Source organism: Desulfovibrio sp. MES5 (assembly GCF_002237645.1).
GTDB lineage: Bacteria > Desulfobacterota > Desulfovibrionia > Desulfovibrionales > Desulfovibrionaceae > Desulfovibrio.
In genome coordinates this window covers 1-57671 of sequence record NZ_MJUZ01000009.1, presented here as the reverse complement: position 1 = coordinate 57671, position 57671 = coordinate 1, and the positions used below count along the sequence as shown (strand labels likewise).

General features: G+C 58.6%; 39 protein-coding genes (1 of these 39 running past the window's edge). 28 read left to right on the top strand and 11 right to left on the bottom strand.

Annotated elements, in window-relative coordinates; genetic code table 11:
* Both BCS36_RS03040 and BCS36_RS03035 read left to right on the top strand, forming a co-directional pair.
* A protein-coding gene (locus BCS36_RS03040; protein WP_291301448.1) for an HlyD family type I secretion periplasmic adaptor subunit crosses the window boundary here: on the top strand, positions 1 to 772 show its 3' portion. Its footprint begins 593 nt before the window's first position; only the last 772 of its 1365 coding nucleotides appear in the window; its start codon lies off the left edge, out of view; the stop codon is at positions 770 to 772.
* Between the two features lie 14 nt (positions 773 to 786).
* Positions 787 to 11652 carry a VCBS domain-containing protein gene (locus tag BCS36_RS03035; protein WP_291301447.1) on the top strand — a complete coding sequence of 3622 codons (10866 nt, stop codon included), beginning with the start codon at positions 787 to 789 and terminating at the stop codon, positions 11650 to 11652.
* A gap of 394 nt (positions 11653 to 12046) precedes the next feature.
* Here the strand turns inward: BCS36_RS03035 and BCS36_RS03030 are convergent, their stop codons facing one another.
* Entirely contained in the window at positions 12047 to 13618 is a 1572-nt protein-coding gene (locus tag BCS36_RS03030) for a methyl-accepting chemotaxis protein (RefSeq protein ID WP_291301446.1), read from the bottom strand.
* Positions 13619 to 14101: 483 nt separating this feature from the next.
* Between BCS36_RS03030 and rimP the strand changes: the two genes are divergently transcribed.
* The 12 genes from rimP to BCS36_RS02970 all read left to right on the top strand — a co-directional run bounded on the left by rimP (position 14102) and on the right by BCS36_RS02970 (position 28981).
* Positions 14102 to 14911: a ribosome maturation factor RimP gene (rimP, locus tag BCS36_RS03025; protein ID WP_291301445.1), complete on the top strand. Its 810-nt coding sequence runs from the start codon at positions 14102 to 14104 to the stop codon at positions 14909 to 14911.
* Between the two features lie 101 nt (positions 14912 to 15012).
* Complete coding sequence (nusA, locus tag BCS36_RS03020; protein WP_291301444.1) at positions 15013 to 16362, top strand: transcription termination factor NusA; 1350 nt, start codon at positions 15013 to 15015, stop codon at positions 16360 to 16362.
* Complete coding sequence (locus BCS36_RS03015) at positions 16349 to 16618, top strand: YlxR family protein (protein ID WP_291301443.1); 270 nt, start codon at positions 16349 to 16351, stop codon at positions 16616 to 16618. Before nusA ends, BCS36_RS03015 begins: the two co-directional genes overlap by 14 nt.
* Positions 16611 to 19676 (top strand): translation initiation factor IF-2, encoded by a 3066-nt coding sequence (gene infB, locus BCS36_RS03010; protein WP_291301442.1) that lies wholly within the window; start codon positions 16611 to 16613, stop codon positions 19674 to 19676. The genes BCS36_RS03015 and infB overlap by 8 nt, the downstream gene beginning before the upstream one ends.
* Positions 19677 to 20537: 861 nt before the next feature.
* Entirely contained in the window at positions 20538 to 20828 is a 291-nt protein-coding gene (locus BCS36_RS03005) for a DUF503 domain-containing protein (RefSeq protein WP_291301441.1), read from the top strand.
* Positions 20815 to 21837 carry a bifunctional oligoribonuclease/PAP phosphatase NrnA gene (locus BCS36_RS03000; RefSeq protein WP_291301440.1) on the top strand — a complete coding sequence of 341 codons (1023 nt, stop codon included), beginning with the start codon at positions 20815 to 20817 and terminating at the stop codon, positions 21835 to 21837. Before BCS36_RS03005 ends, BCS36_RS03000 begins: the two co-directional genes overlap by 14 nt.
* Before the next feature lie 277 nt (positions 21838 to 22114).
* Entirely contained in the window at positions 22115 to 23017 is a 903-nt protein-coding gene (truB, locus tag BCS36_RS02995) for a tRNA pseudouridine(55) synthase TruB (protein ID WP_291301467.1), read from the top strand.
* Positions 23018 to 23065: 48 nt separating this feature from the next.
* Positions 23066 to 23329: a 30S ribosomal protein S15 gene (gene rpsO / locus BCS36_RS02990; protein ID WP_183720798.1), complete on the top strand. Its 264-nt coding sequence runs from the start codon at positions 23066 to 23068 to the stop codon at positions 23327 to 23329.
* A 321-nt stretch (positions 23330 to 23650) separates the two neighbouring features.
* Entirely contained in the window at positions 23651 to 25897 is a 2247-nt protein-coding gene (pnp, locus tag BCS36_RS02985) for a polyribonucleotide nucleotidyltransferase (RefSeq protein ID WP_291301466.1), read from the top strand.
* 115 nt (positions 25898 to 26012) lie between these two features.
* Complete coding sequence (locus BCS36_RS02980) at positions 26013 to 26978, top strand: hypothetical protein (RefSeq protein WP_291301439.1); 966 nt, start codon at positions 26013 to 26015, stop codon at positions 26976 to 26978.
* Between the two features lie 105 nt (positions 26979 to 27083).
* On the top strand, positions 27084 to 27560 hold the full coding sequence (locus tag BCS36_RS02975; protein WP_291301438.1) for an NfeD family protein: 477 nt from the start codon (positions 27084 to 27086) through the stop codon (positions 27558 to 27560).
* Between the two features lie 473 nt (positions 27561 to 28033).
* Positions 28034 to 28981, top strand: coding sequence for an SPFH domain-containing protein (locus BCS36_RS02970; protein ID WP_291301437.1), 948 nt, complete (start codon positions 28034 to 28036; stop codon positions 28979 to 28981).
* Between the two features lie 246 nt (positions 28982 to 29227).
* On the opposite strand, the gene glsA is transcribed toward BCS36_RS02970, so the two are convergent.
* The gene (gene glsA, locus BCS36_RS02965) at positions 29228 to 30160 is read right to left on the bottom strand and encodes a glutaminase A (protein ID WP_291301436.1); all 933 of its coding nucleotides are present in this window, start codon (positions 30158 to 30160) and stop codon (positions 29228 to 29230) included.
* A gap of 67 nt (positions 30161 to 30227) precedes the next feature.
* Positions 30228 to 31697, bottom strand: coding sequence for a putative glutamine/gamma-aminobutyrate antiporter GadC (gadC, locus tag BCS36_RS02960; RefSeq protein ID WP_291301435.1), 1470 nt, complete (start codon positions 31695 to 31697; stop codon positions 30228 to 30230).
* Positions 31698 to 32193: 496 nt separating this feature from the next.
* Here gadC and BCS36_RS02955 point away from each other — a divergent pair, with 496 nt between their 5' ends.
* Positions 32194 to 33678 carry an amino acid permease gene (locus tag BCS36_RS02955; RefSeq protein WP_291301434.1) on the top strand — a complete coding sequence of 495 codons (1485 nt, stop codon included), beginning with the start codon at positions 32194 to 32196 and terminating at the stop codon, positions 33676 to 33678.
* A gap of 3 nt (positions 33679 to 33681) precedes the next feature.
* Positions 33682 to 35088, top strand: a complete 1407-nt coding sequence (locus BCS36_RS02950) for a glutamate decarboxylase (protein ID WP_291301433.1) — start codon at positions 33682 to 33684, stop codon at positions 35086 to 35088.
* Positions 35089 to 35402: 314 nt separating this feature from the next.
* Here BCS36_RS02950 and BCS36_RS02945 read toward each other — a convergent pair whose 3' ends face one another.
* The 6 genes from BCS36_RS02945 to BCS36_RS02920 all read right to left on the bottom strand — a co-directional run bounded on the left by BCS36_RS02945 (position 35403) and on the right by BCS36_RS02920 (position 44329).
* A complete protein-coding gene (locus BCS36_RS02945) occupies positions 35403 to 35777 on the bottom strand; it encodes a RidA family protein (protein ID WP_291301432.1) in 375 nt (124 codons plus the stop codon).
* A 100-nt stretch (positions 35778 to 35877) separates the two neighbouring features.
* Positions 35878 to 36498, bottom strand: a complete 621-nt coding sequence (locus BCS36_RS02940; RefSeq protein WP_291301431.1) for a DJ-1/PfpI family protein — start codon at positions 36496 to 36498, stop codon at positions 35878 to 35880.
* Positions 36499 to 36609: 111 nt separating this feature from the next.
* Complete coding sequence (locus tag BCS36_RS02935; protein WP_291301430.1) at positions 36610 to 37935, bottom strand: MFS transporter; 1326 nt, start codon at positions 37933 to 37935, stop codon at positions 36610 to 36612.
* Between the two features lie 93 nt (positions 37936 to 38028).
* A complete protein-coding gene (locus BCS36_RS02930) occupies positions 38029 to 38886 on the bottom strand; it encodes an MBL fold metallo-hydrolase (protein WP_291301429.1) in 858 nt (285 codons plus the stop codon).
* Positions 38887 to 39129: 243 nt separating this feature from the next.
* Positions 39130 to 39894 carry an IclR family transcriptional regulator gene (locus tag BCS36_RS02925; protein WP_291301428.1) on the bottom strand — a complete coding sequence of 255 codons (765 nt, stop codon included), beginning with the start codon at positions 39892 to 39894 and terminating at the stop codon, positions 39130 to 39132.
* An 883-nt stretch (positions 39895 to 40777) separates the two neighbouring features.
* On the bottom strand, positions 40778 to 44329 hold the full coding sequence (locus BCS36_RS02920) for an FAD-binding and (Fe-S)-binding domain-containing protein (protein WP_291301427.1): 3552 nt from the start codon (positions 44327 to 44329) through the stop codon (positions 40778 to 40780).
* A 278-nt stretch (positions 44330 to 44607) separates the two neighbouring features.
* On the opposite strand from BCS36_RS02920, the gene BCS36_RS02915 reads away from it, so the two are divergent.
* On the top strand, positions 44608 to 45513 hold the full coding sequence (locus BCS36_RS02915; protein ID WP_291301426.1) for a hypothetical protein: 906 nt from the start codon (positions 44608 to 44610) through the stop codon (positions 45511 to 45513).
* 714 nt (positions 45514 to 46227) lie between these two features.
* Here BCS36_RS02915 and BCS36_RS02910 read toward each other — a convergent pair.
* Both BCS36_RS02910 and BCS36_RS02905 read right to left on the bottom strand, forming a co-directional pair.
* Positions 46228 to 46605 (bottom strand): hypothetical protein, encoded by a 378-nt coding sequence (locus BCS36_RS02910; RefSeq protein WP_291301425.1) that lies wholly within the window; start codon positions 46603 to 46605, stop codon positions 46228 to 46230.
* A 439-nt stretch (positions 46606 to 47044) separates the two neighbouring features.
* A complete protein-coding gene (locus tag BCS36_RS02905) occupies positions 47045 to 47575 on the bottom strand; it encodes a DUF721 domain-containing protein (protein ID WP_291301424.1) in 531 nt (176 codons plus the stop codon).
* Positions 47576 to 47707: 132 nt separating this feature from the next.
* Between BCS36_RS02905 and BCS36_RS02900 the strand changes: the two genes are divergently transcribed.
* The 11 genes from BCS36_RS02900 to BCS36_RS02850 all read left to right on the top strand — a co-directional run bounded on the left by BCS36_RS02900 (position 47708) and on the right by BCS36_RS02850 (position 57586).
* Positions 47708 to 48646 carry a metalloregulator ArsR/SmtB family transcription factor gene (locus BCS36_RS02900; RefSeq protein WP_291301423.1) on the top strand — a complete coding sequence of 313 codons (939 nt, stop codon included), beginning with the start codon at positions 47708 to 47710 and terminating at the stop codon, positions 48644 to 48646.
* A gap of 73 nt (positions 48647 to 48719) precedes the next feature.
* Entirely contained in the window at positions 48720 to 50141 is a 1422-nt protein-coding gene (gene ahcY / locus BCS36_RS02895) for an adenosylhomocysteinase (protein ID WP_291301422.1), read from the top strand.
* Positions 50142 to 51471: 1330 nt separating this feature from the next.
* Positions 51472 to 51942: a ribonuclease HI gene (gene rnhA / locus BCS36_RS02890; RefSeq protein WP_291301421.1), complete on the top strand. Its 471-nt coding sequence runs from the start codon at positions 51472 to 51474 to the stop codon at positions 51940 to 51942.
* 33 nt (positions 51943 to 51975) lie between these two features.
* Complete coding sequence (locus tag BCS36_RS02885; protein WP_291301420.1) at positions 51976 to 52965, top strand: hypothetical protein; 990 nt, start codon at positions 51976 to 51978, stop codon at positions 52963 to 52965.
* A 186-nt stretch (positions 52966 to 53151) separates the two neighbouring features.
* A complete protein-coding gene (locus BCS36_RS02880) occupies positions 53152 to 53592 on the top strand; it encodes a C-GCAxxG-C-C family protein (RefSeq protein WP_291301419.1) in 441 nt (146 codons plus the stop codon).
* 24 nt (positions 53593 to 53616) lie between these two features.
* On the top strand, positions 53617 to 53922 hold the full coding sequence (locus tag BCS36_RS02875; RefSeq protein ID WP_291301468.1) for a hypothetical protein: 306 nt from the start codon (positions 53617 to 53619) through the stop codon (positions 53920 to 53922).
* A 252-nt stretch (positions 53923 to 54174) separates the two neighbouring features.
* Complete coding sequence (locus BCS36_RS02870; protein ID WP_291301418.1) at positions 54175 to 54849, top strand: site-2 protease family protein; 675 nt, start codon at positions 54175 to 54177, stop codon at positions 54847 to 54849.
* 20 nt (positions 54850 to 54869) lie between these two features.
* Complete coding sequence (gene trpS, locus BCS36_RS02865; RefSeq protein ID WP_291301417.1) at positions 54870 to 55859, top strand: tryptophan--tRNA ligase; 990 nt, start codon at positions 54870 to 54872, stop codon at positions 55857 to 55859.
* The gene (ruvX, locus tag BCS36_RS02860) at positions 55860 to 56297 is read left to right on the top strand and encodes a Holliday junction resolvase RuvX (protein WP_291301416.1); all 438 of its coding nucleotides are present in this window, start codon (positions 55860 to 55862) and stop codon (positions 56295 to 56297) included.
* Positions 56294 to 57340, top strand: a complete 1047-nt coding sequence (gene mltG, locus BCS36_RS02855) for an endolytic transglycosylase MltG (RefSeq protein WP_291301415.1) — start codon at positions 56294 to 56296, stop codon at positions 57338 to 57340. Before ruvX ends, mltG begins: the two co-directional genes overlap by 4 nt.
* A gap of 9 nt (positions 57341 to 57349) precedes the next feature.
* The gene (locus BCS36_RS02850; protein WP_179980360.1) at positions 57350 to 57586 is read left to right on the top strand and encodes a hypothetical protein; all 237 of its coding nucleotides are present in this window, start codon (positions 57350 to 57352) and stop codon (positions 57584 to 57586) included.
* The last annotated feature ends 85 nt before the right edge of the window (positions 57587 to 57671 follow it).

Here is a 57671-nt window from a genome sequence, read left to right as displayed (position 1 = left end):
CAAAAACCAGCTTGAGCACAACCTTGCCCTGGCCGAAGAACGCCGCGACCTGGCCAAGCCGCTGGAGGCGCGCAAGCTTTACCCCAGGGTGGACTACCTCGACCTTGAGCAACGCGTTGTGACCCTGCGCGGGGATCTCGAAGCTGTTTCCGCATCCTTGGGCAAAGCCGAGGAGGCCGCCCTTGAGGTCGAACGCAAACTGAACCTGCACAAGGCCGAATACGATTCTGAAATCACCGCCGAAATCAACAAGCGACGCACAGAACTGACATCGCTTCAGGCCATGCTCTCTGCCGGGGGCGATCGTGTCACCCGCACCGAACTGCGCTCTCCGGTACGGGGCACGGTTAAAAGGGTCATCATCAACACGCTCGGCGGCGTGGTGCGCTCTGGCGACCCCATCATGGAAATCGTGCCCCTGGACGACACGCTGCTGGTTGAGGCGCGCATCCGGCCGGCCGACATCGCTTTCATCCATGCGGACCAGCGGGCCATGGTCAAGATATCGGCCTATGATTTTTCCATCTATGGCGGCCTTGAGGCCGTGGTGGAACAGATCAGCGCAGACACCATTGAAGACAAAAAAAGCGAGTTTTTCTACCTCGTCAAACTGCGCACCAAGAAGAATGAAATTGTCTACCGCAATGAGCACCTGCCCATCATACCGGGCATGGTGGCCGGAGTGGAAATAGTTTCCGGCAAAAAAACAGTACTGGATTACCTGCTCAAACCTCTGCTCAAGGCACAACAAAACGCCATGAGAGAACGATAGATCGCGAGGCTCATATGCTTGCTTCACATCCCCTGTACATGCCCCCTCCTGGCCATCAGACAGTGCTCAAAGGCTTTACGCCCCAGTCACGTATTGAGCTGAATTTTTCCATGAAGGGGCTTTTTGTCGGACTGGAAGGATACAATCTCGTCTTTTCACGCAATGACGGCTCCCGGCTGGTTCTTGAGGACTATCTGGCTCCGCCTCACTCCGGCATGCAGTACGCGGTGGCTGGCCCCGGCCAGTCTGTGGCGTCCCTGGTGGAAGCGGCGCACCCGGCCATCATCGTTAATGGCAAGGAAATGTCGCCATCTTTCTTTTTCTCCTCACTGGGCGAGGAGGGCATGCCCGAACCGGGCATAGCCTATGCGCGCAACGCATCTTTTCGGGACTATGAGCATGACAACCTCCATGAGGGCGTTGACGCTTTGAACGCCCTTGGCTTTAACGACGCGTGGATGCGTCGCGGCAGGCTGGGGACGGATCACGATGACGCCGTGGGGCAAAGTCTGTTGCATACCGGGACTGGCGGCCTCTTTGCCGGCGGCTTTGGCGGCAGGCGGGCAGGCGGGTCGGGGTCGGGCACTGGTTCGGGTGCAGGAACAGGGCCAGGAACTGGCACTGGCACTGGCCCAGGTACTGATACTGGCGCTGGCCCGGGTACAGGTACAGGGCCAGGAACTGGCACAGGTCCTGGCACTGGTACAGGCCCTGGCGGACCAGATCCAGGTACTGGGCCTGGCGGGCCAGATCCGGGCACAGGCCCTGGCACTGGCGGAGGCGCTACTGGCCCCACCGCGCTGGCGGCCCATGCCAGCCTGACTGAAGACGATACGGATGTAGCCGGCCAGATCCCCATGCCGCAGAACGCGGCAGGACAAAACCTGTCATTTGTGGCGCAAAACGGCATCCTGGGCCAATACGGAACCTTCAGCGTCGACGCCAATGGCTCCTATTCGTACCAGTTGAACAACACGCTTCCCAGCGTCCAGGGCCTTGGGGAAGGCCAGACGCTTACAGAAACCTTCACCTACACTGTGGACGACGGCGCGGGCGGCACCACCTCCAACACGGTCACCATTACCATCAATGGCCTCAATGACGCGCCCACTGTCGATTCCGCCGCCACCTCCATACTTGAAGACCAGGACCACACCACAGGCACTCTGCCCACGCCGCAGGATGTCGACGCTGGCGACTCCCCCCAGTATCTGACGCAGGCAAACTCGGCAGGCCTGTACGGCAACCTCAGCCTCAATGCCGACGGCACCTACACCTACACGCTGGACAACAGCCTGCCCGCTGTCCAGCAATTGGGCACGGGCGACTTTTTGACGGAAACTTTCACCTATACGGTGGATGACGGGCACGGGGGCACAGCCACTGGCAACCTTGTCATCACCATACACGGAACCAACGACGTGCCCACTGTGTCGGCCGCCACTGCTGCGGTGGACGAGGACGGCCCCGTGCTCATGGGTGTTCTGCCCACGCCCCAAGATGTGGACGCGAACGATGTGCCGATGTTCATACCGCAAACCGGCAGTGTGGGGGCATACGGCGTGCTTACCGTGGATGCCCAGGGCAACTACAGCTATGTTCTGGACAACTCGCGCCCGGAAATTCAGGCCCTCAGCCAGGGCGACACGCTCACAGAGCAATTTGTTTTTACCGTTACGGACGGTCAGAGCTACGTCAGCAAAACACTGACCATCACCATCAACGGCACCAACGACGCGCCCACCGTGGCGGCTTCATCAGCCGCGCTGACAGAGCATCAGGGCCTTGTGGGCGGAACCCTGCCGACCCCGCAGGATGTGGATGCCAATGACACCCTGAACTTCATTGAGCAGCACAATGCTCCCGGGCAGTATGGCAGCTTCAGCGTGGACGCCGCCGGCAACTATACCTACGTGCTCAACTACGCCGCGCCCGATCTCCTGCATTTGGCCGAGGGGCAGCAACTTACTGAAGTTTTTACCTATACGGTGTACGACAACCATGGCGGCATGGCCTCCAACACCATTACCATCACCATCAACGGCGCCAATGACGCCCCGCATGTCAGCGCCGCCACGGCTTCCATCAACGAGGATGACCCCAGCATCAGCGGCACCCTGCCCGCCCCCACAGACGTGGACGCGGGCGATGTGGTGCAGTTCGTGCCCAAGACAGATGCTCCCGGCCAGTACGGCAGCTTCACCTTACATGCGGACGGCAGCTACACCTACACGCTCAACAACTCTATGGCGGCAGTACAGCAGCTTGGCGTTGGCAGCCAACTCATCGAAACATTTACCTATACCGTCAAGGACCAGCACGGCGCTACCGGCGCCAACACCATCACCATCACCATCAACGGCACCAACGATGCCCCGCAGATCAGTGCGGACAGCAGAACCATCACTGCGGGTGAGCCAAGCGTTACCGGAACCCTGCCGACGCCTGTGGACCCGGACTCGGGCGACGTGGTGGAGTATGTGCCAAAGACGTATGTGGGGCAGTACGGCGTATTTACCCAGGCCGAGGGTTCCTTTGCCTATATACTCAATAACTACCTGCCTGCGGTGCAAAAACTGGGCGTTGGCGACCAGCTTACCGAGGTGTTTACATACACCGTTAGAGACCAGCACGGCGCTACTGCCTCCAACACCATTACCATCACCATCAACGGCGCTAACGATGCGCCTCAGGTCAGCGCCGCCGTGGCGTCCATTGATGAAGACGTCGCCAGCATCAGCGGCAACCTGCCCACGCCCACGGACATTGACACGGGGGACGTGGTGCAGTTCGTGCCCCAGGCAGATGCTCCCGGCCAGTACGGCAGCTTCACCTTGCAGGCGGACGGCACCTACACCTACACGCTCAATAACGCACTGCCGGTCGTCCAGCAGCTTGGCTCTGGATCGCAACTGACCGAAACCTTTACCTATACTGTAACGGACCTGCACGGAGCCACCGCATCCAACACCATCACCATCACCATCAACGGCGCCAATGACGCTCCGCAGGTCAGCGCGGCGGTCGCAGCCATCAATGAAGATGATGCCAGCATCAGCGGCGCCTTGCCCACCCCCACAGATGTGGACTCGGGAGACGTGGTGCAGTTCATGCCCCAGGCAGATGCTCCCGGCCAGTACGGCAGCTTTACTCTGCTGGCGGACGGCACTTACACCTACACGCTCAACAATGCTCTGGACGTAGTGCAGCAGCTTGGCGTGGGCGCGCATCTTACCGAAACCTTTACCTATACCGTCACGGACCAGCACGGTGCTACTGCCTCCAATACCATTACCATCACCATCAACGGCGCCAATGATGCCCCGCAGGTCAGCGCGGCTGTCATCCTTGTTCCCAATAACGCCACCGACGTCAGTGGAACCCTGCCCATGCCCACAGACGTGGATGCGGGCGACGTTCCGCAATACATCGCGCAAAACACTGTCGGCCAGTTCGGCACCTTTACCCTGCAGCCCGACGGCAGCTATACCTTCAGCCTCGACAACTCCCTGCCAGCGGTGGCGCAGCTCGGCGCTGGCGAGCAGCTTACGGAAACATTCACCGCCACCGCCACAGACCCGCACGGGGCGACCTCGTCCAGCACCATTACCATCACCATCAACGGCGCCAACAGCGCGCCGCAGGTCAGCGCCGCTACGGCTTCCATCTATGAAGATACCCCCAGCATCAGCGGAGCCCTGCCCACGCCCACGGATGTAAACGCCAATGACGTGGTGCTCTTCGTACCCCAGACAGATGCTCAGGGGCAGTACGGCAGCTTCACTCTGCAGGCGGACGGCAGCTACACCTACACGCTCAACAATGCCCTGGACGCAGTACAGCAGCTTGGCGTGGGCGCGCATCTTACCGAAACATTTACCTATACCGTCACGGATCAGCACGGCGCTACGGCGTCCAACACCATTACCATCACCATCAACGGCGCCAATGACGCGCCGCAGGTCAGCGCCGCCGTCATCACCGTTCCCGGTGACGCCACCGACGTCAGTGGAACCCTGCCCATGCCCACAGACGTGGATGCGGGCGACATTCCGCAGTACGTAGCGCAGAACACGGTGGGCCAGTTTGGCACCTTCACCCTGCAGCCCGACGGCAGCTACACCTTTACCCTCGATAACTCCCTGCCAGCGGTGGCGCAGCTCGGCGCTGGCGAGCAGCTTTCCGAAACCTTCACCGCCACCGTCACAGACCCGCACGGGGCGACCTCGTCCAGCACCATCACCATCACCATCAACGGCACCAACAGCGCGCCGCAGGTCAGCGCCGCTACGGCCAGTATCTTTGAGGATGATGCGGGCATCAGCGGCAATCTGCCCACGCCCACGGACGTGAATGCAAATGACGTGGTACTGTTCGTGCCCCAGGCAGATGCTCAGGGGCAGTATGGCAGCTTCAGTCTGCAGGCGGACGGCAGCTATACCTACACCCTCAACAACGCCCTGGCAGCAGTGCAACAACTTGGCGTGGGCGCGCAACTGACCGAAACATTTACCTATACCGTCACGGATCAGCACGGCGCTACGGCGTCCAACACCATTACCATCACCATCCACGGAACCAATGACGCCCCGCAGGTCAGCGCGGCCGTCATCGCTGTTCCCAGCGACGCCACCGACGTCAGCGGAACTCTGCCCATGCCCACAGACGTGGATGCGGGCGACATTCCACAGTACGTAGCGCAGAACACGGTGGGCCAGTTTGGCACCTTCACCCTGCAGCCCGACGGCAGCTACACCTTCACCCTCGACAACTCCCTGCCAGCGGTGCAGCAGCTTGGTGTAGGCGACCAGCTTTCCGAAACCTTCACCGCCACAGTAAAAGACCCGCATGGGGCCACATCAACCAGCACCATTACCATCACCATCAATGGCGCCAACAGCGCGCCGCAGGTCGACGCCGCAACGGCTTCCATCTATGAAGATACCCCAAGCATCAGCGGCAATCTGCCCACGCCCACGGATGTGAACGCGGGAGATGTGGTGGCGTTCATACCCCAGGCCAACGTCCTCGGACAGTACGGCAGCTTTACCCTGCAGGCGGACGGCAGCTACACCTACACGCTCAACAATGCCCTGGCCGCTGTGCAGCAGCTTGGCGTGGGCAGCCATCTGACTGAAACCTTCACCTATACTGTCACGGACCAGCACGGCGCTACGGCGTCCAACACCATTACCGTCACCATCAACGGCGCCAACGACGCACCGCAGGTCAGCGCGGCGGTCATCTTTATTCAAAATGATGAAACCAGCGTCAGTGGAAATCTGCCCGCGCCCACAGACGTGGATACGGGCGACATCCCGCACTACATAGCGCAGACCATTGCTGGCAACTTTGGCACTTTCACCCTGCAGGCCGACGGCAGCTACACCTTTACCCTCGACAGCTCCCTGCCAGCGGTACAGCAACTCGGCACAGGCGGCATGCTTACGGAAACGTTCACCGCCACCGTCACAGACCAGCATGGGGCAACCACGTCCAGCACCATAACGCTCACCATTCATGGCACCAACACCGCACCGCAGGTCAGCGCGGCGGTTGCGTCCATCAATGAAGATGATCCCAGCATCAGCGGCGCTCTGCCCACGCCCACGGACGTGGATGCGGGCGACAGCGTGCACTTTGTGTCCCAGACCAACGCTCCCGGCCAGTTTGGCAGCTTCACCCTGCATGCGGACGGCGCCTACACCTATACGCTCAACAACGCTCTGGCTGCTGTGCAGCAACTTGGCGTTGGCGCTCAACTGACAGAAACCTTTACCTTTACCGTTATGGATCAGTTCGGCGCAACGGCATCAAACACCATAACCATCACCATCAACGGCACCAATGACAATCCGCAGGTCAGCGCGGCGGTCGCTTCCATTAATGAAGATGTTGCCGCCATCAGCGGCACTTTGCCCACGCCCACGGACGTGGATACGGGCGACAGCGTGCACTTTATGCCCCAGGTCGACGCTCCCGGCCAGTACGGCAGCTTCACCCTGCAGGCGGACGGCAGCTACACATACACCCTCAACAACGCCCTGCCGGTCATCCAGCAGCTTGGCGTTGGCGCTCAACTGACCGAAACATTTACCTATACCGTCACGGACCAGCACGGCGCTACTGGCACAAATACCATCACCATTACCATCAATGGAACCAACGACGCACCGCAGGTCAGCGCCGCCGTGGCCAGCATCAATGAAGATGTTCCCAGCATCAGCGGCGTTCTGCCCGCCCCCACGGACGTGGATGCGGGCGACAGCGCGCACTTCACACCCCAGGCCAATGCTCCCGGCCAATACGGCAGCTTCACCCTGCAGGCGGACGGCAGCTATACCTACGCGCTGAATAATGCCCTGCCGGTTGTCCAGCAGCTTGGCGTCGGCAGCCAACTGACCGAAACATTTACCTATACCGTCACGGACCAGCACGGCGCTACAGCCACAAACACCATCACCATCACCATCAACGGAACCAATGACGCACCGCAGGTCAGCGCCGCCGTAGCCAGCATCAATGAAGACGATGCCGCCATCAGCGGCACACTGCCCGCTCCCACGGATGTGGACGCGGGCGACAGCGTGCACTTCGTACCCCAGGCCAATGCCCCCGGCCAGTACGGCAGTTTCACCCTGCTTGCGGACGGCAGCTATATCTATGCGCTCAACAACGCCCTGGCCGCTGTGCAGCAGCTTGGCGTAGGCGCACACCTGACCGAAACCTTTACCTATACCGTCACGGACCAGCACGGCGCTACAGCCACAAATACCATCACCATCACCATCAACGGAACCAATGACGCACCGCAGGTCAGCGCCGCCGTCATTTTTGTGCCCAACAACCTCACTGATGTCAGTGGAACCCTGCCCACGCCCACAGACGTGGACTTGGGCGACATCCCGCATTACATAGCGCAAAATACCGTCGGCCAGTTTGGCTCCTTCACACTCCAGCCCGACGGCAGCTATACCTACGCGCTCAACAACTCCCTGCCAGCCGTGGCGCAGCTTGGCGCGGGCGAGCAGCTTTCCGAAACATTCACCGCCACCGTAACAGACCAGCATGGGGCGACCACGTCCAGCAGCATTACCATCACCATCAACGGCACCAACAGCGCGCCGCAGGTCAGCGCCGCCACGGCTTCCATCAATGAAGATGATGCGCCCATAAGCGGCACCTTGCCCACACCCACGGATGTGAACGCCAATGACGTGGTGCAGTTTGTGCCTCAGGCCAACGCTCCCGGCCAATACGGCAGCTTCACTCTGCAGGCGGACGGCGCCTATACCTACGCGCTCAATAATGCCCTGTCGGTCGTCCAGCAGCTTGGCGTTGGCGCACAACTTACCGAAACATTTACCTATACCGTCAAGGATCAGCACGGCGCTACAGCCACAAACACCATCACCATCACCATCAACGGAACCAATGACGCCCCGCAGGTCAGCGCCGCGGTGACGTCCATCAATGAAGATACTCCCAGCATCAGCGGAACGTTGCCCACACCAACGGACGTGGATACGGGCGACAGCCTGCACTTCGTGCCCCAGACCAATGCTCCCGGCCAGTACGGCAGCTTCACCCTGCAGGCCAACGGCAGCTACACCTACGCGCTCAACAATGCCCTGGCCGCTGTGCAGCAGCTTGGCGCTGGAGCGCAACTTACTGAAACATTTACCTATACCGTCACGGACCAGCACGGCGCTACCGCCACAAACACCATCACCATCACCATCAACGGGGCCAATGACGCTCCGCAGGTCAGCGCCGCAGTGGCCAGCATCAATGAAGATGTTCCCAGCATCACCGGTTCCCTGCCTGCTCCCACGGACGTGGACGCGGGCGACAGCGCGCACTTTGTGCCCCAGACCAATGCTCCCGGCCAGTATGGCACCTTCACCCTGCAGGCGGACGGCACTTACACCTACGCGCTCAATAACGCCCTGGCGGTCGTCCAGCAGCTTGGCGTGGGCAGCCAGCTGACCGAAACCTTTACCTATACCGTCACGGACCAGCACGGCGCTACGGCTTCAAACACCATCACCATCACCATCAACGGAACCAATGACGCCCCGCAGGTCAGCGCCGCAGTGGCCAGCATCAATGAAGATGTTCCCAGCATCAGCGGCGCACTGCCCACGCCCACGGATGTGGACGCGGGCGACACGCTAAGCTTCCTGTCCCAGGCCTCCACCCAGGGGCTCTACGGCAGCTTCACCCTGCAGGCCAACGGCAGCTACACCTACGAGCTCAACAGCGCCCTGCCGGCTGTCCAGCAGCTTGGCGTGGGAGCGCACCTGACCGAAACCTTTACCTATACCGTCACGGACCAGCACGGCGCTACGGCTTCAAACACCATCACCATCACCATCAACGGAACCAATGACGCCCCGCAGGTCAGCGCCGCCGTAGCCAGCATCAATGAAGGCGACGTCAGCATCAGCGGCGCACTGCCCACGCCCACGGATGTGGACGCGGGCGACACGGTAAGTTTTCTGTCCCAGGCTTCCACCCAGGGGCTGTACGGCAGCTTTACCCTGCAGGCCAACGGCGCCTATACCTACACGCTCAACAACGCCCTGCCAGCCGTCCAGCAGCTTGGCGAAGGGCAACACCTCACCGAAACATTTACCTATACGGTCAAGGATCAGCACGGAGCCGCAGCCTCCAGCACCATGACCATCACGATCAACGGAACCAATGACAATCCCGTCATTGCACCCATTGTCACAACGCCCTTGAAGGAAGACAGCATCCTGACGTCATCCGGCACGCTTACGGTGACGGATATAGACCTGGGCGACTCGCCCGTGTTTCAGGCGCAGAATATGGCAGGCCTTTACGGCAGCTTTGTACTCAACAGCAACGGCGCATACGTCTATACGCTCAATAACAGCCTGCCTGCCGTGCAGGGCTTGGGGCATGGCGAACAGCTTGTGGAAACGTTTACCGTGGCAGCCAATGACGGGCACGGCGGCATTGCCGCACGCACGATTTCCTTCACCATCAACGGCACCAATGACGCGCCTTCGGTTGGTTCCGCCACGGTAAGCATGAACAATGCAACGGACAAACTCTACGGCAAACTGCCCACCCCCACGGACCCGGACAACACGCTCGACAATATTATCAGCGACAATGTGACCTTTGTTGCGCGGCCACATGTGCATGGCGATTACGGCACATTTTCGCTGAATGCTGACGGTTCATATGTCTACAACCTCAACACGGGGCTGTTGTCTGTATTGTTGCTTACACTGGGAGCTAAGCTCACAGATAGATTCTCATATACTGTTGTAGACGAACACGGCGCATCCGCCAGCAATTTTATTGACATCGTCATTACAGGCGGTCTGCTGGGCAGCATCAGCCTCACCACAGTGCTTGACGGCGCAACAAGCCTGTTGGGCAACCTGCTGGTGCCCGAATTCTCCAATGCCACATTCTCTCTGCAAAGCAGCCCGCAAGGGCAGTACGGCACGCTTACCCTCAACAGCAACGGCACATATACCTACAACCTCTCGGCTCAGGGCATAAGTGAAAGCCAAAAACTCGGTGAAGGCGAAACCTCCACAGACGTTTTTATGGTAAAAGTCACGTCCGGCTTAAAGTCCGTGGTCACCCCGCTGACCATCACCATCGTCGGCTCCAATGACGCGCCGACAGTCCAGCCATCCCAGCTTTCCGTTTCAGAAGACGACGTTGCCGCCATGTACGGCCAGCTTGTCATGGCTGACCCGGACAGGTCGGACACGCCAAGGGCCGTACCCCAGACCACCGAAGGCCAGTACGGCACCTTCTATCTCAACCCCAACGGATCCTACACCTATGTGCTGAACAAGGACTCCGCCGTCGTAAAGGCCCTGAACAACGGCGATACGCTTGACGAAGTCTTCACCGTCACCGTGGTCGACGGGCATGGCGGCGCAGCTCAAAGCACAGTAACCGTGACCATCCACGGCTCCGGAGAGGCCCCCCTCATACAGGGCGCGAGCGCCATGCGCCTCTTCTTTGCCTCCGACGAAGTGAACGCCTCCACTGACCATGATCAGCTGCAGGCAGCCACAGAAGACCACAACACCACCGCCCAGAGCAGCCATGACGCTGCCTACCACGCCGACCTCAGTGAGAGCGTGCCAGCAGCCGACAGCAGTACGCAAACCGGGCACGAAAATACTCAGAGCGACGCTCCCGCAGCCGCAGCCGCAGTCACGCCGGAAACAGCGGAACACGCCCCCGCTGAAAGCCATACTGCCTCCACGGCTGAGGACAGCGTCCAGGAACAGGCGCACGCAGATCTGAATGTGACCCACGCGGATACGGCGAACACCGATGAAGAGCACGCCAATGCAGCGAGCGCCAATGCCGCGCACACGGACGCCAGCCATACGGTCGCAGCGCACGCGGACGTGGACCTCACGGCCACAGGCAACGCGGAAACAGAGCATGCCGTGGCCACAGCCGAAACGCCCGCCGTGCACATCGACACGCTGGATGAAGAGCTGGCCGACAGCTTCATGAACGACCAAACCAGCCCCCTGATCATTGACATTGAAGACGCCCTGCCCCCCGCCGCGCAAGGAACTGACGCCACAACCGGCGCACAGCCCCCGGCCTTGCAGGACGACAGTCTCTTCCCTGTGGAAACGCAAAGTCCCGGAGCTTTGGCCAACGCCGCCGATACTGCGGCGCACGACGCCATGACGACATCTCCCGAGCAGCCGACGCAGGCGCAGACCGCGAGCACAAGCCCGCAACCGCAAAGTGAGGAAGCACAGTCCGCCCCTGCCGCCGCAGCCCAAGGGCCGGACATTATGGAAAGCGAAGTCGACCAGATGACCGTGTTGCAGCATTTGACGCAGAATGGTCATTAGAGCCTTTGATTTTGAAATGCCTTGTGGGGGAGGGACCCTTTTGCAAAAGGGTCCCTCCCCACGCCCCCACCCCCTAAAACTCTTGGTATGTTTTAGAGCAGTTAACCAATGAAAGGACTTCACCGCTCTGCAAGGATTTTTAAGAAAATCCTTGCCGCGAAATGCGGGCAGGCAGCCTTAGCCTGCCGCACGCGAGCATTTCAAGTGTAAATGCTCGCGTAGCGAAGGCGGTTGCTGACCCGAAGCAGGGCTTCAAAAACAGCGTCGCTGAGGCAGCGCGCCACCGCAAAACGTATCTGCCCCATCCCTTGCGCAGACGGCAAAACCAGAGAAGGCCGGGAATATTCCCGGCCTTCTCTGCGTATGCATGTCAGTAAAAATCCTGCCGCGCGGGCTATTCCTTCAACCGCCCGGTCAGATCCGCCAGCCGCTGCGTGAGCGCCACCAGCTTGTCCGTCTCCTGCCGAACCTCTTTCATTGATCTGGCAGTGCCCGCCATAACGTCATTGACCTCAACAATGGAGCGGTTGATCTGCTCGCTGGCTGCGGACTGCTCCTCGCTGGCTGCGGCAATGGCGCTGATTCTGCCCGTGGTGTCTTCCACCGTGCCCACAATGGCGTCAAGCGCCTGGCCGGACTCCCCGGCAAAGTCATTGGCCTGCTCAACCTGGTTCACGGCATTGTCCATTGAGGCCATGCTCTTTGAGGTGCTTTGCTGAATGGCATTAATGGCGTTGCCCACATCATTGGTGGAGGTTACGGTTTTTTCGGCAAGTTTGCGCACCTCGTCAGCAACCACCGCAAAGCCGCGCCCGGCTTCGCCAGCGCGGGCGGCTTCAATGGCGGCATTGAGGGCCAGCAGATTGGTCTGATCCGCTATATCCGAAATAACATTCATAATTTCTGAAATGGCCTTGGCATGGTTGTTCAAAAGAACCATATCGCTCTTGAGCTCCATTGAAACTTCATGCACCTCTTCAATGCTCCGCGTGGCGTTGCGCACCACCGCAGCGCCCTCGTGCGCCTTGTCCCGCGTCTGCGTCGAGGCTGTTGAAGCATTGGCCGCGTTTTGCGCCACCTCACGCACTGTGGCTGTCATTTCATTCATGGCCGTGGCCACCTCGCTCAACAGGCGCGAAGCACGGGCCGTGTCATTGTTCGAACGGCCTATGCCAGCCACCAGCCCTTCGGCAATGGCGGCAAGCTCCTGCACGGATTTTTCAAGCTCCAGCGCCGCCGCTTCCATGCGCTGGTTCTTCTCGGTGATGACCTGCTCGGCTTTTTTGAGGGCCGTCATGTCCACATAAAGGCACAGGCCGCCAAGGCAGGTTTTGTGCTCGTCATATACGGGAAACACATTGGCCAGCACGTCGATGCGCCTGCCTTTGTGCCCTGTTATCGTTACAGAAAGATTATGAAAGTTCTGCCCATGGCGGATGCTCTTGCCAACGGCGGTTTCGCGACCGGGATCATTGTAAAAAAGCTCGGCCAGAGTCTTGCCCAGACAGGCCTCTACCGGCCCGTCGATCTCAAGCATATCCAGGCATTCCTGGTTGGTGTGGGTCGCGCGCTCGTTGACGTCCACCAGCAGATAGGCCAGGGGCATCCCGCTGAGTATGCCGTGCAGCACCCCGCTTGCGTGGCAGGCCTTGCCAACAAGTTTTTCAGCCTCCGCATGCAGTTCCTTCAGCTCCGCAGAAGCCGCTGACCCGCTACAGCATGACGACCGCTCCGACTGCCCCGGCGCGCAGTCGCCCCGCAAAAAGAGCGTCAGAGCCCGGAACGCCCCGCCATAGATCAGCTGCGCCCCCAGGCCCGTAACAAGCAGTACGGCAACCCCGCCCACTGCGGCTCCCCACAGGGGGGCGGCCGCCGCTCCCGTCACAAGCCCAATAGCCCAAACAATACCAATGCCAACGGCCAGGGCCGACAAGCCCAGACCCCATATTTTCTGATGCGGCGACATGAGACCTCCCATATAAGGAATGGATACGATAACCATTATTTAATAAATTACTTTTTTCACAAACAACCTGTTATACCATGTTGAAAAAGAAACTCTTTCAACAGTTTTTAAAATGGGATATGATTTTATGACGTTCTGGACTGCATATAATATAAAAACAAGAGAAGTACAGCGTTCGCCAAACAGGTTTCAATGGCGCACGACGAGCAAATCGGCGTCCACCTTACTGCGAAAGCTTCCTATCTTTCTGTAGTTACAATATTTTTTCACTTTTCTTTATTTTTACGCAAAACACAAGTTTTTCTTTTTGACGCGAAAGCCTTGACAAGTTCCATATGGTGAGCTAGTTGGGTGTATTCAAAGTGGATGGCAGTACCTGCCGCCACTACATCCTGATGCGGAACGCAGTTCCAGCGGGGTGGCCTGAATAGGCCCCCTTTTTTTTGTCCCTGCGACGGTCCATGCACCGCACAAAAGGAAAGAATGACTGATCAAACCCTGAGAGAAACCGTCATACGTCTGGCCCAACCCGTGGTTCACTCCCTCGGACTCGTTGTCTGGGGGGTGGAAATAGCCCGCGCCGGGCGCACCCTTGTGCGGCTCTTTGTGGATGTGCCTACCGCGCCTCAGGCTGATGAACACCAGGCAGCCCCTGACGTCATGGCCGTTTCTCCCGCCGCTGGCATCAGCGACGGCTTCGCGCCATCAGATTTTACTCCTGACGAATCTTCCGACTCTCCCGCGCCAGCCGCTCCGACGTCAGCCACCATTGAACAGTGCGAAGAAATTTCGCGCCATCTGGCGCTTGCGCTGGAAGTGGAAGACAGCATCCCCGACGCCTATGTGCTGGAAGTTTCCACGCCGGGCCTGAGCCGGTTGTTTTTCAGCCTTGAGCAGATGGCCCGCTATGTGGGCGACGTGGTCGAGGCGCGACTGCACACCCCCGTGGCCTCCACCGATCCGGCGGCCCACGGCGGCCCGCGCCGCATCTGGCGCGGCACGCTCACGGCGGTGGAAGAAGAGGGTTTTGTGCTTGCGCCCGTTGCCATCAGCCCTGAAGGCGATGTGGAGGACGAAAACCATCCTCCCGTGTTTCTTCCCTGGAGCTCAGTGCGCAGGGCCACACGCATGTATATTTTTAAGCAGCCGCAAAAGCCGGGGAAAAAGCCTGGCAGTAAACCCCGGGGAAAAGACGCCCCTGCGGGCAAAGGCGGCCAGACGGCCAAAAAAAAGGCCGCTTCAGGCAAAAAAACTGGCAACGGCGTTGCCGATAACGATCATACGGCCAGCTGAGGCAGGCCCGAAAGCCGCACTGCGCGGCAGTACGGGCGGCCCATGCGCCGCAGCCGGAATAAGCGATTTTACGCCGCCCTGGGCGGCAGCCGGAGGCACTCATGAATCTTGAACTCAAAAAGGCCATTGACCAGATCAGCAAAGACAAGGGCCTTGACCGCAACATGCTCATTGATACGCTTGAAGATGCGGTGCGCACCTCAGTGCTGCGCCGCTTCAGCGAAGATATGGACGTGGAAGTGTCCTACAATGACGAAACGGGCGATATTGAGGTCTACCAGTTCAAAATCGTGATGGCCGATGGCGATGTCGCCAACCCGGACACGCAGATTGAACTGACCGAAGCCCTGGCCCACGATCCTTCCGTTCAGGTGGATGACGAAATGGGCTTCCGCGTCAAGGTGGAAGACCTGGGACGCATCGCCGCCCAGTCCGCCAAGCAGGTCATCATCCAGCGCATGCGCGACGCTGAACAGGAAATCATTTACAGCGAATACAAAGATCGCCTGGGCGAAATCGTTTCAGGCATCGTGCAGCGGCGCGACAAGGGCGGATGGGTGGTCAACCTGGGCCGCACCGAAGCCATTTTGCCGCGCGAAGAACAGATCCCGCGTGAGCATTACAAGCGCGGCGACCGCGTGCAGGCCCTCATTATCGAGGTTCGCCAGGAGGGCCGCGGCCCGCAGGTCGTCATTTCACGCTCGCACCGCGACTATATGGCCGCCCTCTTTCGGCGTGAAGTGCCTGAAGTGGACGACGGCGTTGTGCAGATCATGGGCGTGGCCCGTGACCCCGGCTCCCGCGCCAAGGTGGCGGTGCTCTCGCGCGAGCGTGACGTTGACCCGGTTGGCGCCTGCGTTGGCGTGCGCGGTTCGCGCATCCAGAACATCGTGCAGGAACTGCACGGCGAACGCATCGACATCGTTGTCTGGAGCGCCGACATAGCCACCTACGCCCGCAATGCCCTGGCCCCGGCCCTGGTATCGCGCATAGTAGTAGATGAAGAAGAAAACCTGCTCGAAGTCATCGTGCCGGACGACCAGCTCACCAACGCCATCGGGCGCAAGGGGCAGAACGTCAAGCTGGCAGCCAGGCTTCTGGGCTGGAAAGTCGATATATTTACCGAGACCCGCTACAACGAGGCCAATGCCATCGGGCACGGTCTTGAGCAGGTGGCCAGTGTGGCCGAAGTATCCATCGAGGCTCTGCTTGACGCGGGATTCAGCTCGCTTGACAAGCTGCGCCAGGCCACGGACCAGGAGCTTTCAGACAAGCTGACCATCAGCGCGTCCCGCATTGCCGACCTGCGTTCGGCCATCAACTTCCTGGCTCCGGTGGTGGAAAGCACGCCTGAATCCTCTGCCGTTGAATTGGGCAAGGTGCATTCTGCTGATGAGAACTCCGGCCAGGACAAGGCTGACGGCAACGCCGACGAGGATGAGCAGGCTTAGGGGCGCTGTCGTGGTGGATGGGCAGAACACGGCTGAAACCGTGCAGGGGCCGGTACGCATGTGCATCATATGCCGCCGACGCTTCGCCAAGGCCCAGCTGACCCGCCATGTACTGACGACCCAGGGAATTTTGACTATTGACGCTGAAAAGACCAGACCTGGCAGGGGCTGGTATCTCTGTTCCGATGCCGTATGCGCGGCGAGGTTCGCCAAGTTCAGGCCCGGAACACGGCGCAAGGGGGGTAAACATGTCTGAAGAAAAAATTAAAGTATCGGAATTTGCCAAGGAATTTCCGGCCGTGGCTCAAAAGGACATGCTGCGCGTAATGCGCGAGCTGAACACGTCCGCAAAAAGCATGGCTGGTTCCCTGAGCACTGAGGAGGCGGCACGCGTGCGCGAACATTTTGCCGAACAAAAACAGGCGGATGCCGAGCGTTCCGGCTCTCACCCCAACGTCATCGTACGGCGTCGCCGTAAGGATGCGGACAAGGCCGATGCTCCAGAAGCAGCGGAAACCGCTTCTGCAGTCAAGGAAGTGAGCGCCCCTGAAGCCGTGGAAAAGCCAGCGGAAGCCGCAAGCCCAGCTGTGGCGGAAGCCGCGCCTGCGCCCAAGGCTGAAGCCCCGGCTGCCAGCCCCCGCAAAGCTCCGGAAAAAGCCGAACCTGTGGCCGAAAAGGCCGAGAGCGCCGATGCCCCCAAGGCCACCAAGGCCAGGGTCGTTTCTGCGGCTCGCGTTATCAGCCGCCCCGGCGAAGAAGAAAAGAAGCCCGAGCCTGTGGTGGAAAAAAAGCCCAAGGCACCTGAAGTTTCACCCGTGGCCGCTGCGCTTGCCGCCCGTGCCGCTGATGAAGCCGAAGAAAAGGCCACTGAAAAGGCTGCAAGGGCTGCCGAAAAGGCCCAGGAAAAGAGCGAGGCTGAAAAGGCGGCCAAGGCTGCCCGCGTGGCGCGCCCTGACGCGTCCGCCATGCCTGAGGGCTCGTCCGCGCCCACCCTGCCCCAGCGTGCCCCCGAAGCCCGCGCGGAAGCCTGGAAAGATTCAGACAACGCCGATGACGCCGATGGCGCGCCCCGTCGCGCGGCCAGAGCTGATGGCGGGCAGGCTCCTGCCGCCCCCCAGGTGCGCATCATTTCACGGCCCACTCCCGGCAGCCAGCAGGAACGGCCCTCGCGTCCCATGGGCGCACGCCCCGCAGGCGGCCCCGGCTCTTCCGGCCCTGGCGGCCCCGGCGGCCCGCGCGGCGACAATGCCGGCAGGCCCCCGCGTCCTGGCGGACCTCGTCCCGCTGGCCCTGGCGGCCCTCGCCCCTCCGGCCCCGGCGGTCCCCGTCCTGGCGGCGGTGGCGGATTCGGCCAGCAGGCCGCGCCCGCGTCGCCCACGGACAGCCGCGATGGTCAGAGCAAGAAAAAACGCCTCAAGGGCCGTCGTACCGTTGACTTTCAGCAGGGTGATTCCGTTCGCCGTGACGATGACGACAGCGTGCGTCTGAGCCGTGGCAAGGGTCGTCGCAAGGGCGGCAAGCCCGCGCCAGCCACTGCCACGCAGCCGCTCAAGGCCGCCAAGCGTAAGATCCGCGTCACGGAAGCCATCCGTGTGGCCGACATGGCCCACCAGATGGGTCTCAAAGCCAACGAGATCATCAAGGTTCTCTTTGGTCTTGGCATCATGGCCACCATCAACCAGGCCCTGGACCTTGACACGGCCACCCTGGTCGCTTCCGAATTTGGCTATGAAGTGGAAAAAGTCGGCTTCTCCGAAGACGACTACCTGACCCCCAAGGACGTGGACGCGCCCGAAAGCCTCAAGCCGCGCCCCCCCGTGGTGACCATTATGGGCCATGTGGACCACGGCAAAACCTCGCTGCTTGACGCCATCCGCAAGACCAACGTCACCAGCGGCGAAGCTGGCGGCATCACCCAGCACATCGGCGCATACCATGTGAAGACCAAGCGTGGGGAAATCGTCTTCCTCGACACGCCCGGCCATGAAGCCTTTACGGCCATGCGCGCCCGTGGCGCTCAGGTGACGGACCTTGTCATCCTTGTGGTGGCCGCCGACGACGGCGTTATGGAGCAGACCCGCGAAGCCATCAACCACTCGCGCGCAGCCAACGTGCCCATCATGGTGGCCGTCAACAAGATGGACAAGCCCGGGGCCGACCCGGACCGCGTCCTGCGTGAACTTGCCGAACTGGGCCTCCAGGCCGAAGAATGGGGCGGCGACACCATCGTGGCCAAGGTTGCGGCCAAGACCCGCATGGGTCTGGACGAACTGCTGGAAATGGTGGCTCTGCAAGCCGAAATTATGGAACTCAAGGCCAATCCCGACAAGCTCGCCCGCGGCCACATTGTGGAAGCCAAGCTGGACAAGGGCCGTGGCCCTGTGGCCACCGTGCTTATTCAGGAAGGCACCCTGCGCCAGGGCGACAACTTCGTGTGCGGCCCCTTCTCTGGCCGTGTGCGCGCCCTCATGAGCGATCAGGGCAAGAAGGTCAAGGACGCCGGTCCCTCGCTGCCTGTGGAAGTGCAGGGCTTTGAAGGCGTGCCGGAAGCCGGTGAGGAATTCTTTGTGGTCAGCGACGAAAAGCTGGCCCGCCGTATTGCCGACTCGCGCGCCATCAAGCAGCGTGAACGCGACCTCGCTTCGGAATCCCGCGTGACTCTGGAAACCTTCCTGTCGCAGCGCAAGTCCGATCAGGAAACCCTGACCCTCAACCTCGTGCTCAAAGCCGACGTTCAGGGCAGCCTGGAAGCCATCACCGAAGCTCTGCTCAAGCAGAGCACCGAAAAGGTGCGCATCAACGTGGTGCACGGCGGTACCGGCGCCATCACAGAATCCGATATTCTGCTGGCTTCGGCCTCGCAGGCCATCATCATCGGCTTCAACGTGCGGCCCACTTCCAAGATCAAGGACGTGGCCGAACACGAGAATGTGGATATCCGCTTCTATGAGATCATCTACAAGCTTGTGGACGATATCAAGAGCGCCATGACGGGCATGCTCGCTCCTGTGCAGCGTGAAGTGTACCTCGGCCAGGCCGAAGTGCGCGACACCTTCAGCGTGCCCAAGGTTGGCGTTATCGCCGGTTCCTATGTGGCCGACGGCAAAATCGCCCGCAATGCCGGCGTACGTCTGCTGCGCGACGGCGTGGTGGTCTACACGGGCAAGATCTCATCCCTCAAGCGCTTCAAGGATGACTCCAAAGAAGTGGTCAAGGGCAATGAGTGCGGCGTGGGCCTCGAAAACTTCAATGACGTCAAAATTGGCGACATCATCGAAGCTTTCGAAACGGTCGAAGAAGCGGCAACGCTGTAGAAAGTTGGGGCGCAGCAGGTGCATCACGCATCTGCTGTCGCCATCCCTAACGCCTTCGGCGTAAGGGCTGCCGCATCGAAGCTTTCGAAACGGTCGAAGAAGCGGCGACGCTGTAAACAGCCAGTACGACTGCCACGCTGCGGGAACTGCCCGGCAGGCCGCTGCGTGAAAATTGAAGTGTGAACTCTCTGGGGGAAGGAAGGCCTGCACAAGGCTCTCCTTCCCCCGGTTTTTGACAGGATCAGGGCTGGCCCGGCATATTCCCAGGGGTCGGAGCATGGCAGCCTTGGCGGGCCGCAGCGGGCATAGACAGCGCAAACGCATTCACTGCGCGGCCGCTGTCACGGACTCTGTGGGCAATCGCGTTTAGGGCTGTTTGTTCCGGGGCAAACAAATGTAAAGAACAATCATGCTGCCGCACACATTGGTTTTGGCGCGGCAGCGGGGTGCAGGGCGCGCCTGCTTTCAGGCAGAATGCCCGACTGCGCAGCCGCCAGAGCCCTGATATCTTGAAGCGGATGGCAGAGGTTTCTACCCCGGTTACAGCGCTTGCCCGCACGCGCGGCACAACCGCGTTTTCACGGCAGGAAGCCGCGAGAATGGCCCACTGAGCATTTCGTAATGAAAATGCTGGCATTATCTATCGCCAACAGATACCATTCTCGACAGGCCACATTTTTGGGCCAGCATCATTGCTTTTTTTCGCAATGTCGGGCCCGCTGCCGAAGCGTTTCGGGCAGAATTTCGGTCTCCATTTCGGGTTTGCGCTGCTCCAAAGAACGGCCCCACCCTCGGGCCGCCACAGCCCAAGCCGCCAAAATTAACCGTCCCTCCTCCGGGCCGCGAAATACGTATAACCCCATGTTCATGGCAGTACTCACAGTGGAATTCAGCCTGCACGGCAATGACAATCTCAAGGCCAAGCGCCGCGTTGCCAACAGTCTGAAGCAGAAAACACGCAATAAATTTAACGTGGCCATAGCGGAGGCAGGCACAGAAAACAGCCTGAGCAGCCTGCGTCTGGCCGTTGTCTCCATTTCCAACAACGAAGGGCATTTACGTAGCCGCATGGACAAATGCGCGCTTATGATGGAGGCCGTCTGCCCGGAAGAAATGGTGGAAAGTCAGGTAGAAATATATGCAGCAGATTAATGCCATACCCGAGCCTTACGCCAAGAAGGCCAGTCAGATAGCTGAAGCCCTGAGCCAGATGGACCAGATCGTTGTGGCGGGCCATGTCCACCCCGACGGCGACGCTGCCGGGTCCGTTGCCGCAGTGGGGCACATCCTGCGTGACATGGGCAAGGAATTCATGCTCTACGCCACCCCCAGGCTACCAGGATATCTGGATTTTTTTCCTATGCCTGCCGTGGTGCACACAACCCTTGAGCATCCGCCCTTCACCCCCCGGTGCGCGGTTCTGCTCGACTGCGGCGAGCCTGAGCGCCTGGGCGCTGAACTGGCCGGGCTTTTGCCCCGGCTCGACAGCGTGAATATTGACCACCACCTTGGCGGCGACGGCATGGGCAGCAGGGATAACTGGGTGGTTACCGAAGCGGCCGCCACGGCCCAGCTTGTGGCCTACGTATCAATGGCGGCGGGGCTTCCCCTTACCGGCGATCTTTCCCTGGCTGTGGCCCTGGGGCTCATCACCGACACTGGCGGCTTCTGCCACGGCAATACCAGCGCCGATGTCCTCTCGCTGGCCGCGCATCTGGTGAAAAACGGCTGCAACCTGCCCTGGCTGCGGGAACAGCTGGACAATAACTGGAGCCTTGGGCGCTGGCGTCTGTGGGGGCTGCTTATGGAAAACTCCCGCGTGACGCATGACGGGCAGGTGGGCTTCTGTCAGGTGCGGCTGAAAGACCTGAGCCGCTGCCAGGCCCTCAAAGAGGATATGGAAGGCTTTGTGGAGCATTTGCGCCGCCTGCACGGCGTCAAGGTTGCAGCCTTGCTGCGCGAAGACAGCCCCCAATTGTGCAAGTTCAGCCTGCGCTCCTATGGCGACATTGACGTGCGCTCCGTTGCCGCCGATCTGGACGGCGGCGGACATTTCAACGCCGCAGGGGGCACCCTGCGCATGCCGCTGAAAGAAGCCGGACAAAAACTGCTGGACCACATCGGCCTCTATCTGGACAATTTGAAAAAGACGTCCACATAGCCGCACAGAGCGCCGCGCGCTGTGTTCCACCCACAAAATATCGCCCGACAGCGCGCCATGCCAAAATAACCCGGCGCTGCTGGCCATATCTTTTGACTTATAACAGAGCAGAGGATATGGTTGCCACTTGCGTATGGTTAATAAAGATACACTAGCACAGTTCTGCCACAGTCAGGACCAGCCGGAATCACCTTCCAGCACGCCGGAGCGCGACTCCGGCTCTGGGTCAGGCAATGCCGCCACTCCCACAACCCTGCGGGATGGCAAGACATATGCCCTGCCCCAGCAACACGGCGTACTTGTGCTCAACAAGCCCTCCGGGCCCACCTCGGCCCGCTGCCTTACAGCCATCAAAAGGCTGGGGCAGAAAAAAATCGGCCATGCCGGCACGCTGGACCCTTTGGCTTCCGGTGTGCTGCTGGTATTGTTGGGGCAGGCCACCAAGCTTTCCGGGCACCTTCTGTCCGGGGGCGGCAAGGTGTATAGCGGCGTATTGCGCCTCGGGCAGACCACGGATACCTGGGATATCGAAGGCCAGGTACTTGAAGAAGCCCCCTGGCAGCACATCAGCATGGAAGACGTCAGGCGCGAGGTGGCGGCCTGGCTTGATCTGACGGAACAGCCCGTCCCTTCCTATTCCGCCGCAAAGCATGAAGGCCAGCCACTGTACAAGCTGGCCCGCAAGGGGCTTGAAGCCCCGCAGAAGATCAAACGTATGGAAATTTCACAGGCGGAAGTGCTTGAAACAAGCCTGCCGTTTGTGCGCTTTCGGGTCGCATGCAGTTCCGGCACCTATATACGCTCCCTGGCCCACAGCTTGGGGAAGCGACTTGGTTGCGGAGCCGTGCTCACGGAACTGACCCGGGAGTATAGTCACCCCTTCGGCCTCGATGTGGCCCGCGATCCGGCGGATTTCACGGCTGATCCCACCCTGTTGCCTAGCTGCGTCATTCCTGTGGAGGATGCGCTGCCGCACTGGCCCAGGGTGGATCTGACGCTGGAAGAAGCCGCCCGCGTGCGCAACGGCATCGCGGTGCCCTGCCGGACGTCGCAATCTGACTCCGGCGACGGCGAAGACCTCGCGTTTTTGATGGAACAGGGCCAGGCCCTGGCTCTGGCAAAGCGCGAAGTTACAGCCGCCGGGCCCTGCTGGGCCGTGTTGCGGGGACTTTGGAACTAAGGGCCATCACGCCCGTAACAGCCTTACTCAAGGAGAACTGCTGTGGTAATGGATGTAAATCAGAAGAAAGCGGTCATTGACGCCCACGCCAAACACGAAGGCGACACTGGCTCCCCCGAAGTGCAGGTTGCCCTGCTTACTGCCCGTATTGAAGACCTCACCGGTCACTTCAAAGAGCACAAGAAGGACTTTCACTCCCGTACGGGCCTGCTGAAGCTTGTTGGCCGTCGCCGCAATATTCTGAACTACCTGAAGAAGACCGATGTTCAGCGCTACCGTGCGCTGATTGAGAAGCTTGGCCTGCGCAAGTAAGGCTTTTGGCTGCAAGGGGGGAGCCTGAGGCTTCCCCCTTGCCACTTAGAGCAGAGTAACGTTGAGAATATCCATTCTCAAAGCTTACGACACGCTCGCTTCGGCGCTTAACCGCGCAAATCAACTGCGCTTACGCCTTGGCAGCGGGCGGCTGTTCACGCAGTCGCCGGAGCACTTTCAAAGTAAAAATGCTCTAATGCACGCAAACTGCCCCCGATGGGGCACAACGTCTGAAGGGGGGTCCGGGAAAATCAGGCAGGGACACGCCACTTTGCCCGCTTTTGCCGGAATCCCCTTCGCCCATGCAAAGGAATTCATATGTTGCAAGATATTTTCAATCCCACACGCCTCACCTGCCAGGTTGGCGGCAAGGAAGTTATTCTGGAAACCGGCCGTATGGCCAATCAGGCCCACGGCGAAGTCTGGATTCAGTGCGGCGGCACCGTGGTGCTCGTCACCGTCTGCTCGCAGCCGCTGGAATTCGACAAGGGCTTCTTTCCCCTTACCGTTGAATACTCCGAAAAAATGTACGCCGCCGGACGCATCCCCGGCAGCTTCTTCCGCCGCGAAATCGGCCGTCCGTCCGAGCGCGAAACCCTGGTTTCACGCCTGATCGACAGGCCCATTCGTCCGCTGTTCCCCAAGGGCCTGAACGAAGACGTGCAGGTGCTCGCCAGCGTCATTTCCGCTGACCAGGAAAACGAGTCCGACGTGCTGGCGCTCACGGGCGCTTCGGCGGCCATCATGCTGTCCCCCCTGCCCTTTGAAGGCCCGGTGGCCGGTGGCCGCATTGGTCGCGTCAACGGCCAGTTCGTGCTCAACCCCACCTTTGAGCAGCAGGCCCTCAGCGACTTTAACATCGTTTTCGCCGCTTCCGGCGACGCCCTCACCATGGTGGAAGGCGACGCCCAGTTTGTGCACGAAGACGTGATCATCGACGCCCTCGAATGGGGCCGTCAGCAGATTCTCCCGCTGGTGGAAATCCAGCACAAGCTGCGCGAGCTCTGCGGCAAGCCCAAGATGGCCTTTACCCCGCATGAAGACGACCCGGCCCTGGTGGCCCTCGTGCATGAGCTGGCCCTTGCCAACGGCATGGAAGAAGCCCTGCGCGTGCCTGAAAAAATGGCCCGCAAGGACGCCCGCAAAGAAGTCAAAAACAAGGTGATGGAGGCCCTCAAGGCCAACGCCGCCTGGGCCGAAAACGAAGCCGCCCTCAAGGCTGTGGGCGACATTTTGTCCGGCCTTGAAAAGAAGCTGGTGCGCGCCCGCATCGTCAACGAAGGCACGCGCATTGATGGCCGCGACACCACCACGGTGCGCCCCATCCAGATCCAGACCGGCCTCCTGCCCCGCGCCCACGGCTCCGCCCTGTTCCGCCGCGGCGAAACCAAGTCTCTGGTTGTGGCCACGCTCGGCTCCTCCACTGACGAACAGCGCATGGACTCCCTCACCGGCGACGTCACCAAGCGCTTTATGCTGCACTACAACTTCCCGCCCTTCTCCGTGGGCGAAGTGAAGCCCGTGCGCGTGTCCCGCCGCGAAATCGGCCACGGCGCTCTGGCTGAAAAGTCCCTGCGCCCCGTGCTGCCCACTGCGACGGACTTTCCCTTCACCCTGCGCGTGGTGTCCGAAACGATGGAATCCAACGGTTCCTCGTCAATGGCCGCCGTCTGCGGCGGCTCGCTCTCCCTCATGGACGCGGGCGTGCCCGTGACCGCTCCTGTGGCCGGTGTGGCCATGGGCCTCATCAAGGAAGGCGACAAGTTCATCGTGCTCACCGACATCCTCGGTGACGAAGACGCCCTGGGCGATATGGACTTCAAGATCGCGGGCACTGCCGAAGGCATCACCGGCGTGCAGATGGACATCAAGATCACGGGTCTGACCACGGAAATCATGCGCAGCGCCATGCAGCAGGCCCGTCAGGGTCGCCTGCACATTCTGGAAGAAATGGCCAACGCCATCGCTTCGCCGCGCAAGGAACTTTCGCGCTATGCCCCGCAGCATGCCGAAGTTTTTGTGAACCCCGACATCATCCGCCTCATCATCGGCCCCGGCGGCAAGAACATCAAGGCCATCACTGCGGCCACCGGCGCTTCCGTGGATATTGAAGATTCGGGCCGCGTGTCCATCTTCGCCCCCACGGCCGAGTCCCTTGAAAAAGCCCGCGAAATGGTTTCCTACTACGACCAGCGCCCCGACATCGGCAAGAACTACACCGCCAAGGTGCGCAAAATCATGGAAATCGGTGCTATTGTTGAAGTTCTGCCCAACGTGGAAGCCCTTGTGCACGTTTCGCAGCTGGACATTAACCGCGTGGAACAGCCCGGCGACGTAGCGCGTCTTGGCGAAGACATGGTGGTCAAGGTCATTGAAATCAATGGCGACCGTATCCGCGCCAGCCGCAAGGCCGTACTGCTGGAAGAACAGGGCCACCCCTGGAACCCCGAAGACACCGCCCGCCCGCCCCGCTCTGACCGTGGCGACCGCGACCGTGGTGGCGACAGGGGCCGTGGCGATCGCGACCGTGGCGGTCGTGACCGCGGTGGCCGTGGCGACAGGCGCTAACCGCCTGGCGGACATTCTCAACGCGCAGTATAACTGAGGCTTGAGTTGAAGCATTCCCCGGCCGGGCGCGTCAGCGCCTGGCCGGGCCGCTGAAAGAGCAGTAAAGGAAGCTCCCATGTCCAAAAAGATCGAAAACACAGCACCTGAAACCGCTGACAACGAAACTTCCGCAAGCCGGAATGCCGAGGCGGAAGCCGTGACGCGCGAAGACGCGCAGGCCGCTGCCGAAGGCAAAAACCGTACGCACTATGAAGGCCTTGGCGATGCCTGGGCAGTGCTTACGGGCCGCAACCCGGCTGAAATTATGGGACAGATTGTCGGCACGGTTCTGCATGAAGGCGGAACCCGCCCTTCATGGCAGTGGAAACGCGGCAACATGGACCACATCCTGATGGCCTGGCCGCAGGATCAGCCCGTGCGCGCCTCGGTGCTGATGACAGGCGAAGAAGGCGAAAAGCTCACGCCTACCTCCGCCACGCCTCTGCTGGACGGTCTGCCCAATGACCTTATGGTTGACGGCGTGCACCCGTGGGAAAACGGCATGGGCGCCAACGTGGCCGTCAGCATGATTGAAGGCAAGAACCCCATGTGGTTCTTTGATCCACTGTATGGCCGCGACAGGGCAGACCTTACCCCCGGCGTCACGCACACCTTTCTGGTGGCCGGTCTGGCCTATGCGGTGCGCAAGGCCCTGCTGGACCAGATGACCATCACTCAGGGCCCGCAGTACGAGGCCTATGCAGAGCAGTGGCTTGCGGCCAACCCCGACAAGGGCCGTCTGGACGTGCCGCCCCTTCAGGTGGACGTGAGCGACCGCCACATGATCATGCCTGGCCGCAATTTCTGCGAATACCAGATGCGCGCCATTATTGATGAAGTGCAGGACAGCCAACTGGAAAACATGCCGGTCAAGGTGCTGTTCGTCAGCTTTCCCTTTGATAACCGCGAGCCCCTGCGCCTGGTCATCTATGCGTCTAAGATGGTCCTGGGCGATCTGGAACCCGAAGCGGGCATGGCCATTGATGCCTACATCTGGCTTCAGGGCCGCATAATCGACATTGACGAGGCCCCGCAACAGTAGCGGCCCGTTTTTTTCACAGAGGGGCACGGAGGCGCAGCGCCTCCGCGCCCCTTCAAATAGCGACAGGCCGCCCCGGCGCACACGGCTGACCGCACGGAACATATCATGAACGCGCCTCTTCTCTGGTTTATCGTGGGTGTGGCCTTTTTTGTGGCCGAGCTCATGACCCCGGCCATGGTGCTGCTCTTTTTCGGCGTGGGGGCCTGGGCTTCTGCCCTGGCCGCGCTGCTGGGCACGGACCTCGCGTGGCAGATCGTTGTCTTTATCTGCATATCCCTTCTTACCCTGCTGTTTCTGCGCCGCCGCCTCCGGGCCGTTTTTGGCGGGCGCTCCAGCCGCAACCCATCCGCAAACTGCGATGGGCAGGACGAGGAACAGTGCGCTCCGCACCTCCTGACAGGCAGGCAGGGCGTGGTCAGCAAGGCCCTGCGTCCCGGCGAAGTGGGCGAGGTCAGCATTGACGGCAGCTTCTGGCGCGCCACGGCCCACGAACACATTGCGGCAGGCAGCCCGGTACTGGTGCTGGGGGCTGATCCTGCCAATGCTCTTGTGCTGCGCGTGCAGCCCGTGACCGTATCCTGAAATAGGTTTTCCCGGGCGGCAGAGCATGCCCGTGGCAATGGCCACGCCGCCACGCAAAATGGGACAAGCGGCAAACAACGCCAGCAGCGACAACAGCGCCAGCCGCTACAGCTGCGGCTTCTGCGCCAGTCGGGCCAGTCGAGCCAGCAAGGGCGCAAACCGTGCCAGCCAATTTTCAAAACGCCCGCAAGCGCCGCATGGCTGCGCACGCCGCAACGCGCACGAGCGCCGCACCGCAACCGGCACAGCGCCATACCCGGCCAGAATGCTTGCCCGGGGCAAATCCGTGCCTGCAAGACCCAGAGCGGATTCCCTTCGACGCTAAACATTCTCACAGGCTTGCAACACGCCCGCTTCGACCCGTAACAGCGCAGGCATACTGCGCTTTCACCTTCACGGAGAGCGCCTGATCCCGCAGCCGCCAAGAGCAGTTTTAACGTAACGTTGCTCTACACTACATGCATGAGGTAATTATGGAATTCATGAACAGCTTCGGATGGCTTTTTCTATTGGCCGTATTAGTTATCATCGTCCTTGTCAAAACAGCGGTTGTTGTGCCCAACCAGTCCGCCTTCGTGGTGGAACGGCTCGGCAAATTCAGCAAGGTACTGTACGCGGGTTTTCATATTCTTGTGCCATTTGTGGATGTTATCGCCTACAAACGCAGCCTCAAGGAGCAGGTGCTGGACGTGCCCAAGCAGACCTGCATTACCCGCGACAACGTAAGCGTGGACATCGACGGCGTGCTCTACCTTCAGATCATCACGCCCGACAAATCCGCCTACGGCATTTCGGACTATGAATGGGGCGCCATCCAGCTGGCGCAGACGTCACTGCGTTCCGTCATAGGCACGCTTGAACTTGACCGCACCTTTGAGGAGCGCACGCGCATCAATCAGGAAGTGGTGGAAGCCCTGGACGCCGCCACAGCGCCCTGGGGCGTCAAGGTGCTGCGGTATGAAATCCGCGACATCACGCCCCCCATCACCGTTATGGAAGCTATGGAAAAGCAGATGCGCGCGGAACGCGAAAAACGCGCCGTCATTGCGCAGTCCGAAGGCGAAATGCAATCACGCATCAACCTGGCGGAAGGCGCCAAGGCCGCTGCCATTGCCCAGTCTGAAGGCGACAAGCAGGCAGTGATCAACAAGGCCGACGGCGAAGCCGCGCAGATCCGCACCGTGGCCATGGCCACAGCCGAAGGCCTGCGCATCGTGGGTGAACAGCTTGGCAACGACGCTGTGGCCGCCGCCCAGCTGCGTCTGGCCGAAGCCTACATTGACCAGTTCGGCCACATTGCCAAGCAGGGCAACAGCCTCATTATCCCTTCGGACATAGCCGATGCGGCGGGCATGGTGGCTGCTGTGAGCAAGATCATCAAGCCCGGCGAAGGCCTTGCCAAGAGCGCCAACCGCTCCTAAGCAAGATGAACGTTGAAATGCTTTAGAGCCTGCTGGCCTGCGCTGCAGGCGTCTTCAAAGCGCAAAACCGCTTGAACCAGAAAAATCGGGCCGCCCGGCGTTTACGCCAGGCGGCCCTTTGTCATGCGGAACTGCTGTTATACAAATTAGGTGTTATGCGAAATCGTCACCATGCGGGAACTCAGCCATGCGGAGCCGTTGCTCGCGAGGCCTTTGTCAGGCGAAGTCTCTGCCGTTTACAGACCATCAGGATTTATACAGGTTATAGCCAAGCTCACGGGCCACAAAGGCGGCCATTTTCTGACCGCGCACGCTGTTGCCCACAGGGTCCAGCGGCGGCGAAAAGGCCGCTATGCCCATAATGCCCGGCACAATGGTCAAAATGCCTCCGCCCACGCCGCTCTTGCCGGGCAGCCCCACGGTATAGGCCCATTCGCCCGAACTGTCGTACAAGCCTTCCATGGTCATTTCCGCCATAATGCAGGCGCAGTTTTCAGGCTTGAGCACCTGCTCTCCAGTGATGGGGTTGCGTCCTTTGGCGGCAATGGTCGCGCCAATGGTGGCCAGTTCCACTGTCGTCAGCAGGGTTGAGCATTGGCGCGTATACACGTCGCAGGCTTCCATAGGGTCGCAGTACATGTAGCCTGCCGCGTACAAAAGCCACGCAATGCCCCGATTATGAAAATTGGTGGTCTGCTCCGAGCGGTTAAGCTCGTCGGACATAGCGATATCCTTTGAGCCGAGCCTGCGCTGCATGTCCAGGATGCGCTGCCAGCGCTCCTCCCGGGAGGCGGCCTTCACAAGACTGGCAGAAGCCATAGCCCCGGCGTTGACCAGAGGCGACAGGGGCTTGTCGCCGTGCAGTTCAAGGGCCATTACAGAATTGAACGGCAGCCCCGTGGGACTGACGCCTATTTTTTCCTGTACCGCCTGCCTTCCCATATCCTCCAAAGCCAGGGCAAGGGTGCAGACCTTTGAAATGGATTCTATGGCAAAGCGGTACTGGGCGTCGCCCGTCGCCGCCATCTGCCCCTGCGCCGTTACAACAGCCACCGCTGCAAGATCGCTGGGAATATTTGCCAAAAAGGGTATGTAGTCGGCATTGGCTCCGCCCGGAGCCTTGCTGTAATGCGCGTGGGCGCTGTTCACTACGGACTGGATTTTCTCAATATCGGGCATGGGCATTTCCTTTGCGCAGGGCGGCATTGTGCGCTGCCGCCCTGCGCCCTCGGCGTTATGCGCTCCGTTACGACTGAGGATTTGCGGCAGCAGGGTTTTGCGCCCCCGTCTGGCTCTGGGTCTTTTCCTTCTCCCAGGTGAACGGCTCGAAGTCCGAGGCGGGGTCACGCCATTCCGGCTTGCGCATGGCGAAGATCACCAGCGGGATGGCAACAAAAATGACCACCAGCACCACAAGATACATTACGTAGCTCTCCGGGCTGCCTACGGATATCTGCACCGGCGGCACAAAGCTGAGTGCAAAGGCCAGCAGTGACCCCAAAAATCCCAGGGCGGCCCAAAGATACATGGCAGGCACGCGATAGGGCCGGGGCCGGTCCGGCTGCGTCTGCCGCAGGCGGATACCGCTGGAAAACATGAGCATGTACATGACAAGATACAAAATGACGGTGAGCTGCGACAGAATCTGAAATGCCGCCTGCACCGAGGGCATGACAACAAAGGTGATGGACAGGATGCTCACGATCACCGCCTGCACGATCATGAGGCGGCTGCCCATGCCGAACCTGTTGGTCTTCTGGAACCAGCGCGGCAGGTACCCGGCCTTGGCCACTGCAAGCATACCCGTGTTGGGGCCGGCTATCCAAGTGACCACGCCGCCCAGCACGCCGAAGGCCAGCATGACGGCCAGCACGGAGCCCAGCCAGTCGGCGTCGATCCATCTGAACAGCAGGTCATAGGCCAGCAGCAGACTCTGGGTAAGGTTGATGTCCTGCTTGGGCACGATAAAGGCGATGCCAAGCGTGCTCAGAAGAAAAATGGCCACCGTGCCGAGTGAAGCTATGGTGATGGCAATGGGGTATTTTTTGGTGGGATTGTCCATATCCTTGACGTGAACGGCGTTCATTTCCATGCCCGCGTAGGCAAGAAAGATGCTGGCGGCCAGCACGACGTTGCCGAAGTTGGTAAAGTCGGGCAGCAGCGCGTTCCAGCTCAGTTCGATCAAGGGCGGCTTGCCGCTGAAGAACAGGTAGGCAAAGCCCAGTATGACCACGACCCCTGCGGGAATGATGGTGCCCACAATACCGCACCATTTTGAAACCCGCGCGAAGATGCCAACGCCGCGCAGGGCAATAAGTACAGAAAGCCAGTACACAACAAGCACAAAGCCCGTGATGTACCATTTATTGGCGGCGATGGTTTCGGCCATGCTTATGTGGGGGTCCATAAACGCGATGGAAACGGCCCCGAAGGTCAGCACCGTGGGAAAATAGGGTATGACTTCGATCCACAGCATGGCCATGGCCAAAAAGCCCCAGCGCGGGCCATAGGCTTCACTCACCCAACGGAACACGCCGCCCTTTTCAGGATAGGTAGTGGCAAGCTCAGCGGCCACAAGGGACATGGGCACAAGAAATACAACGGCCGCAAGAGCAAAGTAAAAAATTGCTCCCAGGCCGTACTCTGCTTCTGAAGGAAGAAAACGCAGACTCACGACTGCGGTGATATTCATTACCACAATTGTGGCAATAGTCATTTGGGATCCGGACGACTGCCCTTTTGCTTCTCCCATAGTGGCGCTCCTCGGCTATGGTTGTGTGCGTATTCCACTCAAACGAAAGAAAAACAGGCTGGAATCAGAAGGTGTAGGCTGGTTATCTGACTGACAATTAATAATAGCTCCCAGTTGAAATGAAAGTAGGTAAAAACCTTTATTTGGTCAATAGGTTTTACGATTTACATATTCCACCATCTGTTCGCACAGGCTGCCAGAAAAGGCATCCCTTTGGAAAGCTCAACTGCAACAACTATAAAATGCAGGCAGAACGCCAAAAATACGGCGCGTGCCGCAAAAACATCTGTGCAGCACACGCCGGTTCCTCGCCCATGCAATAGACAAGTAAATATATTGTCAAATATACGAGAATATGTTTAGCTTTAATTAATTGGAACTATTCCTCTTAAGAACCAGTGCCACCACCTGCCGACACCTTCCCGCTCTGTCCATATCGAACCTCTTTCCGGGAGCATGCATGCCCGCGCAGCGAAAAAAAGTAGCCATTTCGACCATGGCCCTCATGACCGTGGGCACGGTGGTCAGCCTCAACGCCCTGCCCATGATGGCTGCCGAAGGGCTTTCGCTGATTTTCTACATCCTGTTTGCCACGGTTGTCTTTCTCTTGCCTGCCGCCATGGTTTCTGCGGAGCTGGGCAGCGCCTTTGCTGCGCACAAGGGTGGGGTATACGCATGGGTCAAGGCGGCCTTTGGCCCGCGCTGGGGCTTTGTGGCCATATGGATGCAGTGGGTGCAGACCCTCGCCTGGTACCCCACCATCCTGGGTTTTTCCGCAGCCTCGCTGGCCTACTGCCTGGGCGACCCGCATCTGGCCCAAAGCGGTCTGTATACGGGCCTGGCGAGCATAGGCATTTATGCCTGCGCCACGGCCGTGGCGCTCAGCGGCACGGACGCAACCAACGCGCTGACGAAATACAGCGTCTTTATCGGCACCCTCATTCCAAGCCTGTTCATCATCATTCTTGGCCTGCTTTGGGTGGATCAGGGCAATGCGGTGGCCTTTCTGGAACACAACGTCCGGGTGGACGGACACACGATGCGCGAGCATATGCATCCGCGCTTTTTCCCTTACGTGTCGGGGCTTGGCAGCGTGACCTTTCTGGCTGGCATCGTGCTGATGTTCGCCGGGGTTGAGGTGCAGAGCGTACAGGCAACGGCCATGAAAAAGCCCGAGCGTGATTTCCCTGTGGCCATGCTGCTGGCAGCGGCCATAGCCTTTGTCATTTACCTGATGGGCTCACTGGCGGTAGCCGCCGTGCTTTCCCCAAAGGAAATGAGCCTTACCGCAGGCCTGATGCAGGCTTTTTCACTTATTCTGCACAAGTTCAATCTGGACTTTCTTGTGCCGGTGGTGGCCCTGCTCATAACCTTTGGCGGCGTGGGCAACGTCATGGCCTGGGTGTCCGGCCCGAGCAAGGGCATATTGCAAACCGCACGCGAGGGCGAAGCCCCGCCCCTGCTCGGCAAGGAAAACAAGGCAGGCGCGCCGGTAGCCCTGCTGGCCATACAGGGCATCATCGTTCTGGCCTTAAGCTCCGTATACTTTCTGGTCGAAAGCGTCAGCGTGGCCTTTTTCATCCTTACAACACTCACGGCCAGCATTTATCTGGCCATGTATCTGCTCATGTTCAGCGCGGCCATATGGCTGCGCGTAACCATGCCGGAGCTGCCGCGCCCTTACCGTGTACCCGGCGGATTCACAGGCATGTTTTTTATCGGCGGCTTGGGCTTTTTGGGCGTGGCCTTTGCCTTTATCGTGGGATTTTTTCCACCGCACAACCTGCCCATTGGCAACCCTGCCCTCTATGTGGGCCTGGTTGCAGGCGGACTATGCACGTTTCTGGCTATGCCTCTTCTTATTCAGGCCTTTAAAAAACCTCGATGGAAGCTCCAGGTGAAAGCAGAAAACAGTGTTTCAACCAACGGCAACAATGGAGAATAGAGCATGATTGCAAAGAGTACCTTGCGTAATACCGTGCTTGACGACACCTACGCCGCGTCAGATATGGCCAATGCCATGCCGCGCTACGAGATGCCCAAGAATGAGAGTCGCCCCCGCGACGTATATCAGGCCATTCACGACGAACTTATGCTGGACGGGAATTCGCGCCAGAACCTGGCCACATTCTGCCAGACCTGGGTAGACCCCGAAATCAATCAGATCATGGCCGAATGCGTTGACAAGAACATGATCGACAAGGATGAGTACCCGCAGACTGCCGAGACAGAAACACGCTGCGTGCATATGCTGGCCGCCTTGTGGAACTCCCCCGATCCCAAGGGCACCCTTGGCTGCTCCACCACCGGCTCCAGCGAAGCCGCCATGCTCGGCGGTCTTTCAATGAAGCGCCGTTGGGTCAACATGCGCAAGGCCGCAGGCAAACCCTACGACAAGCCCAACATGGTTTGCGGCCCCGTGCAGGTTTGCTGGGAAAAGTTCGCCCGCTACTGGGATGTGGAACTGCGTGAAATCCCGATGGAAAAAAACCGCCTCATCATGAACGCGGACGAAGTCATCAAACGCTGCGACGAAAACACCATAGGCGTTGTGCCCACCCTTGGCGTGACCTTTACCGGCCAGTACGAGCCCGTGGAGCAAGTGAGCAAGGCGCTGGACAAATTGCAGAAAAGCAAGGGATGGAACATTCCCATCCACGTTGACGGAGCCAGTGGCGGGTTTCTCGCGCCCTTCATCGAGCCCGACCTGCGCTGGGATTTCCGCCTGCCCAGAGTCAAGTCCATCAACGCGTCCGGCCACAAGTTCGGCCTTGCGCCTCTGGGCGTGGGCTGGGTCGTGTGGCGCGAAAAAACCGACCTGCCCGAAGACCTCATTTTCAATGTGAACTATCTTGGCGGCAACATGCCCACATTTGCCCTCAACTTCTCCCGCCCCGGCGGGCAGATCATCGCCCAGTATTACAACTTCCTGCGGCTCGGCAAGGAGGGATACCGCCGCATTCACCAGAACTGCTACGACACGGCGCGCTACCTCGGCGAGGCCATCGGCAAGCTTGGCCCCTTTGAGGTTCTGTACAACGGGCGCGGCGGCATCCCCGCCCTGTGCTGGGCCTTCAAACCCAAGGCAAAGGTCAACTACACCCTGTATGACCTCTCCGACCGCCTGCGCTCGCGCGGCTGGCAGGTTCCCGCCTACTCCATGCCCGCACACCGCGAAGACCTTGTGGTCATGCGCGTACTGGTCCGCCACGGATTCAGCCGCGATTTGGGCAACCTGCTTATTGAAGACATCAAACGCGCCATGGCCCACTTTGACGCCCACCCGGTGAGCAAACCCCTTACTGAAACCGAAGCTGGCAGCAACAGCCACGCTGGCCGCTGCGCCAAAAAATAACTCCAAATACCTGCTCCTGACCGCGGGGGGGACGCTTTGAGCATTGTGCCAAAGCGCCTCCCCCGCAAATGCTTTGTGGGGGGAGGGAAAGGCTTTGAGGGGAGAGGGACAAAAACATGTGGATGCAGGCGCACGAGCTTGGCAAAGGAAATGGCTTTGTGGGGGAGGGATCCTTTTGCAAAAGGGCCTCCCCCACCCCCTAAAACCTTTATTATTTTTAGTTTCGCTCAATAAGTTTTCTGATTGTCTACATTAAACGGCGCATCTTCGTGCTGCTCAATGAGACGCAAAACTTCTGGGCCAAAATTGCAGCGTTATTTTTCAGCAATCACCTCAATTTCAACCTTTGCATCTTTGGGAAGGCGTCCGACTTCGAAGCACGAACGCGCCGGTTTGTGTTCGGTAAAATATGCGCCGTATATTTCATTGATAACGCCAAAGTTCTCCATGCTCGAAAGAAAGATTGTCGTTTTTACGATATCTTTGAATTCGAACCCGGCTTCGGCGAGGATAAAGCCTATATTACGCATCACCAATGCAGCCTGTTCCGCGAATTCATCCGGCATTTTTCCGGTTGCGGCGTCAACGCCGAGCTGTCCTGAAATGTAAAGCCGGTTGGTTGTGCTGATGCCCTGTGAATACGGACCAAGCGCCGCAGGCGCTTTATCACTGTGTATTTTGGTATGCATTTTGTTCCCTTTCTTATTCTTTTTGTTAGCTAAAAACTGTCGAACAAAGCTGTTCGCTGCATATATGCGCCGAAAACCATGTCATGAATGGGATTTGCTGTTATTTGAGGATGCCCAGGCGATCGGCGTTAGCCATATAAGCCTCGTTGTACTCCAAAATTCTGCCTGTATTCTGGGCCAGTTCCTTGGAGTACAATCTTTCCAGCAAGTAAAGCGCGACATCGAGGTTCAAGACCCCTCCGCCTCCGGTAACAATCCGCCCTTGATCGACGATATGGGCAACCACAGGGTCAGTGGCTGGCCACTGCCTTTTTACATATTCAATAGGGTTTTCTTCCGTTCCAGACGTCTGGTTCCGCAGTGTAGCTTTCTTGTTGTCGAGTACACCGGCGGCTGCAAGAAGCGTCACCCCCATACAAGCTGCACCCAATATTGCGGAACGACTTTTGCTCCGTATAAATTCGAGCGTTTGCTCACGCTGTATTTCTTCCTTCCAAGTTGGACCGCCTGCAATCAGGTAGACATCACACTCCGGCGCGTCTTTTATTGTAAACTCGGCGTCAATTTTTACATTGCATGCCAGCGTTACCTTGTTGTGTTCACCCGTTGATATCACACACGTTTCAATGGTGGGCTCGAAACGCTTGGCAATGGAAAGCGCCCCAAGAGCTGCAAGGTCAATGGGCTCAACGCCATCAAAAAGAAGTATCCCGAATTTCATTACTGCTCTCCATCAGGCTGTGCCTTTTTATGAGTAGATAGGCTGTTTAAGCCCCCATGCGCCAAGGAGTTTTGGAGTACTTTAACGCATGAAGGGCTCTCAAACGCTGCTTTACAAATTTTCTCCCTTGGTTTCTCGGGTCAAAATGGCGCTGATAAGCGTCACTACAGCCAGACTGATCAGATACACGGAAATCCCATTGGAGCCGTCCAAAACTTTCAGCAAAACTGCGCAGATAATGGGGGACAAGCCGCCAAATACTGCGGCAGCGACCTGTACGCCGAAAGATGCCCCGGACATGCGGACGCTCGTTCCAAAGAGTTCGGGAAAATACGCCGCTTGCGGCCCATACATAGGCGCATGGCAGATGTTCATGAACAGGGCGATCGCGAGCATGATGGTGAGGCTGTCTCCACTGCCCACAAGGATAAACAGGGGATACGCACAAATAATGCTTGCAACAGCGCCCGTGATATACAGAATTCGCCGTCCAATTTTGTCAGAAAGCCAGCCAAAGAACGGCAAGGTAAACAGTTCTAAGCACGCCCCCAGGAGAACGCCGTTAAGGGCAACGCTTTTAGGAAGATTGAGCGTGTTCGAGACATATGCCACGATGAAAATCGTCAAGACGTAAATCCAGGAAACTTCGGAAGCTTTTAGCCCAATAGCGCTGAAAAATTCTTTGGGGTGTTGTTTGAAAACCTCTATCACCGGCTGTTTCACCAGCTTTTTTTGCGCTTTGGCTTTGGCAAATACAGGAGATTCGCGCACTTTAGACCGAATGAACATGCCGAGAGAAACCAGAGCAATGCTGAGTATGAACGGAATTCTCCATCCCCACTTCAAAAACTGCTCTTCCGGCAGCAGAGATACGAGTGAAAAGATTATTGTGGACAGCAACAGGCCCAGCGGGTACCCGAACTGAACAAAAGAGCCGAAAAACCCACGTTTTTTCTGTGGGGCGCTTTCAATAACCATAAGCGCGGCTCCGCCCCATTCTCCACCGATTCCGATACCCTGCAAAATGCGCAATATTACAAGCAAAATCGGAGCCCATATGCCGATTGTATTGTAATCGGGCAAAAGCCCGATACAGAACGTTCCTATACCCATGATCATCATGGTGGCCATGAGCATATTTTTACGCCCGAGCTTATCCCCGAAATGACCGAAAATGGCGCCGCCGAAGGGCCTTGCAAATAAACCGACAGCAGCGGAACCAAAAGCGGCAATGGTCCCCAGAAAGGGATCAATGGCGGGGAAGAAAATTTTATTGAAAACCAGCGCACTTGCCGTGCCGTAAATGGTAAAATCATACCATTCGACCATGGTGCCAATTGAGCTGGCTGTTACAACTGTTTTGAACTCTGAGGGTGAAAATTCTTTTTGTGCATCCGCAACTGAGGCGTCCGACGAAGCAAGAGAAGTGTCATTCATAAAATCTCCATTTCTCAATCCGTTGATAGATTCCCTCACTAGAAAAAACACTAACTGAAGAGCATTTTCCGGCGAGATGCGGGTTGGGTAATGTTAAGCAACTTCGGCGTCTGGCTTTTTCTCCTCCATTTCGGATGCCTCTTTTTGGACAAATACTTCTCCACGCGGGGGGGGAGCGAAAATTTGCATTTCGGGGGCTACTTCCTTGATCCGCTGTTTTACGGTTTCAACAGGCGTGGAATACAGTTTCATCAGCCCGAACAATTTTTCATGCGGGTGGTACAGTATCCCCTTGGGTGCTCCACTTTCCTTGAAGCAGCGCGCAACTTCCCGTTCAAACTGAAGCTGATAGCCGCCGATTACGACGTCGGGCTTGTGCTGTTCCCTGAGAGCCGCAACTTCTGCAGAAGGCATCTTGTCGTTCATGCCCTCAGAAAGATTCAAAATGCGTGTCCCTTCGGGGGTCACGACCATGAAGCCGCTGAAAGGGGTATCAAGAGGCGTGTGCAGAAGGTTGGTAAAAACAAAACGGCAGCCAGTAAAAAATCTGCCTGTGAAGAATTTGAAATAATTGATTTTCCGGTGATACCAGGGGAAGGCGGTGATGCTGTAGCCGTTCACGGTTACCGTGTCGCCTGGTTTCAAAGGCGTCAGCTGTTCCTTGGGAACGGCGAAATGCGAGTGAAGGTGCTGACACACTCGCGGCGGGGCAACAATCATGGCTCCAGTTCTTGAAGCGACTTTGTAGGCATCTGTATAATGCTCATGATGCCCGTGGCTTACACAGATAACGCTAACGTTCCCATAATCACTTAACTCTGACCAATGTGTGCCGTAGTCCTCGGAGAAAAATGGGTCAAAAGTTAAATCACCTCCCTTTTCCGATGTGATCACAATTGATGACCAGCCGTAATACTTGATAATGTTGCCTTCAGATTCTTTTCTCCCCATGACTTCCTCTCTGTTTGGGACATTTCTTTACCAATGGCGACCTTCCGGCGCTTGTCGCCAGCAGGAACCTCTCCATGACGCCATTGAGGAAAACGATATAATAAAAAGAAATGCACCAACAACAGAAATTCCCTTTTTAGGTCACGAATTCACTATTAGCGAAAAAGTTCTGACCCAAAAAAATCCCCACCGAAAGATTCGGTGGGGATTTTTAAATATTATTAAGGTATTAAGTGTAGAATGCTATTCAGTCGCGTGAAATCCCAGTCGCTGCGAAACGCGCAGCGCGGCTTGTTGAAGGTCAGTAATGTATTTTTTCTCCGGGAATTCAGGGGGCTTTGTTTCAAAGCCAATTAAAAGAATCACCCCAGCGATAGCGCCTGTACCGTAAAAAACAGGACACGCAATAGACCGTGAACCGGGGATTGTTGTAAGCAATTCAGTTCTTGTGGCAAATCCGCAGTCCTTAATCTTTTCTAATTCACTTGCGAACGAATCGTAATCAACGCCTTCATCAATTTCTTTCAGGAGAAGGCGTTTATAGGCTTGCAGCGGGAGATGCGCGGCGAAGCACTTTCCGGCTGCGCTCGTCATAAGAGGAGCATAAAAACCGACGTGCATGTCCATAGCAACAGGATGCCTGCTCCGCAGATAACGAACGATCATCGGGCCATTTGGCATCCAGACAGCGAGGGCAGCAGCTTCTTCACATTCATTACGCAAATAGTGAAGCTCTGGCTCACAGAGGCTTACAATGTCAATTTCACTCAGAATGCCAAACCCGCATTCAAGCAGTTTGGGGCCGAGCGCATAACGCGAGTCATCAGGCCCTTGACGGAGGACTCCGAGCCGAACCAAACTTACCAAGTATTTATGCAGTTTACTTCGCGGCATATTGAATTTTTCAGCAGCTGCGCTTAATCCCAAAGGCTTGCCCGCAGAAAGAAAACCGTCGATTATTGAAAATGCAATTTCAAGCGACTGTATGCCTTGTGATTCTGAAGTCATGACTAATTCCCGGTTAGGTTACCCAGCTTGTTCATTTTATTTATATCATACTTGCATATAGCGAACAAGGTTTTGAAGTCATCCTTTGGGAAACTCCGGCTATTCCCGGCGCTGGTAAACTGCGCTTACGCCTTTGCGGCGACGCCTGCTTACGCAGTCGTCAGAGCAATTTCAATATAAAATTGCTCTGCAAGCCCCCTTCTACTGCCGCCGCGCAGGCGGCCAAATGAAGACAGGCAGGCTGGCTGGGGTTGCAAAGATAGGCTCAAAAAATTCGGTGAACGCGCTTTCGGAACCTTAATCGTACGGGAATTCAACCTGCATTTTCACTGCGAATGCCTGCTTGCGCAGCCGCCAGACCAACTTGATTTGGAGGGCGCCTGGAACCCGCACGTTGAGGGCATTGCGCGGCGCGGAGGGAGATCGCCGAGCGCAGCGAGGAAGCTCCCGCAGCAGTAGCCGCGCAGCCCTCGCGGGATGTCGGAAACGGGAAAGCCGCAAGGGGGTGGTCCGGGGGGAGTGCAGAGGGGGCCTCGGAGGGGCGCAGCCCCTAACAGGCCCCTTCTGCCGCCCGCCGCGCAAGCGGCCCAAGTTAAAATAATCAGACAGGCCCCCGTATTACCCTGACATGTTCACAAAATTCCAGCCTCGCCCGTCGCGCAGGCGGCCCACATGAAAATATTAACTGCAAGCCGGCATTACGAAGACATGATTCAATAATTCAATGATTCTGGCCACGCTACTGAGACATCATCACAAAATTCCGGCTATGCCGCCATTCAAACAAAAACAAACGCCGCCCCTATACACTGGAACGGCGTTTGTTTTGTTTCCACTTCAGTCAGACCGCATTACGCAATACCGCAATGCGCCATACAACCACCTATTTTACATTGACAACCCGCACATCTCCACGGGTTTCATTGACCTTTTTACGGAAGCTCTGCCTGCGGTCCTCGCCGTCAATAAGGCCAGCCAGCCATTCAGCCACATGCAGCACAGAATGCTTGTCATGCATGTTGATGAGACAGCGGGCAATACCGATCTTGCACGAGGGGCAACCCACGACAACAGGGCCGGTATAGTCGTCGCCCATAGCTTCGCCAAGCCGTCTCTGCTTACGTGAACGCAACAGGTTATATATCTGGGGCGAGGTCATGGCGCCCATGCCGGATTCGCCGCAGCAACCGGGGCTGAGCGTAACGTCGGCTCCGGTAAAGTCGCCCAGGGCGCGCGCAACCTGCTTCTGCCCCTTGACCTTGTGCACGTCGGCCCACTCGCAATGGCAGGCCCCGTGATAGAGCAGCCTGGAGCCTTCGGGCAGCGGGGCGCTCAGGCTGTCCGAAGAAAGCAGGGGCAGCGTGAGCTGGGCCACGTCGCGCATGATAAGATCAGGGAACTGGGCCTGAAGGTTCATCCGTTCCAGTCCGTCGCGGCAGGAGCCGCAAGCCGTAACCAGATACTTGCAGTCAAAACCCTGCTTGGCCAGGTTACGCAACATGGAGGCCAGATACTGACGGTTCTGGGCCATGTTGTCTTCAAAGGCCGTATCCATGCCAGCCGCCAGCAGAGGGAATCCACAGCACATATGCCTTGGGGGCACGGCCACGGCAAACCCGGCCTTGAGCAAGAGCATTATGGACGAAACGCCTATGCGGTCATAGAAGAGCGCGCCGCCGCAACCGGGGAAGTACAGCACCAGCGGCATGCCGGGCGTGGGCTCGGCTGGCGCGAAAACAGCGCCCCTGTGCAGCTTGAGGGATTCATAAAGGTTGGTGTAGCCCATCTTGGGGCCGCGCCCGGAAAAAAGCGGGCTCTGCATGCGGCGCTTCCACACCTCAGGCACAAAGCCAAGAAACTTGTTCTGCATCTTCTGGCCCAGAGAGGCCATCTTGGCGGCCTTGGGCGCACGGTGGGCAATATCGCGTCCGAGCCATTCCAGCGCGCGCGCCTTGATGGGGTGACCGCCCGCGCCCTCGTGCTCCAGCAGGGCACGCAGGGTCAAAGCCACCTCGCCGGAGGGGATCTTCACCGGGCAGCTGGCCATGCAGCGGCCACAGGCCGTGCAGTGTTCCACCAGATCGCGCATCCACTTGAGCAGGCGCTCGTCGATGCGGCCCTTGTTGACCTGCGAATAGTACACGGCCTCCAGCAGCATACCCAGCACCATGTTTTTGTTGCGCGGGTGGTACTGCATGGAGCGCTCGGGATAGCACATGGAGCAGACCTGCTTGCACTTGCCGCAGCGCGTGCAGACCTGAATGGACGTAAGCAGGTGGATAAGCTTGTCCTTATCCGGCAGGCCGCTTTCACGAATATCGCTGATAAGGCGGTTGAACGAGAAGGTAAAGGGGCGCACGGGCAGGTCGCGGAAGACCAGCTTGGCAGGATTCATGACATCGCGGGGGTCCACGCGCTCCTTGAAGGCGCGCAGGGCGTCCATTTTATCCTTGCTGAAAAAGGCGATCTTGGTGATGCCAATGCCGTGCTCGCCCGAAACTTCGCCGCCCATTTCCTGGCATTCGGCCATGACGCGGGCGGCCACTTCTTCGGCCTCTTCCAGCATCTGGGCGTCATTGGAGTTCACGGGAATGTTCACATGGCAGTTGCCGTCGCCAGCGTGCATGTGGCTGGCAACCACAATGCGGCTGGCGTTCATGTACCCCTGAATTTTGGTTATCTTCTTGGCCAGATGTGGATATTTTTCTTTCAGGACGGCCAGAAAAGCATCCGCTCGCTCGGCCAGTTCCATATCCGACACGTCGGCGGCGGAGACATCGCCCGAGGCAGCCTTGGAGGCCTGCGAAAATTCCCGGTTGAAGTCCTTGTCTTCCATAGGATAGCCGGGCAGCCGCCCCACTTCCTGAAGCGCGTGGCGATAGGCCGTAGCCGTGCATTCCAGGTTGACCTGCTCAAGAAAGAGCGCGAAATCCGGGATGCGCTCCATAGGAATGACCACGTCTTCATTGAGCTTGAATCCCGAAGTGCGTTTGGCTATGGCCGAAAGCTTGTGGCGGTCTTCCCAGAAGCGCTCGCCTTCCTTGTCGTCGGCGGCCACGATGATATCCACATTTTCCTGCTGCTCCACCACGCTGACGATGTCGCCCACGCAGGTGTCCAGCAGGTAGGGGTCGTCGCCGTCCACCTGAAGGATGATGACCGAAATGGGCGAGCCTTCGTACTTCTCGGACTTGCGTTTGTATTCAATGGCCTGCACGTACTTGGCGTTGAATTCTTCCATGGCCGAAAGGTGGGCGTAGTCCCCTTCCTCACGGATACGGTTACGCAGGGCCACAAGCTCGCGCACCACCACGGCGGCCGGGTGCATTGACCGCCCAAAAAATTCCAGCACCATGATGCGCTTGTGCTTGGGCTTGGGGTGGACGATAAAACAGGCTTCGGTGATGATGCCGTCCACGCCTTCTTTCTGCATACCGGGCAGGCCGCCCAAAGCTTTGTTGGTCACGTCCTTGCCAAGGCCCGGCAGGCGGATTTCGTCCCCGCGCAGGTGCACCACGTTGCGCACGCCGCCGCTCACGTCCTTGACCACAAAAATAGCGGTTTCTGTGGGGAGGATCTTGTGGCGCGGGTGATTTTCGCGCTCAATGGTGATGATTTCGCCGGTGGGCGTCACCATGCGCCACCACAAAAGGTTGTCCAGCGTGGTGCCGTATTCAAAGGCCATGGGCCCGCCGGCGTTTTCAGAAATATTGCCGCCGATGGACGACGCCTGCTTGGAGGCAGGGTCCACGGAATAAAGCGCGCCTGCGGCGTCAACGGCGTTTATGACAGTCTGGGTTATGGCGCCAGCCTGGCAGGTGACCGTCATATCCTTCATATCAATGGGCCCCACGCTCGTAAGGCGGGTGAGGCTCACAATAAGGGTACGCTTGCGCGCGGGCACGGCCCCGCCCGTCATGCCCGAACCGCCGCCGCGCGGGATCAGGGCAAACTTCATGTCATTGGCCAGTTTCACCAGTTCGGCCACCTGCTCGGTAGTGTCGGGCTCAACCACAAGCAGGGGCAGCTCCATGCGCAAGTCCGTGGCGTCGGTGGCGGACTCCACCAGCGCGCCGGGATTGGTCAAAATGCACTCGGCAGGCAGTATGTCGCCAAGGGCGTCAATGAGCTTTTCCCTGAACTCCATTTCGGCCTCATGAGCCGACCAGAACATGGTGATGCCTTCGCCAATGGCCGTGGCGTAATAGTGCGCCAGGGAAACGGATTCCTTATCAAAGCTCGCGCGCACGCTGCCGCGCACCGTATCGGCATCAATAAAGGGATTGTAGGCGACCAGAAAAAGCTCTTCGGCAATGGCTATGGCAAGGCTGCGCACTGACTCGGGCCATTCGGCAAAGTCATCGATATTGATGCGCAAAATGCGATTCACCACATAGTCGGGAGAGATGGAGATATGCGGACCCTTATGGGGCATGGCGTTTTAACCTCGTGAGCACTGCGGCAATTCATCAGAATGACAGACAGCAGGTTTTGTGGGAAGCCCTTTTTCTACGTTCAATGCGCGCGGAAGGCAAGTGGCGGGCAATAAAAGCGCCCCGAATGTGACATGGCCGCCAGAACGGAGCATAAAAAAAATTTCAACCTTTCACCGGATTGACGCAAAGCCTGCTTTGACATTTGGCCGCGTGTCGCTATGCTTTTTCATCGCAAACGGTTACGGCGCAGCATTGCTCAGCAGGAGTAGGATAAGACATGTTTATAGATAAATTGCAGCCCCTTACTGACGCTTTTGATTGGGTGCAACATTCCTGGGAACGTGCCGCCACCCAGCGGCGTGTGGCTTTTTTTATCCTGTGGGTCTACCTTCTGGCCCTGCTGGGCGTTGAGCTGAACCGCCACGGCCTCTTGCCCCCCTGGCTGGCATCCGTCACGCCCAAAAACCACTTCTACGCCATCCACCTGGCTTTTACGCTCATACTGGTGCTTGAGGTTATGGGCCTCATCCTCGTCATACCGAGCTCCCTTTCACAGTCCATGGGCAAACAGTTCGAGATTCTCACCCTCATTCTGCTGCGCAACGCCTTCAAGGAACTGGCCCACCTGCCAGAGCCCGTCAGCGTGGCCAACGACATGCTGCCCGTGCTCTACATCGCCATATCGGGCGCAGGAGCCCTGCTGGTGTATATGTGCCTTGGCCTGTACAAGCGCATCGCCCGGCGGCATATGCATTTCATCTCGTCGCCGAACCTGCGCATGCGCTACGTCATGAGCAAAAAGCTGCTGGCCCTGGTGCTCTTTATTCTTTTTTTGGGCGTGGCCGTGCGCAATGTTATTCTTTTTGTCTCCACAGGCAACGACCAGAGCTTCTTTGAAACCCTGTACACCATCCTGATTTTTTCCGACATCACCATGGTGCTCATTGCGCAGCGTTATATGCCGGCCTTTCATGCGGTATTCCGCAATTCCGGCTTTGTCATCGGCACCCTGCTCATGCGACTGGCGCTCTCCGCATCGCCGTTGTGGAGCTCGATCATAGGGCTGTTCGCCGCCGTTTTTGTTCTGGCCCTTACCTGGGGCACCAACTACTTCACTCCTCTGCCCCGGTCGGAAACCACGTCCGACGACGGGCAAAAGGCCCTGCCGGAGACAACGGACTAGAATAGAGCCGTTCGCTTTGAAATATTTTGTGGGGGAGGGATCCTTTTGCAAAAGGGCCCCTCCCCCACACCCCCTCCCCCTAAAACCTTTACTTTTTGGGCAGCCAGCCGTTGAACAGGGCTGGCTGCCCAATGACGTTGCACGCTCGTGCAGCACCTGCGAGGCATTGTAGATTCAGCCTAAAATCATCTCTGCCCAAAAACGTCTCTGCCTCCAAAGCAAGGATAGCCTGAAAGTGATCCTGGCCTGCACGAGCATCGCTCGGTGGCGGCCGAAGAAATGAGACATTCCACATGGCGCAATCAGTAATGCCCCTGCGCGCGGTGACGGCCGGAAAAGCCCCGGTAAAGCCCTGCACAGGACAATACGTTTTGCCGTTACGCGCGCCTTGCGAACGAAAAAACGCCAGAAGCCGCGCCCACACGCGTCACAGGGCCTTTTGCCGCCTCACCTGCAGCAGATGAGACATAAAACCGCAGTCGTCCAAGATGCCCCGTTTGCTCCAGAGCCAAGGTCATTCCACCAAAACAGCTGTGTGGTCGCCTGGTTGGCAATAAGCGCAGGCGTGTTGCGCCAAAACCACGCCCCGCAGGCTGGCAATGCGGCTTACCCTGCGCCGTTTATTGAAAAACTCTAGAATAACAACGCTGACAACAAAAACGCAAAAGGGCGGCCCGTCAGGACCGCCCCTTACACATCATGAAATGAAGAAAATCAGGCGTTAGCAGCCTTGAGCATTTCTTCCACCATAGAAAGCGTCGGCGTTGCGCCCGCTTCAAGCCCGCACAGACCACGCACGGCCAGCATAAGCATATCAAATTGCAAAGACATTTCGGCCATGCCGTTATGAATAATGCAATTATCGCCGCGCACGGCAAGACGGTATGCGCGACGGCTACGCTCCTGCCCAGAGGAACGCACGATATAATACACCTGATCGTTGGTGTCGGTCACATAAAGCTTTTGACGGGTGAGCGTGCCAAGTGCTTCGTCATACCACGAGCACTCTGAAAAAAGTCGGCCACGAAAACTTAAGTCGCTGCCGTTATCGTGCTTCAGACAGATGTCTTCCATTATTTTCTGCACGTTCATTCAATCCTCCGCGTGCTCTTGCCCGCCATTTGTGCGTAGGCGGGTAACGCTTTCTGGAAGCTAGCACTGCACACAAACGGTTGTCAATAATAGCAGCAAACAAACAACAAAATCGCATGAAGAAAAAAACAGCGCATATTCTATTATACTAATATTCAATGATTTTTTAACTAAATTTTCTTTAAACAATCTTGCGGTTCACACGATTTTTTCATGAAACGCGCTCTGGGGACGGCAAGCTCACGGCAGCCAAAAACATAGCGTTTTGCTGGGGACGAAAAAGGGAGGAAGAAGCATGCCAAAGCGCTTTGGCATGCCAGCGCATAAAGAGCACACACGCGTGGTGGAACATTTTTGTCGCATTGCGGTTTGCGCCCCGATGATCTCTTGCAAGTCCAGTGCTTGCCAGGCCAGCCCTTGGATGCCCGCGTGCCGGCTTTCAGCTTTTACTGCGGGCCCGGCGTTCCACAAAGCGGGAGTACGCTCGCGCCACGGGTGAATCCGGCGCCATCTCCGTCAGAAACACGCCGCTCGCCTGCACAGGATCGGGAATGACGGCCCTTGGGGCGCGCCAGCCCATGTCTTCATCCGGCAAGGGGTTGCAGGCCGTCACGTCCAGCCCCCGCTTGCCCATAAGCAGCGAAACCTTCACGCCATTGAAGAAGGGCGTTTCCATAAAGGCATTGACGCGCTCCAGCAGTTCCGCGCTCATGAGGTGCAGCTCCTGCGCCAGCATGGCGTCTTCCGCGCCGATAAGCAGCATATCCCGGTGATGGCCCAGGGGGCGCGCCAGGGGGGCCAGGTCCTCGCCCATGACCATGTTCCAGTTCTGCCACAGATGCCCAAGGCGGCTCCTGGCCTGCGCCTGCTCCGCATCCACGCCGAGCCCGGCCATGACCGCAGCCATAACCTCTCCGGCCGCCACGGGCTCGGCATATTTATTTTTTTTACGAAACACTTTGGGAGTCATGAATTTTTCCACTGTGGCAGGTACGCTGTATAGGGGGAAACCGGCCCGCGAAGGCCCGGCCAGCCCTTGTTGACTATATGCAGATACATTGATATTAGCATCCGCATAAGTTGATTTACTACAGGTAACCAAATGGCACTTCTGTATTTTAAAGCTCTTTCAGACGAAACACGGCTTCGCCTTGTTCACATTTTGCTGCATTACGAGTTGTCGGTCAACGAACTGGTGCGCATTCTGGACATGGGGCAGTCGCGGGTATCGCGTCATCTTAAAATCCTGACTGAAGCCGGCCTGCTCACTTCGCGGCGCGACGGGCTGTGGGTGTTTTACGCAGCGCCCCGCAGCGGCGACGAGCGGGAATTTCTGCGCGCCATTACCCCCTTTATCCATGCGGACGCCGCCATGCGGGCAGACCTGAACATGGCCGCGCAAATGCTGGAAGAACGCGCGCTCAAGACCCGCCAGTTCTTCAACGCCATTGCGGAAGACTGGGACGAACTCAACCGCGAGGTTCTCGGCGCTTTTGACCTGCCCGCCGCCGTGTGCGCCGCCGTGCCGGAAAACTGCGGCACCGCGGTGGACCTCGGCTGCGGCACAGGGGCCGTGCTGGCGCGCATGCTGCCGCTGTCCCAGGGAGTTATTGGCGTGGACGGCTCCGCGCGCATGCTTGAAATCTGCCGCCGCCGCTTTACGCCCGAAGACCTTTCGGCTGACCGCGTTTCGCTGCGCATCGGCGAGCTGAGCCACCTGCCCTTGCGCGATCAGGAGGCGGATTTCGCCTGCATCAACCTTGTGCTGCACCATCTTTCCGACCCCATACTCGGCCTGCGTGAGATACGCCGTATCATGGCGCCCGGCGGCCGTCTTTTTGTGGCGGACTTTCTGCGCCATACCGACGAAACCATGCGCAACCGCTATGGCGACCGCTGGCTTGGCTTTGAAGAGGACAGCCTGACCGCCGACCTTAAAGCGGTGGGCTTCAGCACGCTGTCCTGTACACGGCAGCCCGTGGATCGCGGCCTGACCCTGCTGCTTCTCACAGCCGAGGCCAGCCACCCCCCGCGCACGTGAGGCGGACGCGCAGCGTCCCCCATGCACGATCATCATCAATGCAATCAAAATACTTCAAAGGATAGGAGACATCATGACCAAAGCTCTTGACCTGAGCCTGGCGCACAAAGTTGCCGATATGGCCCTGGCAGATTTCGGCAAAAAAGAAATGCAGCTTTCCGAGCGGGAAGTTCCCGGCCTTATGGAATGCATCAAAAAATACGGCCCCAGCAAGCCCCTCAAGGGCTTCAAGGTGACGGGCTCACTGCACATGACCATACAGACGGCCATGCTTATCCAGACCCTGCACGCCCTGGGCGCGGACATTCGCTGGGCATCCTGCAACATTTTCTCCACGCAGGACCACGCCGCCGCCGCCATTGCCGACCTGGGCATGGCCAAGGTTTTTGCCTGGAAGGGCGAAACCCTTGAGGACTACTGGTGGTGCACTGAAATGGCGCTTACCTGGCCCGACGGCAGCGGTCCCGACCTTATCGTGGACGACGGCGGCGACGCTACCCTGCTTATCCACAAGGGCGTTGAGGCTGAAAACAACCCCGCCATCCTTGACGAAAAGACCGACAACAAGGAACTGCAGTGCATCCTTGACCGCCTCAAGCTGCGCCTCAAGGAAGATCCGCAGCACTGGCACAAGGTGGCTGCAAAAATGAAGGGCGTTTCGGAAGAAACCACCACCGGCGTGCACCGCCTCTATCAGCTGGAAGCCGCGGGCAAGCTGCTGTTCCCGGCCATCAACGTCAATGACGCCGTGACCAAGTCCAAGTTCGATAACCTGTACGGCTGCCGCGAATCCCTGGCAGACGGCATCAAGCGCGCCACTGACGTCATGATCGCGGGCAAGGTGGTTGTGGTCATCGGCTACGGCGACGTGGGCAAGGGCTGCGCCCAGTCCATGCGCGGCTTTGGCGCGCGCGTGCTGGTGACGGAAATCGACCCCATCTGCGCCCTTCAGGCCGCCATGGAAGGCTATGAAGTCACCACCATTGAAGACGCGCTGCCCCATGGCGACATTTACGTCACCTGCACGGGCAACTACCACGTCATCACCGGCAAGCATATGGAAGGCATGAAGGACGAGGCCATTGTTTGCAATATCGGCCACTTCGATAATGAAATCGAAATGACTTACCTTGAAAACACGCCCGGCATCACCCGCCTGAACATCAAGCCCCAGGTGGACAAGTGGACCCTCAAGTCGGGCCGCAGCATCGTTGTGCTGGCTGAAGGCCGCCTGGTCAACCTGGGCTGCGCCACTGGCCACGCCAGCTTTGTCATGTCCAACAGCTTCACCAACCAGACCCTGGCCCAGATCAAACTGGCGACCGAAAAGCTGGAAAACAAGGTCTATACCCTGCCCAAGGAACTGGACGAAGAAGTGGCCCGCCTGCACCTTGGCCGCCTTGGCGCCAAGCTGACCAGGCTCACTCAGGAACAGGCCGACTACATCAACGTCAATGTCAACGGCCCCTACAAGTCGGATCACTACCGCTACTAGGGAAACGCTGATTTACTCCGTTTGGCGGCGTTGCTTCACTTTTTTGAAACAGTCGAGGACGGAAGAGTCCACTCCTGCTTCAAAAAAAGATCGCGCCTTGCCAAACGAAATAACTGCACGTTTCCAGGAGGCTCGTTAATCAGTGCTTCCTTAGGTATTGCTCAGGCCATTTTCAGTCTGAAATGCTTTTGTGGGGGAGGAACCCTTTTGCAAAAGGGTCCCTCCCCCACGCCCCCACCCCCCAAAACTCTTACTGTGGTTTGATTGGGCAACGAGTTTTCTGATCTGAGGAGAGGGGCAGAGGCAGCGCCTGCCTGGCAGCACGCCATCTCAAGGATATCTGCTCTGGGGTGTTTTCAGTCAGAATCGTGCGGGCGGCTGTGTGAGCAGACGCCCTCACGCAGCCCGGATTTACGGAAAATCGCATTTTTCGGCACAACGATGACATTGAACTGTGAAGCATTTCAGTGTTAATGTAATCCCGGTGCGGACAAAGCTTCGGCCTTTGCCTGCGGGAACTTCGGAGCGCATGCGCTCCACCTCTGAAACTTGCTGGCGAGCGTGTCTCACCAGCGCGCGCATGGGGCGGCTGCCCGCCGCGTCCCTGCGCCATGACCGGAGTCTTGCTCCGGTCATTTTATTTTTGCGCGAGCGCTTTGCCCGGCTCAGACTCAGGTCTGCAGGCCCGTCGCGCAAGCCATGCTCGGGAGGGCTGTGCGCATTGGCCGCAGACAGCCGCATTGCCCACCATCCCCATGCCGTGTATGCTGCGCGCGTGTCGGCGCTGCGCCGCAATGCCGGGTTCTCTGACCCCAGGAAGCCATGACTTTGCGAGGTTATGGGAGCGCCAGCACCTGTGCCAAATGCTGTGCCTGTGCCAGCGCCATGCCAGCACGCCGCCGCGCCTGGCCCCGAACCGCCTGGCAGCAGGAACGCGGAGCGGGATCAGCGGGCGGGCAAAGCCTGGGCAAAAGGTTTCAAGGCCGTCTGATTTCTGTTTTTTCGCTATGATTTATAGCAGGTTACGAATGAAATGCGTTAGCTGCACTGCAAGGGTTTTCCTGAAAATCCTTGCCACAAAATGCGAACAGGCAGACTTTGCCTGCCGTACGCGAACATTTCAAGTGTTAAGAAAGCACTGATTAAGAGCCTCCTGGAAACGCGCAGGTATTTCGTTTGGCAAGGCGCGATCTTTTTTTGAAACAGGAGTGGACTCTTCCGTCCTCGACTGTTCCAAAAAAAGTGAAGCAACGACGCCAAACGGAATAAATCAGCGTTTCCCTAAATGCGGCAAGGCCCTGCGCCGCTGCCAGACAAGCCAAGGAATGCAATGCAAAAAGTGACCATCCATACCGACGGCTCCTGCCTCGGCAATCCTGGCCCCGGCGGCTGGGCGGCCATTCTCAAGCTGGACGACGAGGACTACCGCAAGGAATTTTCCGGCGGGTATGCCCTGACCACCAACAACCGCATGGAAATGCTGGCCGTCATCGAGGCGCTGATCCTGCTCAAAAACCCCTGTCTTGTGGATCTGTACACGGATTCGCGCTACGTATGCGACAGCGTGAGCAAGGGCTGGCTGTGGGGATGGGTGAAAAAAAACTGGATCAAATCCGACAAAAAACCCGTGCTTAATGTAGACTTGTGGCAGCGCATGCTCCCGCTCCTGCGGCAGCACAAGGTGTCCTTCCATTGGCTCAAGGGGCACGCCGGTCACCCCGAAAACGAGCGTTGTGATGTTCTGGCCCGCGCCCAGGCCTGTCGGCGCGACCTGCCCCAGGATACAGGCTACAAGCCCTAACCCACACAGCGTAAACCGCAATACCGCAACACCATGCCAGTTCAACCTTTTTCCGCAGAAACCGCATTTTCTTTGCCCGCGCTCTGGCATGCCCTGGGCTGGCCGCTTTTGCGCCTGCTCATGGGCATGGCCGTTGGCCTGCTCATAGCCAATGTGCTTGAGGCGCTGCGCTGGACGCGCCACCTGGCCCGGCTGGCGGCTCCGCTGGCCCGGCTGGCCCATCTACGTGAAGTGGCCGGGGCCAGTTTTTCACTGGCCTTTGTCTCCCCTGCGGCGGCCAACGGCCTTTTATCCGACAGCCACAATATGGGCGAGCTTTCCGGCAAGGAACTCATGCTGGCAAACCTCTTCAACAGCCTGCCAGCCTACATGGTGCACACGCCCACCATCTTTCTGCTTACCTGGCCCGTGCTGGGCATGCCCGCCGTCATATACGTGGGCCTTACCCTGCTGGCCGCCGTAGGCCGCACCGCCTTCACCGTGGTGCTGGCGCGGCGCATCTTGCCGCCGCCCCCGCAGGGCTGTGTGGCCTGCAAGGCTGACAGCGACGAACGCACTGACTGGAATGCCGCTCTGCGCAAGGCCTGGAAGCGCTTTATGCGCCGCCTGCCCAAACTTGTGTACTTTACCGCGCCCATCTACGTGCTTATGTATCTGTTGCAGCAATTCGGCTATTTCGCCGTTGCCGAGCACTGGCTGTCGCAGCACATGTCCTGGCTTTCCTTTTTGAAACCGCAGGCCATGGGCATTATCGTGCTGCACCTCGCGGCGGAACTTGGCGCTGCCCTTGGCGCGGCGGGCAGCGTGCTGCAAACTGGCGGCCTTTCGCCACGCGACGTGGTGCTGGCCCTGATGGTGGGCAATATTTTATCCACGCCCATGCGTGGCATACGGCATCAGCTGCCTTCATATTCCGGCTTTTTCCGTCCTGCCCTGGCCCTGCGCCTCATTCTGGCAAATCAGGGACTGCGTGCGATCAGCATGACGGTTGTAACCATCATTTATTACTACGCCAGTGCCTAAGGAAACGCTGATTTATTCCGTTTGACGGCGTTGCTTCACTTTTTTTGAAACAATCGAGGGCGGAAGAGTCCAGTCCTGCTTCAAAAAAAGATCGCGCCTCGCCAAACGAAATACCAGCGCGTTTCCAGAAGGCTCGTTAATCAGAGCTTTCCCAAAAGCGCCAATAACGCCGGGCAGGAGTCGCCAGTGTGCAAAAAGATGGATATTGATGAGGTGCAGGAAAGTTTCAATATGGGCATCATTTGCGCCCAGCAGGTACTGAGCCATTTTTCGGAGCGGTTCGGAGTGCCGGAAGAAGACGCCCTGCGCCTGGCATCCTGCTTTGGTTCGGGCATGGGGCAGGCAAACACCTGCGGCTGCGTCACCGGGGCGCTCATGGCCATCGGCCTTGCGCACGGCGTCGCCGGGCCATGTCGCCGGGAGCAGAAGCAGAACCTGTATGGCCGCCGCGACGCCTTTATGGCGGCTTTTGCCGCTGCCCACGGCAGCCTTGAATGCAGGGGAGTTCTGGGGCACGATCTTACCGACCCGCAACAACTCGCCGCCATCAGGGAGCAAAAGCTGTTCACCACAGTGTGCGTTCCCCTGATACGCGACACCTGCACCCTGCTTGAAGAATATTTATAGTCCACGAGCCGAGAAGGAGAAACCATGACGGAAATGCAAGCGCCCCCACAAGACGACCAGCAGCGGCCCCTCCGCGCCCCTGTGGAGATTCCCGCCCACTGCCAGGTGATCAAGCCCGAACATACGGGGTCCCGCATCGTTGTGCTGCTGCAACCTGAAGAAAAGTACCTCTCCCTGCCCAGGCCCAAAACCTCGCGTCAGCTGCTTGCAGCGCTGGGTCTGGCGGAAGAAACGGCCCTCGTGGCCCGCAACGGCCAGCTGCTCACGCCTGACAGGCATATCTGGCCGGGCGACGAGGTGCTTGTCCGCAAGGTGGCTTCTTCAGGATAGCCCGCCTGACGCTTGCTTTTCTGTCGTTGCCCTGCACGGCAAAAGCTCTTGCAGGCAACGGCAAGCCATGCGGCGGGCATGTAAGATCATCTGCAATCCCGGCAGGCTGCAGCAAAAGCCGCCTCCGGGGCAGCCTGCTCTGCTGCGTCAGGCTGGAAACTCTGCCTGACGCAAGCTTTGAGGCAGGCCACACACTTACCGGCGCTGGCAAAACCTGTTGCCCCGCCGCAGGGAAAATGGTACCCGCCAACAATGTTCAATCTAGATATATCACAAGCCCTGAGCACGCTGTCCATAGCGGCGGTGCCCGCTCTACTGGGCATTATTCTGCACGAAGTGGCCCACGGGTGGGTGGCGTCGCGCTGTGGCGACCCCACAGCCCGCATGATGGGACGCCTGACCCTCAATCCCCTGCCGCACATTGACCCCACGGGACTGCTGGTCTTCGGCCTCACGAGCCTTTCCGGCTCCTTTGTCTTTGGCTGGGCCAAGCCCGTGCCCGTTAATCCGCGCTATTTTCGCAATCCCGCCAAGGACATGATGCTCGTGGCCCTGGCCGGGCCGCTGACCAACTTTATCCTGGCGGGCATATTCGGCGTGCTGCTGCGGCTTACCCTGAACTTTTTTCCGCCTGTGGAGTGGCAGCACAGCAGCCTCTACATCTTTGCGCTCAAGTCCATGCAGGCAGGGGTCGTCATCAACTTCGGCCTGGGCTGGCTCAATCTGCTGCCCATTCCTCCGCTGGACGGCAGCAAGGTTGTGGCCTATTTTCTGCCTTTAAACGCGGCGCTGCGCTATCTGAGCATAGAGCGCTTCGGCTTTCTTATTCTTTTGGGCCTTCTGTTCACCGGCCTGCTGAGCATGGTGCTGGGCCCGCTGGTGGGCGGCAGCGCCCGTGGTCTGCTAACCCTGCTTGGCATTCTGTAATTTCATAAGGACTGTCTCACATGAGCAAAGAACTGCGCACTGTTTCCGGCATGCGGCCCACCGGCCCCCTGCACCTTGGCCACTACTTCGGCGTGCTGAAGAACTGGGTGGAACTGCAATACACTGAAGAAGCCTACTTTTTTGTGGCCGACTGGCACGCCCTCACCAGTGATTACGCTGACCCGTCCAATATCCGCAAGAACATCCGCGAGATGGTCAAGGACTGGGTGGGCGCTGGCCTTGATCCCGAAAAATGCGTTATTTTCCGTCAGTCCGAAGTGAAGGAACATGCGGAGCTCTCCCTGCTGCTCTCTATGTTCACGCCTGTGTCGTGGCTTGAGCGCAACCCCACCTACAAGGAACAGCAGCAGCAGATCAGCAACAAGGACCTCGGCAACGCGGGCTTTTTGTGCTATCCCGTGCTTATGGCGGCCGACATTCTCCTGTACCGCCCCCACGGCGTGCCCGTTGGCGAAGATCAGTTGCCCCATATGGAAATGACGCGCGAGATTGCCCGCCGCTTCAACTATCTCTATGGCGGCGAGCTTCTGCCCGAACCCAAGGCCATGCTGACCCCCGCCGCCAAGTGCCCCGGCCTTGACGGCCGCAAAATGTCCAAAAGCTACAACAACGGCATCTTCCTGTCCGACCGCATGGCCGACATTCAGGAAAAAGTGCGCGGCATGTTCACCGACCAGGCCCGCCTGCGCAAGTCCGATCCGGGCAACCCCGACGTCTGTAACCTCTTCCCCTACCATGTGCTGCTGAGCAGCCCCGAGGAACAGGCTGACATTCGCAAGGGCTGCACCGGGGCCACCCTGGGCTGTGTGGACTGCAAAAAGATTTTTCTCAAGAATCTTGAAACGTTCCTGGCTCCCCTTCAGGAACGCCGCGCCGTTCTGGACGCCAACCCGGCGCGGGTGGACGAAATCCTCGCGCACGGCAATGAACGCGCCCGCGCCTTCGCAAGCCAGACCATGGTTCTTGTGCGCGAGAAAATGGGGCTGTAATTGAAGTTTGTGAGTGTGGACTACGGCCTGGCCCGCACGGGCCTGGCCGTGTCAGACCCTGACGGGCGCATGGCTTTTCCTCTGGCAACCCTGCGCCTGCAAGACTATGCCGACCGCAAACTGTTTCTGGCCGCCCTGGCGGAAAAAATCCTTGAAACCGGGGCCCAGGGCGTGGTGATGGGCCTTCCCCTGACCCAGGACGGGGAAGAAAGCCTGATCACCCGGCAGGTACGCAACGTGACCCAACGCCTCAAGCGACGCGTGCCCCTGCCTTTCTACTATATGCTTGAGGAGTTGAGTTCGGAAGAAGCCTGGGCGGATCTGCGCGAGGCTGGCCTGAAGATGCGTAAGCGCAAGGCCGTGCTCGACCAGCAGGCCGCCGTGCGTATTCTCTCGTCCTTTCTTTCCCTTGCCCCGCAAGAGCGGAGTCCCGCATGAAAACATTTCTTCGCCTGCTTGGACTGCTGTTGCTGCTGGCCCTTGCCGGCGGCGGCTGGCTTGCCTACGAGGCCCATACCTTCCTGAACACCGCCCCGCAAAGCGAAGGGCAGGAAGTGCTTTTTGACGTGACGCCCGGCGCGCATTTCGCCCAGGTGGCCACGGCCCTTGAACAAAAGGGCGTTATCACCGATGCCCGCAAGTTCCGCCTGCTGGCCCGCTACAAGGAATGGGACAGCCGCCTCCAGGCAGGCCGCTTTGCCCTCAATTCCGGCTGGACGCCAGAAAAGGTGCTGGACATGCTGGTCAACGGCCAGCCCGTACTCTTTCGCATTACGCTGCCCGAGGGCCTCACCTGGTGGCAGACGGGCAAACTGCTGGAAGAAGCGGGCCTCGTGCGTTTTGACGACTTTCGTAAAGTGATCATGGATCCGGACTTTCTGCGCCACTATGGCATTCCCTTTGCCACGGCCGAGGGCTTTCTTATGCCCGACACCTATCTGCTGAAAAAAGGGGATGAGCCGGATATGGCCCAGACCCGCAGCGTGGCCGGACGGCTGGTGGACAACTTCTGGCGCAAGGCCGCGCCCGTATGGCCCGGCGGAACCAAGCCCCCTGTGGACCAGCTGAAAACCTGGATGATCCTTGCCTCGGTGGTTGAAAAAGAAACCGCCATTGACGCCGAGCGCCCGCGCGTGGCCGGGGTATACAAGAACCGCCTCGCCCGCGACATGATCCTTCAGGCCGACCCCACCGTCATCTACGGCCTTGGCCCCAATTTTGACGGCAACCTGCGCCGCGCCCACCTGGATGACCCCAACAACCTGTACAATACCTACCAACGGCCCGGCCTGCCGCCGGGGCCCATCTGCTCCTTCGGCATGGCCGCCCTCAAGGCCGCCATCAAGCCGGAGCAGCACGATTTTCTCTATTTTGTGGCTGTCACCGACGGCGGTGAACACGTTTTTTCCACCAACCTTGCGGACCATAACAAGGCCGTGCGTCAGTACCTGCAAAACCGGCGCAAAGGCCAGAACCGCTGAGGAGGCCTCGTGAAATACCTCATAGTTGAAGACTTTTCCGGTCAGGCCGTGCCCTTTATCTTTCCCCGGCGGGTGGACCACGTCGACATGCGCGAACAACTGCCCTACGGGCAGGTGCTCTCCGCCGGGTTTCTCGAACTGGGGCCGCAAGGCTTCATATGCTCCGGCGGCCACGCCGAGCTTGGCCTCAAGGCCCGGCCCCAAGAGGACGCCGCCATCATAGCCGAAGCCCTGCGACAACGCTGAAAGTTGGAGTTAGGAGAGGAAGCGCTTTGTGGGGGAGGGACCCTTTTGTAAAAGGGTCCCTCCCCCACGCCCCCTCCCCCTAAAA

What these genes read in the sequence shown, in the direction of transcription:
- BCS36_RS02955 (WP_291301434.1), top strand. Translation starts at nt 32,194, where the DNA reads ATGCCCGCGCAGCGAAAAAAAGTAGCCATTTCGACCATGGCCCTCATG.
- infB (WP_291301442.1), top strand. Translation starts at nt 16,611, where the DNA reads ATGTCTGAAGAAAAAATTAAAGTATCGGAATTTGCCAAGGAATTTCCG.
- BCS36_RS03015 (WP_291301443.1), top strand. Translation starts at nt 16,349, where the DNA reads ATGAGCAGGCTTAGGGGCGCTGTCGTGGTGGATGGGCAGAACACGGCT.
- rnhA (WP_291301421.1), top strand. Translation starts at nt 51,472, where the DNA reads ATGCAAAAAGTGACCATCCATACCGACGGCTCCTGCCTCGGCAATCCT.
- BCS36_RS02905 (WP_291301424.1), bottom strand. Translation starts at nt 47,575, where the DNA reads ATGACTCCCAAAGTGTTTCGTAAAAAAAATAAATATGCCGAGCCCGTG.
- BCS36_RS02885 (WP_291301420.1), top strand. Translation starts at nt 51,976, where the DNA reads ATGCCAGTTCAACCTTTTTCCGCAGAAACCGCATTTTCTTTGCCCGCG.
- BCS36_RS02920 (WP_291301427.1), bottom strand. Translation starts at nt 44,329, where the DNA reads ATGCCCCATAAGGGTCCGCATATCTCCATCTCTCCCGACTATGTGGTG.
- BCS36_RS03030 (WP_291301446.1), bottom strand. Translation starts at nt 13,618, where the DNA reads ATGTCGCCGCATCAGAAAATATGGGGTCTGGGCTTGTCGGCCCTGGCC.
- BCS36_RS02950 (WP_291301433.1), top strand. Translation starts at nt 33,682, where the DNA reads ATGATTGCAAAGAGTACCTTGCGTAATACCGTGCTTGACGACACCTAC.
- BCS36_RS02980 (WP_291301439.1), top strand. Translation starts at nt 26,013, where the DNA reads ATGTCCAAAAAGATCGAAAACACAGCACCTGAAACCGCTGACAACGAA.
- BCS36_RS02910 (WP_291301425.1), bottom strand. Translation starts at nt 46,605, where the DNA reads ATGAACGTGCAGAAAATAATGGAAGACATCTGTCTGAAGCACGATAAC.
- rpsO (WP_183720798.1), top strand. Translation starts at nt 23,066, where the DNA reads ATGGATGTAAATCAGAAGAAAGCGGTCATTGACGCCCACGCCAAACAC.
- ahcY (WP_291301422.1), top strand. Translation starts at nt 48,720, where the DNA reads ATGACCAAAGCTCTTGACCTGAGCCTGGCGCACAAAGTTGCCGATATG.
- glsA (WP_291301436.1), bottom strand. Translation starts at nt 30,160, where the DNA reads ATGCCCGATATTGAGAAAATCCAGTCCGTAGTGAACAGCGCCCACGCG.
- BCS36_RS03005 (WP_291301441.1), top strand. Translation starts at nt 20,538, where the DNA reads ATGTTCATGGCAGTACTCACAGTGGAATTCAGCCTGCACGGCAATGAC.
- BCS36_RS02875 (WP_291301468.1), top strand. Translation starts at nt 53,617, where the DNA reads ATGACGGAAATGCAAGCGCCCCCACAAGACGACCAGCAGCGGCCCCTC.
- trpS (WP_291301417.1), top strand. Translation starts at nt 54,870, where the DNA reads ATGAGCAAAGAACTGCGCACTGTTTCCGGCATGCGGCCCACCGGCCCC.
- BCS36_RS03000 (WP_291301440.1), top strand. Translation starts at nt 20,815, where the DNA reads ATGCAGCAGATTAATGCCATACCCGAGCCTTACGCCAAGAAGGCCAGT.
- BCS36_RS02945 (WP_291301432.1), bottom strand. Translation starts at nt 35,777, where the DNA reads ATGCATACCAAAATACACAGTGATAAAGCGCCTGCGGCGCTTGGTCCG.
- BCS36_RS03035 (WP_291301447.1), top strand. Translation starts at nt 787, where the DNA reads ATGCTTGCTTCACATCCCCTGTACATGCCCCCTCCTGGCCATCAGACA.
- BCS36_RS02870 (WP_291301418.1), top strand. Translation starts at nt 54,175, where the DNA reads ATGTTCAATCTAGATATATCACAAGCCCTGAGCACGCTGTCCATAGCG.
- BCS36_RS02970 (WP_291301437.1), top strand. Translation starts at nt 28,034, where the DNA reads ATGGAATTCATGAACAGCTTCGGATGGCTTTTTCTATTGGCCGTATTA.
- BCS36_RS02925 (WP_291301428.1), bottom strand. Translation starts at nt 39,894, where the DNA reads ATGACTTCAGAATCACAAGGCATACAGTCGCTTGAAATTGCATTTTCA.
- BCS36_RS02975 (WP_291301438.1), top strand. Translation starts at nt 27,084, where the DNA reads ATGAACGCGCCTCTTCTCTGGTTTATCGTGGGTGTGGCCTTTTTTGTG.
- nusA (WP_291301444.1), top strand. Translation starts at nt 15,013, where the DNA reads ATGAATCTTGAACTCAAAAAGGCCATTGACCAGATCAGCAAAGACAAG.
- BCS36_RS02930 (WP_291301429.1), bottom strand. Translation starts at nt 38,886, where the DNA reads ATGGGGAGAAAAGAATCTGAAGGCAACATTATCAAGTATTACGGCTGG.
- BCS36_RS02940 (WP_291301431.1), bottom strand. Translation starts at nt 36,498, where the DNA reads ATGAAATTCGGGATACTTCTTTTTGATGGCGTTGAGCCCATTGACCTT.
- mltG (WP_291301415.1), top strand. Translation starts at nt 56,294, where the DNA reads ATGAAAACATTTCTTCGCCTGCTTGGACTGCTGTTGCTGCTGGCCCTT.
- gadC (WP_291301435.1), bottom strand. Translation starts at nt 31,697, where the DNA reads ATGACTATTGCCACAATTGTGGTAATGAATATCACCGCAGTCGTGAGT.
- BCS36_RS02900 (WP_291301423.1), top strand. Translation starts at nt 47,708, where the DNA reads ATGGCACTTCTGTATTTTAAAGCTCTTTCAGACGAAACACGGCTTCGC.
- BCS36_RS02935 (WP_291301430.1), bottom strand. Translation starts at nt 37,935, where the DNA reads ATGAATGACACTTCTCTTGCTTCGTCGGACGCCTCAGTTGCGGATGCA.
- rimP (WP_291301445.1), top strand. Translation starts at nt 14,102, where the DNA reads ATGACTGATCAAACCCTGAGAGAAACCGTCATACGTCTGGCCCAACCC.
- BCS36_RS02915 (WP_291301426.1), top strand. Translation starts at nt 44,608, where the DNA reads ATGTTTATAGATAAATTGCAGCCCCTTACTGACGCTTTTGATTGGGTG.